The organism is Streptomyces sp. LaBMicrA B280 (assembly GCF_049222185.1).
GTDB classification, from domain to species: Bacteria; Actinomycetota; Actinomycetes; order Streptomycetales; family Streptomycetaceae; genus Streptomyces; species Streptomyces murinus.
Map to the genome: position 1 here is coordinate 54,311 of NZ_JBMJCT010000007.1, position 54,690 is coordinate 109,000.

Annotated in this window: 52 protein-coding genes and 3 pseudogenes (1 of these 55 running past the window's edge); 27 read left to right on the top strand and 28 right to left on the bottom strand. The window is 73.4% G+C overall.

What is annotated here, in order from left to right:
* Nucleotides 1-37: 37 nt before the first annotated feature.
* Together ACLF5H_RS06930 and ACLF5H_RS06935 are read right to left on the bottom strand one after the other, a co-directional pair.
* Nucleotides 38-193 (bottom strand): DUF6131 family protein, encoded by a 156-nt coding sequence (locus ACLF5H_RS06930; RefSeq protein WP_421675169.1) that lies wholly within the window; start codon nucleotides 191-193, stop codon nucleotides 38-40.
* Nucleotides 194-344: 151 nt separating this feature from the next.
* Complete coding sequence (locus ACLF5H_RS06935) at nucleotides 345-914, bottom strand: TetR/AcrR family transcriptional regulator (RefSeq protein WP_421675170.1); 570 nt, start codon at nucleotides 912-914, stop codon at nucleotides 345-347.
* Between the two features lie 370 nt (nucleotides 915-1,284).
* Here ACLF5H_RS06935 and ACLF5H_RS06940 point away from each other — a divergent pair, with 370 nt between their 5' ends.
* The 9 genes and pseudogenes from ACLF5H_RS06940 (at nucleotide 1,285) to ACLF5H_RS06980 (ending at nucleotide 9,886) form a co-directional block, all read left to right on the top strand.
* Complete coding sequence (locus ACLF5H_RS06940) at nucleotides 1,285-1,857, top strand: 2Fe-2S iron-sulfur cluster-binding protein (protein WP_421675171.1); 573 nt, start codon at nucleotides 1,285-1,287, stop codon at nucleotides 1,855-1,857.
* Nucleotides 1,854-2,846 (top strand): FAD binding domain-containing protein, encoded by a 993-nt coding sequence (locus tag ACLF5H_RS06945; protein WP_421675172.1) that lies wholly within the window; start codon nucleotides 1,854-1,856, stop codon nucleotides 2,844-2,846. Before ACLF5H_RS06940 ends, ACLF5H_RS06945 begins: the two co-directional genes overlap by 4 nt.
* Nucleotides 2,843-5,017: a xanthine dehydrogenase family protein molybdopterin-binding subunit gene (locus tag ACLF5H_RS06950; protein ID WP_421675173.1), complete on the top strand. Its 2,175-nt coding sequence runs from the start codon at nucleotides 2,843-2,845 to the stop codon at nucleotides 5,015-5,017. Before ACLF5H_RS06945 ends, ACLF5H_RS06950 begins: the two co-directional genes overlap by 4 nt.
* Nucleotides 5,010-6,232, top strand: a pseudogene (locus ACLF5H_RS06955) (XdhC family protein). Before ACLF5H_RS06950 ends, ACLF5H_RS06955 begins: the two are co-directional and overlap by 8 nt.
* Before the next feature lie 123 nt (nucleotides 6,233-6,355).
* Nucleotides 6,356-7,633 carry an FAD-dependent oxidoreductase gene (locus ACLF5H_RS06960; RefSeq protein ID WP_421675315.1) on the top strand — a complete coding sequence of 426 codons (1,278 nt, stop codon included), beginning with the start codon at nucleotides 6,356-6,358 and terminating at the stop codon, nucleotides 7,631-7,633.
* A gap of 164 nt (nucleotides 7,634-7,797) precedes the next feature.
* Nucleotides 7,798-8,754 (top strand): hypothetical protein, encoded by a 957-nt coding sequence (locus ACLF5H_RS06965; RefSeq protein WP_421675174.1) that lies wholly within the window; start codon nucleotides 7,798-7,800, stop codon nucleotides 8,752-8,754.
* Between the two features lie 142 nt (nucleotides 8,755-8,896).
* Nucleotides 8,897-9,046, top strand: a pseudogene (gene rpmG, locus ACLF5H_RS06970) (50S ribosomal protein L33); the annotation flags it as partial.
* Between the two features lie 347 nt (nucleotides 9,047-9,393).
* Nucleotides 9,394-9,651, top strand: a complete 258-nt coding sequence (locus ACLF5H_RS06975; RefSeq protein WP_421675175.1) for a DUF6400 family protein — start codon at nucleotides 9,394-9,396, stop codon at nucleotides 9,649-9,651.
* Nucleotides 9,638-9,886, top strand: coding sequence for a hypothetical protein (locus ACLF5H_RS06980; protein ID WP_421675176.1), 249 nt, complete (start codon nucleotides 9,638-9,640; stop codon nucleotides 9,884-9,886). Before ACLF5H_RS06975 ends, ACLF5H_RS06980 begins: the two co-directional genes overlap by 14 nt.
* Nucleotides 9,887-9,955: 69 nt before the next feature.
* On the opposite strand, the gene ACLF5H_RS06985 is transcribed toward ACLF5H_RS06980, so the two are convergent.
* Nucleotides 9,956-10,762, bottom strand: coding sequence for an SGNH/GDSL hydrolase family protein (locus tag ACLF5H_RS06985; protein ID WP_421675177.1), 807 nt, complete (start codon nucleotides 10,760-10,762; stop codon nucleotides 9,956-9,958).
* Nucleotides 10,763-11,106: 344 nt separating this feature from the next.
* Between ACLF5H_RS06985 and rox the strand changes: the two genes are divergently transcribed.
* Nucleotides 11,107-12,540, top strand: a complete 1,434-nt coding sequence (gene rox, locus ACLF5H_RS06990) for a rifampin monooxygenase (RefSeq protein WP_421675178.1) — start codon at nucleotides 11,107-11,109, stop codon at nucleotides 12,538-12,540.
* Between the two features lie 147 nt (nucleotides 12,541-12,687).
* On the opposite strand, the gene ACLF5H_RS06995 is transcribed toward rox, so the two are convergent.
* Entirely contained in the window at nucleotides 12,688-13,617 is a 930-nt protein-coding gene (locus ACLF5H_RS06995; RefSeq protein WP_421675179.1) for an SDR family oxidoreductase, read from the bottom strand.
* Between the two features lie 86 nt (nucleotides 13,618-13,703).
* On the opposite strand from ACLF5H_RS06995, the gene ACLF5H_RS07000 reads away from it, so the two are divergent.
* Together ACLF5H_RS07000 and ACLF5H_RS07005 are read left to right on the top strand one after the other, a co-directional pair.
* A complete protein-coding gene (locus tag ACLF5H_RS07000; protein ID WP_421675180.1) occupies nucleotides 13,704-14,291 on the top strand; it encodes a TetR family transcriptional regulator in 588 nt (195 codons plus the stop codon).
* Between the two features lie 103 nt (nucleotides 14,292-14,394).
* Nucleotides 14,395-14,706, top strand: a complete 312-nt coding sequence (locus ACLF5H_RS07005; RefSeq protein ID WP_421675181.1) for a hypothetical protein — start codon at nucleotides 14,395-14,397, stop codon at nucleotides 14,704-14,706.
* Nucleotides 14,707-15,026: 320 nt separating this feature from the next.
* On the opposite strand, the gene ACLF5H_RS07010 is transcribed toward ACLF5H_RS07005, so the two are convergent.
* On the bottom strand, nucleotides 15,027-15,947 hold the full coding sequence (locus ACLF5H_RS07010) for a trypsin-like serine peptidase (RefSeq protein WP_421675182.1): 921 nt from the start codon (nucleotides 15,945-15,947) through the stop codon (nucleotides 15,027-15,029).
* Nucleotides 15,948-16,419: 472 nt separating this feature from the next.
* Between ACLF5H_RS07010 and ACLF5H_RS07015 the strand changes: the two genes are divergently transcribed.
* Both ACLF5H_RS07015 and ACLF5H_RS07020 read left to right on the top strand, forming a co-directional pair.
* Nucleotides 16,420-17,124 carry an acetate uptake transporter gene (locus ACLF5H_RS07015; protein WP_421675183.1) on the top strand — a complete coding sequence of 235 codons (705 nt, stop codon included), beginning with the start codon at nucleotides 16,420-16,422 and terminating at the stop codon, nucleotides 17,122-17,124.
* 76 nt (nucleotides 17,125-17,200) lie between these two features.
* On the top strand, nucleotides 17,201-17,938 hold the full coding sequence (locus tag ACLF5H_RS07020) for a hypothetical protein (protein WP_421675184.1): 738 nt from the start codon (nucleotides 17,201-17,203) through the stop codon (nucleotides 17,936-17,938).
* Here the strand turns inward: ACLF5H_RS07020 and ACLF5H_RS07025 are convergent.
* On the bottom strand, nucleotides 17,931-18,539 hold the full coding sequence (locus tag ACLF5H_RS07025) for a GNAT family N-acetyltransferase (protein ID WP_421675185.1): 609 nt from the start codon (nucleotides 18,537-18,539) through the stop codon (nucleotides 17,931-17,933). The two genes, ACLF5H_RS07020 and ACLF5H_RS07025, sit on opposite strands and share 8 nt — an antisense overlap.
* 263 nt (nucleotides 18,540-18,802) lie before the next feature.
* Between ACLF5H_RS07025 and ACLF5H_RS07030 the strand changes: the two genes are divergently transcribed.
* Complete coding sequence (locus ACLF5H_RS07030) at nucleotides 18,803-19,240, top strand: Fur family transcriptional regulator (protein WP_421675186.1); 438 nt, start codon at nucleotides 18,803-18,805, stop codon at nucleotides 19,238-19,240.
* Between the two features lie 33 nt (nucleotides 19,241-19,273).
* A complete protein-coding gene (gene katG / locus ACLF5H_RS07035) occupies nucleotides 19,274-21,499 on the top strand; it encodes a catalase/peroxidase HPI (protein WP_421675187.1) in 2,226 nt (741 codons plus the stop codon).
* Nucleotides 21,500-21,593: 94 nt separating this feature from the next.
* On the opposite strand, the gene ACLF5H_RS07040 is transcribed toward katG, so the two are convergent.
* A complete protein-coding gene (locus ACLF5H_RS07040; protein WP_421675188.1) occupies nucleotides 21,594-22,199 on the bottom strand; it encodes a GlcG/HbpS family heme-binding protein in 606 nt (201 codons plus the stop codon).
* 262 nt (nucleotides 22,200-22,461) lie between these two features.
* On the opposite strand from ACLF5H_RS07040, the pseudogene ACLF5H_RS07045 reads away from it, so the two are divergent.
* A pseudogene (locus ACLF5H_RS07045) lies at nucleotides 22,462-23,627 on the top strand (sensor histidine kinase).
* Entirely contained in the window at nucleotides 23,624-24,256 is a 633-nt protein-coding gene (locus ACLF5H_RS07050) for a response regulator (protein ID WP_421675189.1), read from the top strand. The pseudogene ACLF5H_RS07045 and the gene ACLF5H_RS07050 overlap by 4 nt, the downstream one beginning before the upstream one ends.
* Before the next feature lie 37 nt (nucleotides 24,257-24,293).
* Here ACLF5H_RS07050 and ACLF5H_RS07055 read toward each other — a convergent pair whose 3' ends face one another.
* Nucleotides 24,294-25,241, bottom strand: coding sequence for a serine hydrolase (locus ACLF5H_RS07055; RefSeq protein WP_421675190.1), 948 nt, complete (start codon nucleotides 25,239-25,241; stop codon nucleotides 24,294-24,296).
* Nucleotides 25,238-26,203, bottom strand: a complete 966-nt coding sequence (locus ACLF5H_RS07060) for a LysR family transcriptional regulator (RefSeq protein ID WP_421675191.1) — start codon at nucleotides 26,201-26,203, stop codon at nucleotides 25,238-25,240. The genes ACLF5H_RS07055 and ACLF5H_RS07060 overlap by 4 nt, the downstream gene beginning before the upstream one ends.
* Before the next feature lie 127 nt (nucleotides 26,204-26,330).
* On the opposite strand from ACLF5H_RS07060, the gene bla reads away from it, so the two are divergent.
* Complete coding sequence (gene bla, locus ACLF5H_RS07065) at nucleotides 26,331-27,242, top strand: class A beta-lactamase (protein ID WP_421675192.1); 912 nt, start codon at nucleotides 26,331-26,333, stop codon at nucleotides 27,240-27,242.
* 292 nt (nucleotides 27,243-27,534) lie between these two features.
* On the opposite strand, the gene ACLF5H_RS07070 is transcribed toward bla, so the two are convergent.
* The 3 genes from ACLF5H_RS07070 to ACLF5H_RS07080 form a co-directional block, all read right to left on the bottom strand.
* Nucleotides 27,535-27,885: an ArsR/SmtB family transcription factor gene (locus ACLF5H_RS07070; RefSeq protein ID WP_421675193.1), complete on the bottom strand. Its 351-nt coding sequence runs from the start codon at nucleotides 27,883-27,885 to the stop codon at nucleotides 27,535-27,537.
* A gap of 180 nt (nucleotides 27,886-28,065) precedes the next feature.
* Entirely contained in the window at nucleotides 28,066-28,458 is a 393-nt protein-coding gene (locus ACLF5H_RS07075; RefSeq protein WP_421675194.1) for a VOC family protein, read from the bottom strand.
* An 83-nt stretch (nucleotides 28,459-28,541) separates the two neighbouring features.
* Nucleotides 28,542-29,720, bottom strand: a complete 1,179-nt coding sequence (locus ACLF5H_RS07080; protein ID WP_421675195.1) for a Cmx/CmrA family chloramphenicol efflux MFS transporter — start codon at nucleotides 29,718-29,720, stop codon at nucleotides 28,542-28,544.
* A gap of 548 nt (nucleotides 29,721-30,268) precedes the next feature.
* Here ACLF5H_RS07080 and ACLF5H_RS07085 point away from each other — a divergent pair.
* Nucleotides 30,269-30,961 (top strand): helix-turn-helix domain-containing protein, encoded by a 693-nt coding sequence (locus tag ACLF5H_RS07085; RefSeq protein ID WP_421675196.1) that lies wholly within the window; start codon nucleotides 30,269-30,271, stop codon nucleotides 30,959-30,961.
* A gap of 112 nt (nucleotides 30,962-31,073) precedes the next feature.
* On the opposite strand, the gene ACLF5H_RS07090 is transcribed toward ACLF5H_RS07085, so the two are convergent.
* On the bottom strand, nucleotides 31,074-31,709 hold the full coding sequence (locus ACLF5H_RS07090) for a CBS domain-containing protein (RefSeq protein WP_421675197.1): 636 nt from the start codon (nucleotides 31,707-31,709) through the stop codon (nucleotides 31,074-31,076).
* A 388-nt stretch (nucleotides 31,710-32,097) separates the two neighbouring features.
* Here ACLF5H_RS07090 and ACLF5H_RS07095 point away from each other — a divergent pair, with 388 nt between their 5' ends.
* Nucleotides 32,098-32,976 carry a universal stress protein gene (locus ACLF5H_RS07095; RefSeq protein ID WP_421675198.1) on the top strand — a complete coding sequence of 293 codons (879 nt, stop codon included), beginning with the start codon at nucleotides 32,098-32,100 and terminating at the stop codon, nucleotides 32,974-32,976.
* 78 nt (nucleotides 32,977-33,054) lie between these two features.
* Here ACLF5H_RS07095 and ACLF5H_RS07100 read toward each other — a convergent pair whose 3' ends face one another.
* Nucleotides 33,055-34,629, bottom strand: a complete 1,575-nt coding sequence (locus ACLF5H_RS07100) for an amidohydrolase (RefSeq protein ID WP_421675199.1) — start codon at nucleotides 34,627-34,629, stop codon at nucleotides 33,055-33,057.
* Nucleotides 34,630-34,655: 26 nt separating this feature from the next.
* Nucleotides 34,656-36,134, bottom strand: coding sequence for an APC family permease (locus ACLF5H_RS07105; RefSeq protein ID WP_421675200.1), 1,479 nt, complete (start codon nucleotides 36,132-36,134; stop codon nucleotides 34,656-34,658).
* Between the two features lie 224 nt (nucleotides 36,135-36,358).
* Between ACLF5H_RS07105 and ACLF5H_RS07110 the strand changes: the two genes are divergently transcribed.
* Nucleotides 36,359-36,973: a TetR/AcrR family transcriptional regulator gene (locus ACLF5H_RS07110; RefSeq protein WP_421675201.1), complete on the top strand. Its 615-nt coding sequence runs from the start codon at nucleotides 36,359-36,361 to the stop codon at nucleotides 36,971-36,973.
* 111 nt (nucleotides 36,974-37,084) lie between these two features.
* Nucleotides 37,085-37,252: a hypothetical protein gene (locus ACLF5H_RS07115; RefSeq protein WP_421675202.1), complete on the top strand. Its 168-nt coding sequence runs from the start codon at nucleotides 37,085-37,087 to the stop codon at nucleotides 37,250-37,252.
* A gap of 47 nt (nucleotides 37,253-37,299) precedes the next feature.
* Here the strand turns inward: ACLF5H_RS07115 and ACLF5H_RS07120 are convergent, their stop codons facing one another.
* The 6 genes from ACLF5H_RS07120 to ACLF5H_RS07145 all read right to left on the bottom strand — a co-directional run bounded on the left by ACLF5H_RS07120 (nucleotide 37,300) and on the right by ACLF5H_RS07145 (nucleotide 44,701).
* Nucleotides 37,300-37,884: a hypothetical protein gene (locus ACLF5H_RS07120; protein ID WP_421675203.1), complete on the bottom strand. Its 585-nt coding sequence runs from the start codon at nucleotides 37,882-37,884 to the stop codon at nucleotides 37,300-37,302.
* 275 nt (nucleotides 37,885-38,159) lie between these two features.
* Complete coding sequence (locus ACLF5H_RS07125; protein WP_421675204.1) at nucleotides 38,160-39,161, bottom strand: phosphotransferase; 1,002 nt, start codon at nucleotides 39,159-39,161, stop codon at nucleotides 38,160-38,162.
* 76 nt (nucleotides 39,162-39,237) lie between these two features.
* Nucleotides 39,238-41,061, bottom strand: coding sequence for a phospholipase C (locus ACLF5H_RS07130; RefSeq protein WP_421675205.1), 1,824 nt, complete (start codon nucleotides 41,059-41,061; stop codon nucleotides 39,238-39,240).
* 241 nt (nucleotides 41,062-41,302) lie between these two features.
* Nucleotides 41,303-42,529 (bottom strand): iron uptake transporter deferrochelatase/peroxidase subunit, encoded by a 1,227-nt coding sequence (efeB, locus tag ACLF5H_RS07135; protein ID WP_421675206.1) that lies wholly within the window; start codon nucleotides 42,527-42,529, stop codon nucleotides 41,303-41,305.
* Nucleotides 42,526-43,719, bottom strand: coding sequence for an EfeM/EfeO family lipoprotein (locus tag ACLF5H_RS07140; protein ID WP_421675207.1), 1,194 nt, complete (start codon nucleotides 43,717-43,719; stop codon nucleotides 42,526-42,528). Before ACLF5H_RS07140 ends, efeB begins: the two co-directional genes overlap by 4 nt.
* A gap of 223 nt (nucleotides 43,720-43,942) precedes the next feature.
* The gene (locus tag ACLF5H_RS07145; RefSeq protein WP_421675208.1) at nucleotides 43,943-44,701 is read right to left on the bottom strand and encodes a polysaccharide deacetylase family protein; all 759 of its coding nucleotides are present in this window, start codon (nucleotides 44,699-44,701) and stop codon (nucleotides 43,943-43,945) included.
* 223 nt (nucleotides 44,702-44,924) lie between these two features.
* Between ACLF5H_RS07145 and ACLF5H_RS07150 the strand changes: the two genes are divergently transcribed.
* A complete protein-coding gene (locus tag ACLF5H_RS07150; RefSeq protein ID WP_421675209.1) occupies nucleotides 44,925-45,635 on the top strand; it encodes an acetate uptake transporter family protein in 711 nt (236 codons plus the stop codon).
* Nucleotides 45,636-45,677: 42 nt separating this feature from the next.
* Here ACLF5H_RS07150 and ACLF5H_RS07155 read toward each other — a convergent pair whose 3' ends face one another.
* Nucleotides 45,678-46,277, bottom strand: a complete 600-nt coding sequence (locus ACLF5H_RS07155; RefSeq protein ID WP_421675210.1) for a TetR/AcrR family transcriptional regulator — start codon at nucleotides 46,275-46,277, stop codon at nucleotides 45,678-45,680.
* A 137-nt stretch (nucleotides 46,278-46,414) separates the two neighbouring features.
* Between ACLF5H_RS07155 and ACLF5H_RS07160 the strand changes: the two genes are divergently transcribed.
* Nucleotides 46,415-47,275, top strand: a complete 861-nt coding sequence (locus ACLF5H_RS07160) for an alpha/beta fold hydrolase (protein ID WP_421675211.1) — start codon at nucleotides 46,415-46,417, stop codon at nucleotides 47,273-47,275.
* Nucleotides 47,276-47,324: 49 nt separating this feature from the next.
* Here ACLF5H_RS07160 and ACLF5H_RS07165 read toward each other — a convergent pair whose 3' ends face one another.
* Both ACLF5H_RS07165 and ACLF5H_RS07170 read right to left on the bottom strand, forming a co-directional pair.
* On the bottom strand, nucleotides 47,325-48,128 hold the full coding sequence (locus tag ACLF5H_RS07165; RefSeq protein ID WP_421675212.1) for a GNAT family N-acetyltransferase: 804 nt from the start codon (nucleotides 48,126-48,128) through the stop codon (nucleotides 47,325-47,327).
* A gap of 336 nt (nucleotides 48,129-48,464) precedes the next feature.
* Nucleotides 48,465-48,803 (bottom strand): GNAT family N-acetyltransferase, encoded by a 339-nt coding sequence (locus ACLF5H_RS07170; RefSeq protein ID WP_421675213.1) that lies wholly within the window; start codon nucleotides 48,801-48,803, stop codon nucleotides 48,465-48,467.
* A gap of 372 nt (nucleotides 48,804-49,175) precedes the next feature.
* Here ACLF5H_RS07170 and ACLF5H_RS07175 point away from each other — a divergent pair, with 372 nt between their 5' ends.
* Complete coding sequence (locus ACLF5H_RS07175; protein WP_421675214.1) at nucleotides 49,176-50,048, top strand: SGNH/GDSL hydrolase family protein; 873 nt, start codon at nucleotides 49,176-49,178, stop codon at nucleotides 50,046-50,048.
* A gap of 12 nt (nucleotides 50,049-50,060) precedes the next feature.
* Here the strand turns inward: ACLF5H_RS07175 and ACLF5H_RS07180 are convergent, their stop codons facing one another.
* Entirely contained in the window at nucleotides 50,061-50,861 is an 801-nt protein-coding gene (locus ACLF5H_RS07180; RefSeq protein ID WP_421675215.1) for an SDR family NAD(P)-dependent oxidoreductase, read from the bottom strand.
* Nucleotides 50,862-50,948: 87 nt separating this feature from the next.
* Here ACLF5H_RS07180 and ACLF5H_RS07185 point away from each other — a divergent pair, with 87 nt between their 5' ends.
* On the top strand, nucleotides 50,949-51,800 hold the full coding sequence (locus ACLF5H_RS07185; protein WP_421675216.1) for a helix-turn-helix transcriptional regulator: 852 nt from the start codon (nucleotides 50,949-50,951) through the stop codon (nucleotides 51,798-51,800).
* A gap of 42 nt (nucleotides 51,801-51,842) precedes the next feature.
* Here the strand turns inward: ACLF5H_RS07185 and ACLF5H_RS07190 are convergent, their stop codons facing one another.
* The 3 genes from ACLF5H_RS07190 to ACLF5H_RS07200 all read right to left on the bottom strand — a co-directional run.
* The gene (locus ACLF5H_RS07190; protein WP_421675217.1) at nucleotides 51,843-53,069 is read right to left on the bottom strand and encodes a hypothetical protein; all 1,227 of its coding nucleotides are present in this window, start codon (nucleotides 53,067-53,069) and stop codon (nucleotides 51,843-51,845) included.
* Between the two features lie 156 nt (nucleotides 53,070-53,225).
* On the bottom strand, nucleotides 53,226-54,104 hold the full coding sequence (locus ACLF5H_RS07195) for a DMT family transporter (protein WP_421675218.1): 879 nt from the start codon (nucleotides 54,102-54,104) through the stop codon (nucleotides 53,226-53,228).
* A 161-nt stretch (nucleotides 54,105-54,265) separates the two neighbouring features.
* Nucleotides 54,266-54,690, bottom strand: the 3' portion of a protein-coding gene (locus tag ACLF5H_RS07200) for a carbohydrate binding domain-containing protein (protein ID WP_421675219.1). Its footprint extends 1,330 nt past the window's final position; the window shows 425 of its 1,755 coding nt (coding positions 1,331-1,755); its start codon lies off the right edge, out of view — the gene reads right to left on this strand; its stop codon occupies nucleotides 54,266-54,268.

Consider the following 54,690-nt stretch of genomic DNA (forward strand, 5'->3'; position numbering starts at 1 on the left):
GGCCCGGAGGACCGGGATGCCCGGCCGGGGGAACGGTTCACCAGTAGTGCCGGCGGCCGGCGACCGCGTGTCCCATCGATCCGAGGATCCACAGCACCGCGCCGATCACCAGAAGGATGATTCCGATGGTCCACAGAATGGATATCCCGGTGAGGAATCCGACGATGAGCAAGATGATGCCGAGGGCGATCATGGCCCGCCTCCTGTCGACGAACGTTCCTGGTGACCGGGTGCCCCGAAGTACGCCGAGTCATCACCCCGGGTGCGAAATTCTGTCCGGATATCTCCGCGGGAGCTGTTCCGGGCGTTCCGGGGGCCTCTGCCGTTCTCGCGGGGGCCGCCGATCAGCTCCCGGGCGCGCCCCGGCGCAGTCCGTCCATCACCAGGTCCAGGAGCCGGGTGGCGCGCGGCCGCCAGTCCTCGCGGGGGTCGAGCTGCCACAGGCCGGCGATGGCGAGCAGGAAGTCGTCCGCGGTGACGCCGGGCCGGATGGTGCCGGCCTCCTCGTTGGCCCGCAGCAGGAGCGCGGCCGCGTCGGTCACCGGGGTGTGCGCGGGCTTGGCCGGGCCGCCCGGCGCGCCGGTGACCTGCCGGATCGCGTCGGCCAGACCGGCCTTGGTCATGGCGAACTCGGAGAGCCGGTCCATCCAGGCGCGCAGGGCCTGCGCGGGCGGCCGGGCCTCCAGCAACTGCGCCGCGCTGTCCGCGACATGGCCCATCTCATGGCGGTAGATCTCCAGGACCAGCGCCTCGCGGCTCGGGAAGTTGCGGTAGAAGGTCCCCTGCCCGACCCCCGCCTTGCGGGCGATGGCGCTCAGCGGGACGTCCGGGCAGCGCGACAGCTCGGCGAGGGCCACCTCCAGGATGCGCTCGCGGTTGCGCTGCGCGTCCGAGCGCCGTGGTGAGTCCTTCATGTGTGGCACTCGTCCTCCCCGAGGGTCGTGGCCGAACCTCGCCCTTGCTAAGCGGACAGGTGTCCGTTACGTTTCTGAGGTAACGGACAGTTGTCCGGTTGACTCCACGATAGCCGCGGAACCGCCATCGCGGCAGCCGTCAGGCCGCCGCCCCCCACCACGGCGGTCATCACGGCGCTCCGCGTCGGCCCTGTCACGGCGGGCCGCACCGGCTCCGCACATCATCGCCCCGCATACCGACGGCTCGATACGCAACGGCTCGATACACAACGGCTTGCTGCACAACAGCTCGATATACCTCGACATACAACGGCTCGGCATACAACGGCTCTGCACACCCTGTGTTTCTGGAAACGCGAAAGAAGCTGCCATGGCCTCCCCGACGTCCAGTGTCATCACCCTGCACATCAACGGCGAGAAGTTCACACTGCCCGTCGACCACCGCACCACCTTGCTCGACGCACTGCGTGAACGCCTCACCCTGACCGGCACCAAGAAAGGCTGTGATCAAGGGCAATGCGGGGCCTGCACCGTCCTGTTGGACGGGCGCAGGGCGGTCGCCTGTCTGCAACTGGCCGTGGCGGCCGAGGGGCGGGAGATCACCACGATCGAAGGCGTCGCCGAGGGCGACCGGCTGCACCCCGTGCAGCAGGCGTTCCTCGAACTCGACGGCTACCAGTGCGGTTACTGCACCCCGGGGCAGATCTGTTCGGCGATCGGGGTGCTCAGGGAGCACGCGGCGGGCCTGCCCAGCGCCGTCACCGACGACATCCGGCCGCAGGCGGGACCGCCGCCGCTGACGCCCGAGGAGATCCGGGAGCGCATGAGCGGCAACCTGTGCCGATGCGGTGCCTACGTCGCCATCGTCGAGGCGGTGGCCAGGGCGGCGGCGGACGGCGAGCGCGCGGCTGCCGCGACCGAGTCCGAGGAGGCTCTGGCATGAGGGAGTTCGACTACCGGCGGGCCGGCGATGTCGCGGGCGCCGTCGCCCTGCTCGGCGCCGACCCGGACACCCGCTACCTCGGCGGCGGCACCAACCTCGTGGACCTGATGAAGAGCGGCGTCGAACGCCCCACCCGGCTGGTCGACATCCGTGAACTCCCGCTGGACCGGGTCGAATCGACGCCGGACGGCGGTCTGCGCATCGGCGCCACCGTCACCAACACCGACCTCGCCGCCCACCCCGAGGTCCGCCGCCGCTACCCGGCGCTGGCCCAGGCCGTGCTGGCCGGTGCCTCCGGGCAGCTGCGCAACATGGCCACCGTCGGCGGGAATCTGCTCCAGCGCACCCGCTGCGGCTACTTCGCCGACGTCACCCAGCCCTGCAACAAGCGGATCCCGGGCAGCGGTTGCCCCGCCGTCGAGGGCGAGCACCACAACCACGCGATCCTCGGCGCCTCCGAGCACTGCGTGGCCGTACACCCCTCGGACATGGCCGTCCCGCTCACCGCCTTCGACGCCGTCGTCCACTACGAAACCGCCGACGGGCCGGGCGAGTTGCCGCTCACCGAGTTCTATCTGCCGGTCGGCGGGACCCCGCACCTGGAGACCGCACTGCCGGCCGGCGCGCTGATCACCGGTGTCGTCCTGCCGCCCGCGCCGGTCGCCGCCCGCTCCCGCTACCGCAAGGTGCGCGAGCGTGCCTCCTACGCGTTCGCCATCGGCTCCCTCGCGGCCGCGCTCGACATCAGGGACGGCGTCGTGCGCGAGGCGCGGCTCGCCCTCGGCGCGGTCGCCTCCCGGCCCTGGCGGGCCCGGGCCGCCGAGGAGGTGCTGACCGGGGCGCCGGCCGCCCCCGAGACCTACGCCGCCGCTGCCGAGGCCGAACTGGCCGCCGCCCGGCCGCTGTCGCACAACGAATACAAGGTGACCCTGATGCGCAACCTCGTCGTGGCCGTGCTCACCGAACTCGCCGAGGAGGCCGCCCGATGACCACCGTCACCGCCACCGAGACGGCCACCCGCGCGCCGTCCGTCGGCACCGCCCGCACCCGCGTGGAGGGCGTGGAGAAGGTCACCGGCGCCGCCCGGTACGCGGGCGAGATCCCGTTCACCGACCTCGCCCACGGCTGGCTGGCCCTCTCCACGGTCGGCCGCGGCCGCATCAGCGCCCTCGACACCGACGCGGTGCTCGCCATGCCCGGAGTCCTCGCGGTCCTCGACCACCGCAACGCGCTGCGTCTGAACACCGACTTCCCCAGTCTGCTGGGCATGCGGCCCGACCCGACCTGCGCCGTCTTCCAGCACGACCGGGTGCCGCACCTGGGCTGGCCGGTGGCGCTCGTGGTGGCCGAGACCTCCGAACAGGCCCGGGAGGCCGCCGAGTCGCTCGTGGTGCACTACGAACCCGAGCCGCACACCACCGACTTCACCGCGGAGACTCCCGACGCCTACGCGCTGGACGGCGTCATGCCCGCACTGACGGAGAAGGGCGACATCGAGGCCGAACTCGCCGCCTCCGCCGTGGTGCTGGACGCCGAGTACACCACCCCCGAAGAGCACCACAACCCGATGGAGCCGCACGCGGCCACCGCCGTGTGGGACGAGGGCCGCCTCGAGGTGGTCGACTCCAACCAGGGTGCCACCTGGGTCAACGGCGACCTCGCCAGCCTCTTCTCGCTCGACCCGGCCGCCGTACGGGTGCGCTCCGAACATGTCGGCGGCGGCTTCGGCAGCAAGGGCGTGCGCGCCCACCAGGTGGCCGCCGCGATGGCCGCGAACGTGCTGGGGCGCCCGGTGCGCGTGGTCATGACCCGGCGTCAGATGTTCACGCTGGCCGGCCACCGCAGCCCCACCGTCCAGCGGGTCAGGCTCGGCGTCGACGCGGAGGGACGGCTGCGCGCCCTGGAGCACCGCGCCCTCAGCCACACCTCCACCGTCTACGAGTTCGTGGAGCCCAGCGCCGGGGTGGCGCGGGTGATGTACGACGCCGACGCCCACCGCACCGAGAACCGCGTGGTACGGCTCGATGTGCCGAGCCCGACCTTCATGCGCGCCCCGGGCGAGGCGCCGGGCTCGTTCGCGCTGGAGTCCGCGCTGGACGAACTCGCCGTCGCCTGCGGGCTCGACCCGATCGAACTGCGGCTGCGCAACGACGCCGAGCGGGGTCCGGTGTCGGGCCTGCCGTTCGCCGGCCGACGGCTGGCCGACTGCTTCCGGGAGGGCGCCCGCAGGTTCGGCTGGGCCGAGCGCGACCCGCGCCCCGGCACGCGCCGCGACGGCCGCTGGCTGCTGGGCCGCCCCGGCACGCGCCGCGACGGCCGCTGGCTGCTGGGCACCGGCACCGCGGCGGCCTCCTTCCAGGCGGGCGCGGCGCCCTCCACGGCGACCGCCACCGCCCATCCGGACGGCGTCTTCACCGTCCGGATCGCCGCCGCCGACATCGGCACCGGGGCCCGTACGGCCCTCACCCTGGTCGCCGCGGACGCGCTGGGTGTGGCGCCCGAGCGGGTCCGGGTCCGCATCGGCGACAGCGCCTTCGGACCGGCGATGATCGCCGGTGGCTCCATGGGCACCCGCTCCTGGTCCTGGGCGGTCAAGATCGCGGCCGAGGAACTGCGCGAGCGGCTCGCCCTCGGCGCCGACATCCCGGCCGAGGGCATCACCGTCCGCTCCGACACCACCGCGGCCATCGGCGCGCTCGCCGCCGCCGAACGGCACTCCTTCGGCGCCCAGTTCGCCGAGGTGGCGGTGGACGTCGGCACCGGCGAGGTGCGGGTGCGCCGGATGCTCGGGATCTTCGCGGCGGGCCGGATCATCAACCCGCTCACCGCGCGCAACCAGTTCCTCGGCGGCATGACCTGGGGCATCTCCATGGCCCTGCACGAGGAGGCGCTGCGCGACCGCGCCTCGGGCGGCCTCGTCGGCGCCGACCTCGCCGGGTACCACGTCGCGACCCACGCCGACGTCCCGCGCATCGAGGCGGACTGGATCGAGGACCCGGACCCGGACGACCCGGTCGGCATCAAGGGCATCGGCGAGATCGGCATCGTGGGTGCCGCGGCCGCCGTCGCCAACGCCGTCTGGCACGCGACCGGCGCCCGCCACCGCGATCTGCCGATCAGTCCGGGGCGCGTCCTGACGGCGGGGGCGCCGGATGCTTGATCTGGCGGCCGAGCTGACCCGATGGCTGGCCGAGGGGCGGGAGTTCGCGGTCGCCACGGTGGTGGCGGTCGGCGGCAGCGCCCCGCGCGATCCCGGCGCCGCCCTCGCCGTCGACCGCTCGGGCACCGTCATCGGCTCGGTCTCCGGCGGCTGTGTGGAGGGCGCGGTCTACGACCTGTGCCAGGAGGCGCTGGAGAGCGGCCGGAGCGTCGTCGAGCGGTTCGGGTACAGCGACGAGGACGCCTTCGCCGTGGGGCTGACCTGCGGCGGGGTGATCGATGTCCTGGTCACCCCGGTGGGCGCGGCGCCCGCGGTGACCAGGCCGGAGGGGCCCATCGCGGGGGCAGCCGGGAAGGGGGCGTCGCCGTCCTTGCGGACCATTCCGATGTGCCACAGCTGCGGCACGATGGTGCCGCGGCCCTCGCGCTGGCCGCCGGGGGTGAGCCGGCGGCCCTCGCCCGGGTCGCCCGCGGCCCCGACGGCATGTTGGGCCGAACCCTCCTCGTACGGCCCGGCGGCGCCCACGAGGGCACGCTCGGCGGCCACCAGGACCTCGACCGCACGGCGGTGGCCGAGGCGAGCGCCCTGCTGGAGACGGGCCGTACCGCCACGGTGGAGATCTCCGCGGACGGCTCGCACTGCCCCGGCGGCCTCACCCTGCTGGTCGAGTCCGATGTGCCGCCCCCGCGCATGATCATCTTCGGCGCGGTGGACTTCGCCTCGGCGCTGGCGCGGGCCGGCAAGTTCCTCGGCCACCATGTGACTGTCTGCGACGCCCGCCCCGTCTTCGCCACCCCGGCCCGCTTCCCCGACGCCGACGAGGTGGTCGTCGACTGGCCGCACCGCTATCTGCGGCGCACCGCGACCGACGCCCGGACCGTGCTGTGCGTGCTCACCCACGACGCGAAGTTCGACGTACCGCTGCTCAAGGTGGCCCTCGGCATGCCGCTGGCGTTCATCGGCGCGATGGGCTCCCGGCGCACCCACGAGGACCGGGCGCGGCGGCTGCGCGCGGAGGGTGTGAGCGAGCGCCAACTGGCCCGGCTGCGCTCGCCGATCGGCCTCGACCTGGGCGCCCGTACGCCCGAGGAGACCGCCCTGTCCATCGCGGCGGAGATCGTCGCCGCCCGGCGGGGCGGCACCGGGGCGCCGCTGACCGGCGGCCGGGCACCGATCCACCGGGACCGGCCGCCCGCCGTGGCGGCGGGAGTGTGAGACGGGGACGGTGGGTAGAGTAGGACCAGGATATTCATCGTCCGATGAATTACTGCTCCGGCGAAGGGCAGGACCGCGATGGACACGGTGGGCAGTGCGGACAGGGCGGGCACGGGCGACCCCGTGGAGCGGACCACGTGCTGTGTGGTGGGCGGCGGCCCGGCGGGCATGGTGCTCGCCCTGCTGCTCGCCCGCTCCGGCGTCGAGGTGACGGTGCTGGAGAAACACGGCGACTTCCTGCGCGACTTCCGCGGCGACACCGTCCACCCCTCCACCCTGGCGCTGCTGGACGAGCTGGGCCTGGCCGAGCGGTTCGCCCGGCTGCCGCAGCGCCGGGTGCGCACCGTACGGCTGCCGGTCGACCCCGGTCGCCCGCAGGTCACCGTCGCCGACCTGTCGGTGCTGCGCGGCCCCTACAACTACGTGGCGATGGTGCCCCAGTGGGACCTCCTCGACCTGCTCGCCGACGAGGCCCGCCGCGAACCCTCCTTCCGCTTGCGGATGAACACGGAGGCCACCGGCTTCCTGACCGAGGCGGGGCGGGTGACCGGGGTGCGCTACCGCACCGCCGACGGCCGCACCGGCGAACTGCGCGCCCTGCTCACCGTCGCCTGCGACGGCCGGGGCTCGCTCGCCCGCGCCCGGCGGGAGCTGGGGCCGCGCTCCTTCGACTGCCCGATGGACGCCTGGTGGTTCCGGCTGCCGCGCCGCACCGGCGATCCGAGCGGCCTGGTCGGCGGCGCGGGCGACCGCTTCCTCACCGCGATGATCGACCGCGGCGCGTACTGGCAGTGCGCCGCGCTCATCCCCAAGGGCACCGACGCCGACCGTCGCGCCGCCGGACTGGACCGGTTCCGGGCCGAGTTCACCGCGGCCGTGCCCTGGCTCGCCGACCGCACCGACGCCCTGCGCTCCTGGGACGAGGTCAAGCTCCTCGACGTACGCCTGGACCGGCTGCGCCGCTGGTACCGCCCCGGACTGCTGTGCATCGGCGACGCGGCGCACGCCATGTCCCCGGTCTTCGGCATCGGCATCAACCTCGCGGTCCAGGACGCCGTGGCCACCGCCCGCCATCTCGCCGGACCGCTGCGCCGGGGTGCCGTGAGCGAGCGCGAGCTGCGCGGGGTGCAGCGCCGGCGCCGGCCCACGACGGTCGCCACCCAGACGCTCCAGCGGCTGGCCCACGCCCGTCTCATCCGCCCCGTGCTGGAGGGCAGGCCACCGCTCGGCGACGCGGACCGGGCCCGGCGCGTCGCCCATCTGCTCGCCGGATCACGGCGGTTGCGCAGGCTGCCCGCCTACTTCATCGCCTACGGCGCCCGGCGCGAGCGGCCACCCGCGGCGGCGGTCCGCAAGGCCGCCGCCCGAGCCGGTGGAGGGGGCCCGGGCGAGGCGTCGTAGCGGGGGACAAATCTACTGACGGGGTGCCGTCCGGCCTGCTGACGGGGTGCCGTCCGGACAGGAAATTCCCAGCCAATGGACAGGTAACCGCGGGTAAGCGGGGTAATCCATAACGATCTTGGCGCAGACCTTGTGCAAGGGACGAACACCCCTAGCCTCCCCCCATGGCTTTTCTTTCAAGTCGCCGCAGGAGAACGCGTCTGGCTCCCGAGCTGGACGACCAGGAGCTGGGCAGACTTCTCAAGTCCCTGCGGGCGACGACCCGGACCGGGACGATCGCGACGACCGACCTGTGCGCGGCGCAGATCACCCGCCTGCTCGACCAGGACCCGGGTGACTGGGACCGCCGTACGCACCGCATCGACGTCCTGGCGGACTTCCTGACGGCGTCACATCTGCCGCGCTCCTGGGCCGCGCGCGAGCCGCGCAGCGCCGACGCGCTCGTGCTGCACGCCTGGACCATGGTTGCCGACGCCCGCGCCCAGGGCCGCCCGGAGGACGCCTCCGGCGCCACCGACCTCTGTCTGCGGGCCGCCGAGATCGCCCCCGACGACCCCACCCCCTGGGTCGCCCTGCTGGCGGTGGCCCGCCTCCAGCGCTGGGCCCAGCCTCAGGCGTTCGGCGTGTGGAACGAGGTGCTCGCCCGCGACCGCTGGAACCGCGAGGCCTACCTCGGCATGCTCGGCTACCTCAGCCCCGAGGAGGGCGGCTCGCGCATCCAGGTCCTGGAGTTCGTGGACACCCTGTGCGCCCGTATGCCGGCGAACGCCCCCTGTGCGGGCATCGAGCTCACCGCCCAGATCCTCCAGTACCACTCCGTCCTCGGCCGCGGCGGATTCGAGGCCCTGGTGGCCCGCAACCACTGGTCTCACGCCATGGCCGCCCAGGCCCTCGACCGCGTGGCCCACACCTGGCCCCAGCCGGGGTTCCTCCGCCACGCCAAGGCGCTCGCCGACCTCAACCTGCTCGCCTACGCCCTGATGGCCGCCGACCGCCGCCGCGACGCCGCGCCCGTCTTCGAGGCCCTGGGCGGCATCGTCACCTCCTGGCCCTGGCAGCTCGGCGGCGAGGCCCTCGCGGAGTACGACCAGGCGCAGCGCAGGGCCACCGTCGGCCTGTGACGACGGGGCGCGGGGACCTGCCGGCGAGGGCCCGCCGGTGCCGGAATATCCGGGGCGGTGGCCCCGTTGACATGCCCTGATTGGCATGCCCGGAACAGAGCCCGAGAAGGGCGAGGGCGAGGACCGGGCGGAAAGGTATCCCATGGCACGCAGCACCGCGCGTCCCGTCGTCAGGCTCAAGTCGACGGCCGGGACCGGCGTCACCTATGTGACGCGAAAGAACCGTCTCAACGACCCCGACCGGCTCGTGCTGCGCAAGTACGACCCGGTCGCCGGGGAGCACGTCGCGTTCGGCCGAGGCGGCGCGCCGTGGTCTCCGCGTCCGGGGCGAGCGTGCCGCGCCGGGTGTGGAAGCGGAAGGTCAGCGGGCCGGTCTCGGTCTGGCCCCACCCTTGCATCCACAGCGGGCGGGGGAGGAGCGCTGAGCCCCCGGGGGCGACCCCGGTGTTCCCGATGACCGTGACGGCGGCTGGGGGAGGGGGCATTAACACTTCCCCATCCCCCCCCCCCCCCCCCTCCCCCCCCCCCCCCCCCCCCCCCCCCCCCCCCCCCCCCCCCCCCCCCGGGCCGCGCCGACCCGCTGTGATGTCCCCCACCCACCCTTGTCCTGGCGGGGAAGGGCTACCTAAGTTCGTATGTATGTCCGCTTATGACCCCACCCCGCCCGCCCAGCCGGTCGAGTTCTCCGTCGACCTCACCGCCCATGAGATGCTCCGGCGCGCCCATGTCATGGACGCCGTCGGCCCCACGTGGGACCCCGTCAAGGCGCTGCGGGACGAGGACGCGGCCCAGGATCTGCTCTACTCCGACCTCGACGAGGAGCAGCAGCGCATCTACGACGAGCTGGTCGCCGCCGGTGTGCTGCCCGAACGCGGAGACGGCCGTGCTACCGCTTGATCCGCAGGCGGACATCGGCCGACGCGCCTGGGTGACCTGCCCGAACTGCTCGGACCACCAGGGCTGCGCCACCTGCGAGGAACGCCGCGGGTGCACCCGGCACTGGCGCTATCTGCTCTCGAACACCGGCAGCATGCTCCACCTCCAGTGCCCGACCTGCACCTATGTCTGGGACCACGAGACGGGCTTCGGCGCGAGCCGGGGACGACGGAACCGGGCATCGGACGACCGCTGACGTCCGTGCTTGCCACGCCTGCCGCGTCGCCCGCGCCGGGGGTGCCGCCCGCGCCGGGGGTGCCCGGCCTCAGGCCGCGCGGGTGAACAGGGGCAGGTAGCCGAGGGACTGCCCGGAGGCGTTCGGGTGGTACGACTCGGTGAGGTCCAGCACCTCGACGCTGCGCAGCCACGGCCCCGCGGAACAGATCTCGTGCCCGCCGAACGCGGTCCGGGCGTCCGCGAACGCGAACCCGTGACCGGTGGCATGCTGGGCGATCACGCCGTCGAGGTGGTCGATGGCCGCGTTGAGCGCCGCCCGCTCCGTGTCCTCCAGCCCCCGCGTGCAGGTGCCGTGCAGCTGGTAGAAGTGCGGATAGCCGAGCACCACGACGCGGGCGCGCGGCGCCTTGCCCCGGATCCCCGAGTAGAGCCGGTCCAGGTTCGCGGGCAGCGTCCTGTCGACGTAGGAGCGCGCGGCGTCGATGGCGTTGAGGCACGTCTTGGTGCCGGGCAGCGCGCAGATCCCCATCACCTTGGCCCAGCTCGCGTCACTGCCACCGGCGGTGACGCTGACCAGGTTGGTACGGCCGCTCAGCGCCCCGAGCTGCTTGGTCAGCACATCCCCGGTCTTGGCGCCGTTGCAGGCGGCGAAGGCGAAGGACGAGGCGTGCGTCGAGGCCCACAGGGCGGGGTACGCGCGGCTGCTGCGCAGACAGCTCGCGCCCTCGGGGAGGTAGTCACCGGCGCCGACACCGGCCGAGTAGGAGTCCCCGAGAGCCACGTAGTCCAGGGCAGCGCGGTTCGGCGCCGCCGGTGCGCTGGCGGGACCGGCGAGGGTGCAGGCGCCCGCGAGGGACACGGCGGCGGCCCAGGACTGGATGCGGAACGGTCTCATGCCCCCGTTTATCGCGCACCCGCGACACCGCCGCCTCGTCACGGTCCGCGACGTTGACAATCCACTCCGTCAGTGCACCCGGGGCGGGGGCTCGGGGCGGAAGGCATCGCGCGTGGCGCCGTCGGCCCGCCACCCACCCGGCGTTCACCCGAAAGGACGTCACCCGCACGGCCGAACGGAAACGGAAAAGGCAAGGAAACGGAAAAGGCAAGGAGTACGTACTCCTTGCCACTCTCAACTTATAGCGGGTGGGGGGCCTTGCGGCAAGGCCCCTCCCATGCCGCACAATCTCCGCTCTGGACGGCGAACCGCAGGTGGGGCGCCTGTTGTGGGTGAGGACTTTCATGATCGATGTGATCATCGCGGGCGGCGGACCGACCGGTCTGATGCTGGCCGCCGAGCTACGGCTGCACGGCGTCCGCACCGTCGTGCTGGAGAAGGAGGCGGAGCCCACCCGGATCGTCCGGGCACTCGGGCTGCACGCGCGCAGCATCGAGGTGCTGGACCAGCGGGGCCTGCTGGAACGCTTCCTCGCCCAGGGCAAGAAGTACCCCCTCGGCGGCTTCTTCGCGGGCATCCGCAAGCCCTCGCCGACGGGCCTGGACACCGCGCACCCCTACGTCCTCGGCATTCCGCAGCCCGTCACCGACCGCCTGCTGGCCGAGCACGCCACGGAGCTGGGCGCCGAGATCCGCCGGGGCGGCGAGGTGGCCGGGCTGAGCCAGGACGAGGACGGGGTGACCGTCGAACTGGCCGACGGCACCCGACTGCGCTCGCGCTACCTCGTCGGCTGCGACGGCGGCCGCAGTACGGTGCGCAAGCTGCTCGGCGTCGCCTTCCCCGGCGAGCCCTCCCGGGCCGACACACTGCTCGGCGAGGCCCGGCTGACCGCCTCGCCCGAGGAGGTGGACGCCGTGGTGACCGAGGTCCGCAAGACCCAGCTGCGGTTCGGTCTCGGACCGCTGGAGGACGGGGTGTACCGCTTCGTCGTACCGGCCGACGGCGTCGCCGAGGACCGCGTGGCCCCGCCGACCCTGGACGAGGTACGACGGCAACTGCGGGCGATCGCAGGCACCGACTTCGGCATCCACGCGCCGCGCTGGCTCTCCCGCTTCGGCGACGGCACCCGGCAGGCCGAGCGCTACCGGGTCGGCCGCGTCCTGCTGGCCGGCGACGCGGCCCACGTCCACCCGCCGATGGGCGGGCAAGGGCTCAACCTCGGCGTCCAGGACGCGTTCAACCTCGGCTGGAAACTGGCCGCCGAGATCGAAGGCTGGGCGCCCCAGGGGCTGCTCGACACCTATGAGCGCGAACGCCATCCCGTCGCCGCCGACGTGCTCGACAACACCCGGGCCCAGATGGAACTGGTCTCCCTCGAACCGGGGGCCCAGGCGGTACGCCGACTGCTCTCGGAACTCATGGACCTCGACGAGGTGAACCGGCGGCTGACCGAGAAGATCATCGCGACCGGCATCCGCTACGACTTCGGCACCGGCCACGAACTCCTCGGCCGCCGCCTCCCCGACATGCCGCTGAAGCAGGGACGCCTCTACGAACTGCTGCACCAGGGCCGCGGGCTGCTCCTCGACCGTACCGGCCGCCTCTCCGTGACCGGCTGGGCCGACCGGATCGACCATGTCGTCGACGGCAGTGACCAACTGGACGCCCCCGCCGTGCTCTTGCGGCCCGACGGCCATGTGGCCTGGGCGGGCGAGGACCCGTCCGACCTCACCGAACGACTGCCGAGGTGGTTCGGCGCACCAGGGACGCCCCGCTAGGAGCGACTGGCCCAGTGCGTGTGCCGGGCACGGGATCGGTCTCGGTCCCCGATTCCCCTCCCCGCAAGGGGATTTCACGGGGATCTCGCGAGGCGGGCCGCCCGGACGCGCATCCGTAGACGCGCGCCCGGTGGCCGCCCCTCGGCGTCAGACGGCGCTGTCCTCGGTGGCCCGGAAGTAGTGGCCCTCCTCCAGGTCGGCGAGGAGGCTCGGCCCGGTCGGGTCCCAGTCGAGCAGGGCGCGGGTGGCGGCGTTCGACGCGGGGGCGTCGAGACCGACGAAGCCGCTCATCCAGCCGAAGTGCCCGGCCAGGTCCTCGGCACCCACCGACACCGTCGGCAGCTTCAGCTGACGCCCGATCGCCTCGGCGATCTCACGGAGCGGCACGCCCTCCTCGGCGGTCCCGTGCAGCACCGTGCCGGCCGGGGCCTTCTCGACCGCGAGCCGGAACAGCCGCGCCGCGTCCAGCCGGTGGACGGCCGGCCAGCGGTTGGCGCCCTCACCGGGGTAGCCGGAGACGCCCTTCTCCCGCGCGACGCCGATCAGGGAGGCCATGAAGCCGTTGTCCCCGTCGCCGTGGCAGGTGGGGGAGAGCCGGACCACGGACGACCGCACCCCGCGCTCCGCGCACGCGAGGACGGCCTGTGCGGTGATGCCACGGATCAGGACCGGCGAGTCGCCCTCGACCACCGGCATGTCCTGCTCCGTCGCCACCCGCCCCGGCCTGAGCCCGGCCAGCCCGGAGGCGAGCACGAACGGGCGGTCGCTGCCGACGAGCGTCTCGGTGAGCACGTCGACGGCCCTGCGGTCGGCCTCCGCGGCACTCTGGAAGCCGCCGGAGAAGGCCACGTCGTGCTTGAAGGCGAGATGGATCACGCCGTCCGAGTCGGCGGCCGCGGCACGCAGGACGTCCAGATCGTCCAGGCTGCCCCGGACGACCTCGGCGCCGGCCGCGGTCAGCGCCTCGGCGGAGGCGTCGGAACGGGCCAGGCCGACGACCTGATGGCCCGCCCCGATGAGTTCCGGAACGACGGCCGAACCGATCCAGCCGGACGCCCCGGTCACGAAAACGCGCATGAGAGATCCCCAGACACTTTGATGTCAGTTACTGACATCGACGCTAGCACTGATGTCAGTCGCTGTCATCGCGTAGGATGCGGGTCATGGGCAGATGGGAGCCGAACGCGCGCGAGCGCCTCGCGAAGGCGGCGTTGGATCTGTACGGCGAGCGCGGGTTCGAGCAGACCACCGTGGCGGAGATCGCCAAGAGCGCGGGACTCACCGAGCGCACGTTCTTCCGGCACTACGCCGACAAGCGCGAGGTGCTGTTCTCCGGCGCCATCGAACTGGAGCGGCTGTTCGCACAGGCGGTCGCCGACACCCCGCCGTCCGCCGCGCCGATCGACGCGATGGCGGCGGGCCTGGACGCGATCTGCGCGGTGTTCGAGGAGCGGCGCGACTTCGCCCGTAAACGCCAGGCCGTGATCTCGGCGACCGCGGAACTCCGTGAACGCGAACTGATCAAACTCGCCTCCCTGGCCGCCGCCCTCACCGACACGCTCCGTGACCGCGGTGTCCCGCCCTCGGTCGCCAGCCTCACCGCCGAGACCGGCGTCGCCGTCTTCAAGGTGGCCTTCGAACGCTGGATCACCGCCGACGAGACCCGCCCGCTGGCCCGGCTGGCGCGGGAATCGCTCGACGAACTCAAGGCCGTGGCCCTGGGCGGAAACGCTCCGATGAGTGAGGTGTGACGGGTGGGGTAGACGCCTCCACCGGACGGTCGAGCCGCACAGTCGGGCAATCCGCTACATGGTGCCCGGGGCTCGTCACCGGTCGTAGTGGAAGGAGACGAACATGATCAAGCTGGCACGGCACGCGGGGACGGTCGGAGCTTCGGTGGCACTGGTCGGTGGGGCCCTGCTCGCCACCGCCGGGACCGCGGCGGCGGCCCCGCAGAGCGCCGCGCACCTCCCCGCCCGCGCCACCGCGAGCCAGACCGGCGGCCCCAGCGGCTCCGCCCACCGTGGCGGCCACCGGCTCGACCCCTGGATCGAGGGACAGCTGGCGCAGTTCGACCCCGCGGCCAAGCGTCGGCTGGCCGTGTTCGACCCGTGGGTGAAGGACCAGCTGGCCCAGTACGTGCCCGCCTTCCGCGGCCAGGGCTGACGCGGGCCCGCTGTCCGCCGGTACAGCCGCGGTGGGCCGGGCCCGCCGTCGACGCGGTGCCCAGGTGCGGGGTTGCCGGGCCCGGGGGAGTGGGATGGCACGGGAAGCCGCCCTCTTCGCTCCGGGGCCCCGGGGCCGCGGGGGAGTCGCAGGTCATCTGAGTGACCACATAGGTCCGGTTGGTCCGGCCGGTCGGGGCGCGGGTGTTCATCGCTCATGTCCCAAGGGTGACGGACCGTCACTATCCGTACATCAGGGGCGAACCCCGGTCTTTTCGCTCGGGGTGTCCGTAGGGGATGCCGGGCCTCCGGCCCCCGGCGTCACCCCCGCGCGTCCCCCGCCCCCGCCGGTGGGGCCCCCGTGACGGCGGCGTCGTACAGGGCGCGGGTCGCGGAGCCGAAGTACGCGCTGTACGAGACCTGCGCGGTGTCGCCGCCCGTGTGGTAGCCGCCGATCACGCCGACGACCGCCCACCCGTCGGCCCATGGCACGAGCATGGGGCCGCCGCTCGTGCCGCCGACGAAGGCGTCGCAGGCGATGCGCGGGAACGTCCCCGGGTCGGCCGGGTCGTCGCTCGCCCATCTCGTGGTCCGGCTCCAGCACTCCAGCGGTTTCTCCGCGCCCGCCGGGTAGCCGATCATCCGTACCGGCGCGTGCCGGTACCCCGTCCCGGTGAGCAGCCGTACCCCGCCGGCCGCGTCCTGCAAGGACGTGCCGTCCTGGTTGGGTTCCGTCACCGCGAAGCCGAAGTCGTAGGCGGCGCCCGCGTGTTCGCCCAGGTCGTAATACTGCTGCGGCACGTAGACCTCATCGGCGCCGACCGGGAAGACCCCGTAGGGCTTGATCCCGTCGTGGTACCGGGGGACGAAGGCCAGCCGCCGTTGCGGGGCGGTGCCGGAGTAGCCCTTGAGGCAGTGGCCCGCGCTGAGGACCAGATCGCGCCCGGGACTGCGGACGACGGAGCCGCTGCAGGTACGGCCGGTGCCCTGGGCATCGGTCCAGAAGAAGGTGCCGGCCTGCGGGATGCCGTCGAAGCTCCGGCTGGGCGGAATGTACTCGCCCGGCCGGGGGCCGTCCACCGCGGGGGACAGGGCCGGGCCCGTCCCGGAACCCTTCGCCGGGTCGGCGGGCAGGGCGGCCGTCATACGGGCCGCCGTCCAGTAGGCGTCGAGCCGGGCGGCGACCGGATTCGGCCCGGCCGTCGCACCCTGCGCCGCACCCGTCGAATCTGGCGAAGCCACTGAAGCCACTGAAGCCACTGAAGTCGGCGAGGCCGAAGCCGCCGCGGCCGGACCGCCCGACAGCAGCACGGCGGCCGCGCAGACGGCGAGGTGACGTAAGCCCGAAATCCTACGCACCATCAGTTCCCTTCGGAGCAGGGGTACATGACGGCTCACCCTAGGCCCGGGGTCGACGCGGCGGAAGAACGCACCACGGTGCCGCGCCCCCCGCCGGGTCGCGGAGTGGCGGTCACGGCGACGGCTCCACCCCGCTCCGGCCCCGCCCCGCCGACGAAGTGGGGAGGCGTCAGCGGCGAAGGCGTACGAGACGGACATGCTATGAAGTCCAGTAAATGGGTACATTCTGTACAGGTGTATCTACGTGGCACATGCGTGTCACAGCCCGCCTCGGGGGCACTGACCAGCATGTTTGCGGGCCCGGCGAGCAAGGGCCTCCGGCCCTGCTGACCATTGGTCGAAGGGATGCCCGGATATGAACGAGGACACGAGGAACCTGCACCCGGAGCAGCCGCCGTCCGGGGCGGTCCCGCCCAGGGGCGGCGCGTCCGAGGCGGCTCCGCGCGCGGCGGCCTGGGCCGATCCCGCCCCCCTGGGCCTGGCCGGCTTCGCCCTGACGACTCTGCTGCTGTCGATCATCAACACCAATCTCCTGAAGGAGACCGCCGGGATCCTGCCCGTCCTGGGTCTCGCGCTGTTCTACGGCGGACTCGCCCAGTTCGCCGCGGGACTCATGGAGTTCCGCCGGGGCAACACGTTCGGGGCGACCGCGTTCGTCTCCTTCGCCGCCTTCTGGCTGTCCTACTGGTGGATCGCGCCGCGCGTGGCGCTCGCCGGTGACGCGCACAACGCGCTGGGCCTGTTCCTGCTCGGCTGGGCGATCTTCACCGCCTACATGACCATCGGCGCCCTGCGGGTCAGCCTCCCGGTGCTCGCGGTGTTCGTGCTGCTGACCCTGACCTTCCTCTTCCTGGCCATCGGGTCGTTCCAGGGCGGCGCCGGGCACGTCATGACCGAGGTGGGCGGCTGGTTCGGCATCCTCACGGGGCTCGCCGCCTGGTACGCGTCGGCGGCCGGTGTCATCAACGCGGCGCACGGGCGCACCGTGGTGCCGCTCGGCACGCTCCCGGGCCGCACCGAGCCGGGCGAACGGGTACGCCACGACGAGCGATCCGTCTGACGGGGGCACGACCGCCGTACGGGACGGCGGGTCACCCGCGCGCTCGCGCGCCCTCGCGCCCGCGACAATGTCCGGCATGAGCGAGGACATGGACGACGCCGAGGGCCGACTGGCCAGGATCGAACGGCTGCTGCAGAGCGGCGAGCGCGGACTTCAGCCGGCGTGGCGCCGGGCGACCCGGGGCGAGACGCGGTGGGCCGTGACCACCGTGATGCTGGCGGCGGTCGCCCTGCAACTGGTCCTGCCGCACCGGCTCGTGCTGCTGCGTCCGGTCTGGATCCTGCCGGTGCTGGAACTGGTCCTGCTGGCCGCCCTGGTGGCGAGCAACCCCCGGCGGGTGGAGCCCGGCACGGTGTGGTGGCGGTTGCTCGGGCTGCTCCTGATCGGCGTCATCAGCCTGGCCAACGGCTGGTCGGCGGCGCGGCTCGTATGGGACCTGGTGCATGGCATCGGCGGCCAGGACGCGGTGCCGCTGCTGCGGGCCGGCGCCGTCATCTGGTTCACCAATGTCATCGTCTTCGCCCTGTGGTACTGGGAGTCGGACCGTGGCGGCCCGATGGCGCGGGTGCGCGGTCAGCGGCAGTACGCCGACTTCCTGTTCGTCCAGATGCAGAGCCCGGACATGGCGCCCCCGGACTGGGAACCGGAGTTCCTCGACTACCTGTACCTCTCGTTCACCAACGCCACCGCGTTCAGCCCCACCGATGTGATGCCCCTGTCCAGGTGGTCCAAGATGCTGATGATGCTCCAGTCGTCGGTCTCCCTGGTGACCGTCGGGCTCGTGGTGGCCCGCGCCGTCAACGTCCTCAGGTAGCGGGTGGGCGGGCTGGTCGACCGGCCCCGGCGGGCTCCGGGTCGGTGGCCGGTCCGGCAGGTGTCTCGGGCTCCGGGTCGGTGGCCAGCCGGGCGTGCGTCTCGACGTCGTGACGCACCCCGTCGTACTCCAGCTTCTGCCGTTGCAGGCCCTCCACCGCGAACCCGGCCGCCCCGGCGACCCGGCAGGACGCCGGGTTGTTGACCCGGTGGCCGAGTTCGAGGCGGTAGAGCCCGGCGTCGCCGAAGGCCCAGCGGGCCAGGGACCGGCAGGCGCCGGAGGCCACGCCGCCGCCCCGCGCGGCCCGGGTGGTCCAGTAGGACACCCAGCCCGTCGAGTGCCGCCGGTCGATCGCGCTCACGGCCACATGGCCGAGGACGGTGTCCCCCTCGTCCACGACGGCGAACGCGAAGGCCGTTCCCGCCCGCCACCGCTCGTCCTGCCCGGTGAGCCAGTGCTCCGCGTCCCTCGGTGAGGCCACCGGATCCCTGGCCTGTTCGCGCATCAGGGGATCCGCGAACGCCGTCAGGACCGCCCGCGCGTCCCCCTCCGACCAGCGCCGCAGCCACAGTCCCGGCGATGCCTCCAGATGATCACGCATTGCCGTAGTCTCCCGCATCGACCTCACGCGGATCCCTCTCACCCGATCGGTGGACGGTTCGACGCGCGCTGTCAGGGGAGAGTGGGGTGGGGCGCATGATCCGTGCGGGTCCCCGCGCGGCCGCCGGACGGACGGCGCCCGGCATGCGGAGCAAAGCTGTGCGGCCGTGAACGCGGAGATGAACGCCGTACCTCGGCGGAAGACCAGAATTGCATCGTTCGTTTTCTTGAATCCCTCGTGTTTGTGAGAGTAGGTTCGGCCCCATGACCGCCTCCCCGACCCCGACCACCGCCGAGGAGCTCCGCGGTGCCGGCCTGCGCGTGACGGCGGCTCGCGTCGCGCTGCTGGAGACGGTCCGGGACGGCGACCACCTCGGTGTCGAGGCGATCGCCTCCGGGGTCCGTGACCGCGTAGGCCATATATCCCTGCAAGCCGTCTACGAGGCGCTGCACGCGCTCACCGCGGCGGGTCTCGTGCGCCGCATCGAGCCGGCCGGTCATCCGGCCCGGTTCGAGGGGCGCGTCGGCGACAACCACCACCACATCGTGTGCCGGTCGTGCGGGGCCGTCGTCGACGTCGACTGCGCCGTCGGCGAAGCGCCCTGCCTGACCGCCGCCGACGACCGGGGCTTCACCATCGACGAAGCCGAGGTCGTCTACTGGGGCGTGTGCCCCGACTGTTCCACCGGCCGCAGTTCCTGAGCACCTGGTTCCGCTTAGTTCGGAAGGATTGCCATGACTGATAACCACGACGCGATCGTCACAGACGCGAAGTCGGAGGAGGGGAGCGGTGGCTGCCCCGTCGTTCACGACCGGGCCCTGCACCCGACCCAGGGCGGTGGCAACCGCCAGTGGTGGCCGGAGCGGCTCAATCTGAAGATCCTCGCCAAGAACCCGCCCGCGGCCAACCCGCTGGGCGAGGAATTCGACTACGCGGCGGCCTTCCAGAGCCTCGACCTGCCGACGGTGAAGCGGGACATCGAGGAGGTGCTCACCACCTCCCAGGACTGGTGGCCCGCCGACTTCGGCCACTACGGCGGTCTGATCATCCGTATGGCCTGGCATGCCGCCGGTACCTACCGCATCAGCGACGGCCGCGGCGGCGCCGGCCACGGCCAGCAGCGCTTCGCCCCGCTGAACAGCTGGCCCGACAACGTCAACCTGGACAAGGCCCGCCGCCTGCTGTGGCCGGTGAAGAAGAAGTACGGCCAGAAGATCTCCTGGGGCGACCTGATGGTCCTCGCGGGCAATGTGGCGCTGGAGTCGATGGGCTTCGAGACCTTCGGCTTCGGCGGCGGCCGCAAGGACGTCTGGGAGCCGGAGGAGGACGTCTACTGGGGCCCCGAGACCACCTGGCTCGACGACCGCCGCTACACCGGCGACCGCGAGCTGGAGAACCCGCTCGGCGCCGTCCAGATGGGCCTGATCTACGTCAACCCCGAGGGCCCGAACGGCAACCCGGACCCGCTGGCCGCGGCCCGCGACATCCGTGAGACGTTCCGCCGCATGGCGATGAACGACGAGGAGACCGTCGCCCTGATCGCCGGTGGCCACACCTTCGGCAAGACCCACGGCGCCGGTCCCGCCGACCATGTCGGTCTCGACCCCGAGGCCGCCGGTCTGGAGGAGCAGGGCCTGGGCTGGAGGAGCACCTACGCCAGCGGCAAGGGCAGGGACGCCATCGGCTCCGGCCTGGAGGTCACCTGGACCTCCACCCCGACCCGGTGGGGCAACGGCTTCTTCGACAACCTGTTCCGCTACGAGTGGGAGCTGACCGAGTCCCCGGCCGGCGCCAAGCAGTGGGTCGCCAAGGACGCCGAGGCCACGATCCCCGACCCGCAGGACCCGTCCAAGAAGCGTCTGCCCACGATGCTCACCACGGACCTCTCCCTGCGCTTCGACCCGATCTACGAGCCGATCTCCCGCCGCTTCCACGAGAACCCGCAGGAGTTCGCCGACGCCTTCGCCCGCGCCTGGTACAAGCTCACCCACCGCGACATGGGCCCGAAGTCCCTGTACCTCGGCCCCGAGGTCCCCGAGGAGACCCTGATCTGGCAGGACCCGCTGCCGGAGCGCGAGGGCGAGCTGATCGACGACGCGGACATCGCGGCCCTGAAGACCAAGCTGCTCGGCTCCGGGCTCGGTGTCGGCCAGCTGGTCACCACCGCGTGGGCCTCCGCGTCCACGTTCCGCGGCAGCGACAAGCGCGGCGGCGCCAACGGCGCCCGCATCCGCCTCGCGCCGCAGCGCGGCTGGGAGGTCAACCAGCCCGACGAGCTGGCCCAGGTGCTGCGCACCCTGGAGGGCATCCAGCAGGACTTCAACGCCACCGGTGCCAAGAAGGTCTCGCTGGCGGACCTGATCGTCCTCGGCGGTGTCGCCGCGGTCGAGAAGGCGGCCAAGGAGGGTGGCTTCGAGGTCCGGGTGCCGTTCACGCCGGGCCGGGTGGACGCCGGTGAGGAGCAGACCGACACCGAGTCCTTCGAGGCGCTGGAGCCGACCGCGGACGGCTTCCGCAACTACCTCGGCAAGGGCAACCGGCTGCCGGGCGAGTACCTGCTGCTCGACCGCGCCAACCTGCTCACCCTCAGCGCCCCCGAGCTGACCGTCCTCATCGGCGGCCTGCGCGTGCTCGGCGCCAACCACGCCCAGGCCCAGCAGCAGGGCGTCCTCACCAAGACGCCGGGCGTCCTCACCAACGACTACTTCGTCAACCTGCTCGACATGGGCACGACCTGGAAGTCGACCTCCGGGGACCAGACCACCTTCGAGGGCCGCGACGCCGCGACGGGCGAGCTGAAGTGGGCCGGCAGCCGTGCCGACCTGGTCTTCGGCTCCAACTCCGAACTGCGCGCCGTCGCCGAGGTCTACGCGAGCGACGACGCGAAGGAGAAGTTCGTGAAGGACTTCGTCGCCGCCTGGGACAAGGTCATGAACCTGGACCGGTTCGACCTGGCCTGATCCGCCGACCCGAGGTCCGGGCCGCCCCTCGACGGGCGGCCCGGACATCGTCGTCCGATCAGTGCGGCGACGACATGCCCGTGCCCGACGGGCGTCAGCGGTCCAGCGCCGCCGCGCCCGCCCGCGCGTACTTCTCGTCCAGGTCGCCGGAGGGGGCACCCGCGACGCCGATGCCCGCGAGGGGGGCGCCCTGGGCGGTCACCGGGGTGCCGCCCGCGAGGAACAGCGTCCCCGGGATGTCCCTCAGGGTCGGCGCCTGCGCCAGCCGCCCGGTCAGCTCCGAGGTGGGGGCGTTCCAGGACACCGCCGTGAACGCCTTGCGCTCGGCGGACTCGTACGACTGCGGGCCCGCGCCGTCGCCGCGCAGCGTGACCAGCGTGTTGCCGTCGCGGTCGACCACCGCCACGGACACCTGCCGGCCGTCCTTGACCGCGGCGTCCAGCGCGGCCCGCGCCGCCTTCTCCGCGGCCCGCACGGTCAGGTGGCTGCTCCGGGTGAGATCGCCGGGACGGGCCGCGGCGGGCGCGGCGGCGGTCCGTGCCGTCGAGGACCGCGTTGGCCACGTCGGAGGCCTCGGGGCGCCGGTCGAATCGGCGGCGCTGGCGGCGACGGTGCCGACGACACCCGCGCCCACGACGGCCAGGGCGGCACCGCCGACGAGGACACGGGTACGGCGGGACGGCTTCCTGCGGCTGGACATGACGGTCGACCTTCCGGTGGCGGTGGGGCCGCGGCCGAGGTGCGGCCGGGCCGAGGCGGAATCGCCTCGGTACCGATCCTCGGCCCGTCCTGCGCCCTCTCCCGTCGACGGACCGGTGGTCCCCCGGGTCATCCGATCGGATGACCACGCGCGCTCGGGGCCGGGGAACAATGGACCTTGTTCGCCCAGTTCAGCGCCGTGACGGGAGGTGGTGGCGGTGCCGGAACGCGCACCGGACGACACCCGCGCCCTCACGATCGTCATGCACACGGCGTTCTTCGTGCTGCTGGGCGCGTCGCTCGCCCGCTACCTCGCCCGGCACGGCGAGAGCCCCCACACCCCCTGGATCGTCGCCCTCTCCGCGCTGCTCGCCGTGCTCTACGTCCTCGGCCCCGCCCTCGGCACCCGCCCCACCCCGCGCCGACTGACCTGGCTCGGCCTGGTCGTCGCGGCCTGGGCGCTGCTCGTCGTCCTGGCCCCGAGCTTCGCCTGGTGCGCGGTTCCGCTCTTCTACACCGGACTGCGCACCCTGCCGCCGCGCGCCGCGATCCCGCTGGTCGCGCTGCTGACCGCGCTCGCGGTGGCCGCGCAGCTCGAACTCGCCGGCTGGCCCGACCCGAATGTGCTGCTCGCCCCGCCGGCCGTGGCCGCGACCGCCGCCACCGTCTACGTCGTCATGCACCGCCAGACCGCCCGGCAGAGCGACCTCATCGACGACCTGGTCCGCACCCGGCGCGAACTCGCCGCCACCGAGCGCCGCGAGGGCACCCTCGCCGAGCGCGAACGGCTCGCCCGGGAGATCCACGACACCCTCGCCCAGAGCCTGTCCAGCCAGCGCATGCTGCTCCAGGCCGCCGACCGGCTCTGGGACACCGCGCCCGGCACCGCCCACGAACACGTGCGCAGCGCCGCCCTGATCGCCGAGCGCGGCCTCGCCGAGGCCCGCCGCTTCGTGCACGATCTGACCCCGGCCGACCTCGCCGAGGGCGGCGGCCTGCCGCGGGCCCTGCGCGCGCTGGCCTGCCGCGGGCCCTGCGCGCGCTCGCCGCGCGCGAGACGGCACCCGGACTCACCGTCCGCGTGCACACCGAGGGCGGCCTGCCCGACCGGCTGCCCGCGCCCGTCGAGTCCGCCCTGCTGCGCATCGCCCAGGGCGCCCTCGCCAATGTGCGCGAACACGCGGGCGCCACGACCGCCACCCTCACGCTGACCTGCCTGGACGACCAGATCGTCCTGGACGTCATGGACGACGGCCGCGGCTTCGACCCCGCGAAGGGCCGCCGCGACGGCGCCGATGACGAGGGCCGCGGCCACGGCCTGCCCGCGATCCGCGCCCGGCTGCGTCAGCTCGGCGGCACCCTCACCATCGAGTCGGCGCCGGGCGAGGGCACGGCCCTGTCGGCGGCGATCCCCCTGGAGCGACGATGACCGAACACCCCGTACGCATCCTGGTCTGCGACGACCACGCCGTCGTACGCGCCGGACTGCTCGCCCTGCTGCACAGCGCCCCGGACATCGAGGTCGTCGGCGAGGCGGGCAGCGGCGAGGAGGCCCTGGCGCTGGCCCGGAAGACCGCGCCGGACGTCGTCCTGATGGACCTCCAGCTCGGCACGGGCATCGACGGCGTCGAGACCACCCGGCGGCTGCGCGCCACGAGCCCCGCGCCGCACGTCCTCGTGCTCACCACGTACGACACGGACGCCGATGTCACCCGGGCCGTGGCGGCGGGCGCCACCGGCTATCTGCTCAAGGCCGAGCGCGCCGAGGACCTGTTCACCGCGATCCACGCCGCCGCCCAGGGCCGCCCCGCGCTCTCGCCCCCGGTCGCCGACCGCGTCCTGTCCCGGCTGCGCGATCCGCGCCCCGCCCTCACCCCGCGCGAACGCGACATCCTCGCCCAGCTCGCCCAGGGCCTGCCCAACCATGCCATCGCGGGCGCCCTGTTCATCAGTGAGGCCACGGTGAAGACACATCTGCGGCGCATCTACGACAAGCTCGGCGTGGACACGCGCGCGGGCGCGGTCGCGGTGGCGAAGGAACAGCGGCTGCTGTCCTGACCGGGACATCGGCGGCGCGGCCCCGCGCGGGATCCCGTCAGCGGCGCAGCGCCTCGAACGCGTCCCGGGCCGCGGTGCCCATCGCCAGCTCGATGTCCGGGGCGAGACCGGCCCGCCGATCCGCGCGGGTGAGCGCGGCCAGGGCCACCCGGCCGCCCGACTCCGCCTCCACCACGCCGATCTCGTGCCGCAGATGCAGGAACGTGCCCGTCTTCCCGCTCCATCGCAGCGAGTCCGCGCGCAGCTCGCACGCCAGCCGCTGGGTGAAGACCTGGCAGCCCATCAGCCGCCGCAGTTCGGCCGTCGCCCCGGGCACGGCGATCTCGTCGTCCCACACCCGCCGCAGCAGGCCGACCAGCGCCGCCGCCGAACCGGCGTTGGCGTGCGCCGGGTCCAGGGTCTCGATGGTGGGCAGGCCCGCCCGTTCGTCCCGTACGGCCAGCTCCAGTGCGAGCGAGAAGTCGTTTCCGGCGGCGCCGACCGCGCACTCGTACATATGGTTCATCCGGTGCCGCATCCGGATGCCGTCGCACCCCCACGCCCGCAGCCGCGCGTCCACCTCCGCCACCGGCACCACGTCCAGCAGCGCGTCCGCGGCCGCGTTGTCGCTCACCGACAGCATCAGCAGGAGCAGATCGCCGACGGCCACGGTGGCCGGGTGCCGGAACGCCGAGAGACCGGTGGAGCCGACGCTGCTGTGGGCCGGATCCACGGTCACCGGCTGTGCCGCGTCCAGTTCTCCGGCCGCGATCCGGTCCAGTACGACCAGGGCCAGTGGGACCTTCGCGACGGACGCGAGGGGCGTCGGCTCGTCGATGTCGAAGCCGAGTCGCTCGCCCGTGTCCAGGTTCAGGGCGAGGAAGGATCCGCGTACCCCGAGCGCCGCCCAGTCCGCCGCGACCGCCTCGGCGACATCCAGCAGGGCGCCGTCGTCGCCGACGCAGACCGGCCGGTGCCGGTCGCCGCTCGGCTCCGCCGGGCTCATCCGCGGGCCGCCAGCCGGGCGGGGGCGTCGCCGACGGCCCGGAGGCCACCGGTGTCACCGTGGCCCGCCGCCCCGACCGCCGTGCCCAGCAGCCGGGTCAGCCACTCCGGTACGTCCGGTGCGCCGCGCGAACCGGGTGGCGCGCTCACGTCGTACCCCCGGTGCAGGGCGGCATCGCCCAGGGGCGCCCACCGGGCGTCGTACCGGCGTGCGTACGACTCGGTGCACAGCAGCAGGGCGCGCCCGGCCAGGGTCTCGGTGAGCGCGTCGGCCGCCGGTCCCGCCGGTGCGATCCGCCCCTCGGACAGCCCGGCACGCGCGACGGCCCGGGCGAACCGGTCCTCGAAACAGGGGACTTGGTCCTCGGCCAGGACGAGGAGCGGCAGCGGCGGGTGCATGGGTGGTCCGCCGGTACGACGGCGACGCGGCCGTAGCTCCTCAAGGTGGAGGGCGCGCGGCGCCTCCCGGGCGTCCGCCTGTGCGGAGGCCAGCCCCAACGGCACCCGGAAGGCGGCGCGTTCCGGTGCGACGCGCAGGAGCGCGTAGGCGAGCGAGCCGTCGCTCAGGCCCGACTCCCTTTCAGCGGGCGGCAGTTCACGCATGCCGAGGGTGATACCGCGCTCGGTGCCGGCGCGCAGGGCGCGGGCCAGGGCGGCCGGGGCGCAGTCCGCGGGCACGCCGACGGCACGCACCCGCGCGTGCCGGGCCGAGCGCGCGGCCTGCCGCAGCCGCTGCGCGCGGTCCAGGACGTCGCGGGCGTGGGGGAGGAGCAGGACGCCCAGCTCGGTGGTCGTGACCTGGCGCCGGGAGCGGTCGAAGAGCAGACCGCCGAAGTGGCCCTCCAGCGTCTTGATCCGTCGGCTGAGCAACGGCTGGGCGATACCGAGCCGGTCGGCCGCCCGCGAGAAGCTCGCCTCGTCGGCGGTCGCCACGTACGCCTCCAGATGCGCCAGTAGATCCATCCAGTAGTCATATCAATAAGGCATGACACCTGCACAGTTCACTCTTGGACATGAGCGCCCTCGTGCTGTTTCGCTGTTCCCCACGGATCACCCCGCCCGACAGGGCATGACCTGGGAGGACTTCACCATGACCGCTTCCGGACCGCTCGCCCGCCGTGGCCTGTTGAAGGCAGGCATCGCGCTCACCTCCGCGGCCGCCGTGGCGTCCACCGGGCGGGCCGCCGCCGCCCCGGCCGCCCCGACCTCCGGCGAGCTGGCCGATCTGGAGCGGCGCTACGGCGCCCGGCTCGGCGTCTACGCGCGCAATGCGCGCACCGGGCAGGTGCTCGCCCACCGGGCGGGCGAGCGGTTCGCGATGTGCTCGGTGTTCAAGGCGTTCGCGGCGGCCGCCGTGCTGCGCGACGAGGCGCGCTGCGCGCCGATGGACAAGGTGATCCACTATCCGCCGCACGACCTGCTGCCCAACTCGCCCCGTACGGAGGAGAACCAGCCCACCGGCATGGCCATGGCCGAGGTGTGCGCGGCGGCGATCCAGTACAGCGACAACGCGGCCGGCAACCTGCTGCTGCGCCAGCTGGCCGGGCCGGCCGGGCTGACCCGGTTCTTCCGCTCGCTCGGCGACGAGGTGAGCCGGCTCGACCGGTGGGAGCCCGAGCTGAACACGGCGATCCCCGGGGACCCGCGCGACACCACGAGCCCCGAGGCCCTCGCCAAGAGCATCGAGCGGCTGGCCCTCGGCCGGGCCCTGGCCGCCGCCGACCGGGAGCGGTTCGTCAGCTGGCTGAAGGGCAACACCACCAGTGGCGCACGGTTCCGCGCCGGGCTGCCCGAGGGCTGGACCGTCGCCGACAAGACCGGGACCGGCGACTACGCGAGCGCCAACGACGTCGGCGTCGCCTGGACCACCCGGCGGACCCCCGTCGTACTCGCCGTCCTGTCGACCAAGGAGGGCGAGAACGACAAGGACGCCCCGGTCGATGAGGCGCTCATCGCGGAGGCGGCCCGTATCGCCGCACGGACGGTGGCGCCGGGGGAGTGAGGACCGGAGGGGCTGACGACGCGGCCGAGGGCGGCCCCTCCGAGGGTCAGGCCCACTGGGGCTGACCCGTAGGGGATCGGGGTTGCCGAGGCCCGGCTTGCCATAGGGCCGGAGGCCGGACGCCGGGACCGCCGAGGCCGAGACCGCCGAGGGCAGGCCCGCCGGGCTCGGACCCGTCGAAGCCGGGCCCTCGGCATCAGGCCCATGGACATCAAGCCCCCGCCATCGGCCCCCGCCATCGGCCCCCGCCATCGGCCCCCGACGTCAGGCCCGTCGCCTCAGGCCCCTCGCATCAGTCCCGCCCCGGCCGTTCCCCCTGCGCCGCCTGGAGGTCGGCGAGCAGTTCCGCCTGTTCCGCGAGGACCCCGGACAGGATCGTCCGTGCCACCCGCAGCAGTTCGGCCACATGCGGGCTGGTCAGCGAGTAGTAGACGTTCGAGCCCTCCTTGCGGGTCTTGACCAGGTTGGCGCGGCGCAGCACGGCCAGTTGCTGGGAGAGGTGGGCGGGCTCGATGCCCACCTCGGGGAGCATCTCGGCGACCGCGTGCTCGCGTTCGCTGAGCAGTTCCAGCACACGGATACGGGCCGGATGGCCGAGCGTCTTGAAGAACTCGGCCTTCAGCTGGTACAGCGGCTTGCTCACCGGTCCGTCCCTTCACCGGTCCGGCGACCCGCCCCCTGCGGCCCGGTCTCGGCCCGTCCCATCGACCCACACGTCAACACCATGGGGCCCATCCTCACCCGGAGGCCCCGCCGGGACCGAATCGGCTCCCGGGCACCCCGCGAACCGGCCGGCGCCGACCGGTTCGCGGGGCCCGGTCGCTTATGCGCTCGGCCAGCCGCCGTAGGGAACCGTGAGCAGTTCCATGGCGTGTCCGACCGGATCCATGAAGTACACGCCCTTGCCGCCGTCGTTGTGGTTGATGGCGCCGGGGTGCTTCTGGTGCGGGTCGGCGTAATGCTCTATGCCGCGCTCGGTGATGCGGGCGTACGCGGCGTCGAACTCCTTCTCGGAGACCAGGAACGCGTAGTGCTGCGGGGTGATCCGGTCCTCGGGGACGGTGGCGAAGTCCAGCGTGACGCCGTTGCCCAGGGCGACGGCCACGAACGGACCCCACTCCCCGGTGATGTCCAGGCCCACGATCTCGGTGAAGAAGCGGGCGGATTCCCGGTTGTCCCGGGCGTGGACGATGGTGTGGTTCAGATCGACCGACAAGGAATTGCCTCCAGAGGCATCTCCTGGCACCTCCATGCCTCACCGGGCCGGTGACCGGCACGCGATGCCGCCGTCCAGTGTAGTCAGCCGTTCGGCGCAGCGGAGAGGGCAGGATCCGCCGGGGACCGATGGACGACGCGGAGCGGGAGCGCGATCAGCAGGGCCAGCGCGACCAGGGCGCCGCTGGCCCACAGCGGGCCCAGCTCCGTGCCGGTGAGGGTGGCCGAGGCGATGAGGGGTCCGGTGGCGGCGCCGACGTTGAGCGCGGCGGTCGCGTACGAGCCCGCCATGGTGGGGGCGTGCGCGGCCTCGTACAGGACCCGGGTGATCAGGGTGCCGCCCAGCGCGAACGACAGCGCGCCCTGCACGAAGACCAGGGTCAGCAGGGCGACCGGCCGGTGCGCCAGCAGGGCCAGCGCGGGCCAGCCGATGAGCAGCGGCGGTCCGCCCACCGCGACGACGAGTCCGGGGCGCCGGTCGGACAGCCGCCCCGCGACACCGACACCGGCGAGGGAACCCGCGCCGAACAGCACCAGGGCGACGGAGATCCACAGCTCGCCCAGCCCCGCGGTGCCGGTCACCACGGGGGCGAGGAAGGTGAAGCTCGCGAAGGTCGCCGCGTTGACCAGGGCGCCGAGCAGCATCACCAGGAGCAGCCGTGGCCGCCGCAGCTGCGCCAGTTCGGCCCCCAGTGCCCGGGGCGTGCCCTGCTCCGGACGGCGGCGGGGGATCCAGCGGAGAATGCCCGCGGCCGCGGGCAGGCACAGGACGGCGACGGCCCAGAACGTGGCCCGCCAGCCGAGCAGCGTGCCCAGCACCGATCCCGCGGGGACGCCGACGATCGTGGCCACCGTGGTGCCCGACAGCAGCACCGCGAGCGCCCGGCCCTTGCGGTCCGGCGGAACCAGCGTGGCGGCGGTCGTCAGCGCCACGGCGAGGAAGCCCGCGTTCGCGAGGGCCGCGACCACACGGGTCGCGAACAGCACCGGGAAGCCGGTGGCGGCGGCGCCCACCGCGTGGGCCGCCGCGAACAGGAGGACGAAGCCGAGCAGGGCGGCGCGGCCGGAGCGGTCGCGGGCGAGGGCCGCCATCAGCGGGGCGCCGACGACCATGCCGATGGCGAAGGCCGAGGTCAGCAGGCCCGCCGTCCCGACGGTGACGCCGAGGTCCGAGGCGATGTCCGGTACGAGTCCGGCCAGCATGAACTCCGAGGTGCCCATGGCGAAGACGGCGAGGGCGAGCGGACAGAGAGCGAGAGGCATCGAGAGTGACTCCGGGGTGAGGAGAAGCACGAGAGGGTCATCTCGTCACCGCGGTCAGCAGCCCGGGGCGCACGCGTCCGGCCGTAGCGCGAAGGCACGGCGGAACGGTGGTGAGGTCAGTGGCTCTGGGGGCTGACGGCGTGACCGAAAGCCCCCACCCTGTCCGACTCAGGACTCGACATGGCCCGGAGCCTACCCGAGCGACTCCCGTGGCCCGTACGGCATTTCCCCTGAGTTCCCCCGCGTTCCCCTGAGTTCCCCTGCGCGACGTCCCGCGCGGGCGGGGCCGTTCGGCCCAAGGCGGGCGGGGTGGGGCGACCGTAGGGTTTCCGATCGTGCGACGTCATGTCCGGCCTCCAGTGGGGGGAGGCCGGACCCGACGGTCTCCGGATGCCCCGGCGCACCCGAGTGGTGGTCGGGGTGGCCCGGTGGTAGACGTGGTACGAGCCAGGGCCCCGGCCGCCCCGAGGAACGGACACGCCCCCCGAGGGCGGACGCGGACACCGTGCGCACCGGCGGTCCGGGAACCCGGCGAGGAGTGAGCGAGCATGGCAGAACGCCCCACACCCGGGCGCGGCGAGCCGGGGCCGGAGGACGGTCGCGCACGGGGCGACCTCGGACGCCGGCTCCAGCGGCGCCGGGCGGAACTCGGGCTGAGCCGGGAAGAGGTGGCCGAACGCGCCGGCATGGCCGAGGCGTACGTCGCCCATCTGGAGCAGCACAGCACCGCCGCGCCCGACTCCGGCACCCTGCTGCGGCTCGCCGGGGCGCTGCGCACCAGCCCCCAGGAACTCGGCGGCGGATACTCCGGGCTGCCGTCCGGGCTGGGGCAGGCCGCCCGCGATCCCCGGATGGGCGAACTCGACGAACAGGAGTGCAGGGAGCTGCTGTCGACGCACGGCGTCGGGAGGTTCTCCCTCAGCACCGAGGGCGCGCCCGTCGTCCTCCCGGTGAACTACACCGTCGTGGACGACGCGATCGTGTTCCGGACCCGCGAGGGCTCGGTGATCACCCAGGGCCTCGACCGCGAGGTGGCCTTCGAGGTGGACCGGGTCGACGACGCCTTGAGCGAGGGCTGGAGCGTACTCGTGCGGGGCACCGCCCGCGTGGTGAGCGACCCCGGCGAGGCGGAGCGGCTGGCCGAGCGCGCGTACAGCACCCCGTGGGCCGGCGGGGGCCGCGATCTGTGGGTGCGGATCGAGCCCACGGCGTACACGGGCCGTCGTATCGAAGCGGGATGAGAACGACGGGGGTCGAAGCGGGATGAGAGCGGCGGGGGTCGAAGCGGGATGGGAACGGCGGGGGTTCGACGCGTACGGATCTCGCCGAGCCCCGCGCTCCGCCGCACGGGCATCACCCCGGGCGCGCCACCTCTTCGGGGGTCGCCGACGGCACCAGATTGACCACTCCGACGACCCCGTCCAGCCGCCAGGCGGCGAAGCCGGCGCGGGCGATGGCACCGCGCAGTTCCGCGCCGCCCGCGAGGGTGACGATGCCGTCCCGCACGGACACGGTGACGGCCTCCGGCGGCAGGCCCAGCTCGCCCGACACGATCTCCTCGGACACCTGGCGGCGGATCTCGTCGTCCCCCCGCAGAAAGACCCGGAGCAGGTCACGACGGGTGACGATGCCGATCAGCCGGTCCTCCTCGTCCACCACGGGCAGCCGCTCCACGCCACGCCGCTCCATCAGCCGCGCGGCGTCGGAGACCCGCTGCTCAGGGTGGACGGTGACAGCGGGCGTCGACATCAGCGCGCGCGCCGGTGACTCCCGTACCGGCTCGCCGGGGGCCCCTGCCCGCCGGGCGGCCCGTTCGCGCACCAGGTCGGAGGCCGAGACGACGCCGAGCACCTTGTCGTCGTGGTCGATCACCGGCAGCCCGCTGATCCCGTACCGGTCCAGCAGCCGGGTCACGGCCGCGGCCGACATCGTCTCCGACGCGGTGATGACATCGCCGGTCATCACCTCGCCGATCGTGCTCTGGTTCACGGCTCTTCCTCCTTCAGGGTGGGCGGGCCCGCTTCGCCGGGTGGCGGACGATCGCCCGCCTTCGTGAGCCCGCTCGACGCCCCGGCCACGCGCGTCCCCGCTGTCCGTTTCGAGCCGGTACCACCAGCGTGCCGCCTCCGGCGCCCCGGGGCCGAGGGCCGGGCGCCCCCGTGAACGGGACCTTTGGTCCTGTACCCGGACCCCTTCCGGCTCCGCCGGGGTGGGCGGACCGGCCGCCTCGCCGGGGGTGTCTCTCCAGGGGTCGCCCGGCCCCCGGACGACCCGCACGGCCCACGGGCGCGAGTCCCCTTCACGAGGCACGCTTGTCGTACGGGAGAGCGCTCGGTGGACGGCGGAGAGCGTCGGGTCGGATCCGGAGGGACACGTCATGGCTGGTCATATCGCGGTGGGGGTCGACGGGTCCCCGCAGAGTGTCGCCGCCGCTCACTGGGCCGCGCAGGAGGCGGTGCGCCGGGGCGCCGAGCTGGTCGTGGCGCACGCGTGGGTCGCCGATGTGCGGTCGGCGCCGCTGGCGACACGGGACAGCACGGAACGCGGCTGGGCGGAGCGGGTGCTGCGGGAGGCGGTCGACAGCGTGCGCGCGGCGCATCCGACGCTGGCCGTGACCGGCAGGCTGATCGCCGATTCGCCCGTGCCCGCGCTGCTGTCCATGGCCGCCGAGACGGACACGCTGGTGGTGGGCACGCTCGGGCTCGGCCGGGCCGCCGGGGTCCTCGTCGGCTCGGTCTCGCTGCGGGTGGCCGGGCGCGCCCCCTGCCCGGTGGTGCTGGTCCGGGCCGGGCGCGGCGCCGCCGACGAGCATCTGCCGGCCGCCCCCGGACTCGCCCCGGACGAGATCCCGAGCATCCCCTACCGTGCCGTCGTGCTCGGCCTGGACGTCGACAGCGCGTGCGACGAGCCGATCGGGTTCGCCTTCGAGGCCGCCCGGCGGCGCCGCACCGAGCTGCGCGTGTGCCATGTCCACGAGCCGGACGGCGGCACCGGTCCCGAGGGGTCGGCCGCCGCCGAGCACGCCGTCATCGCGCTGCTGCGGCCCTGGCACGAGAAGTACCCGGACGTGTCCGTCGCCACGACCGTCACCGAGGGCCGGGCGGGGGACGAGCTCGTACGGGCCACCGACGGCGCCGGACTCGTCGTGGTGGGGCGCCGGATCAGCGGCAGCAGGCTCGGCGAACGCCTCGGCCGGGTCGCCCACGCGGTGGTCCAGCACGCCGAGTGCCCGGTCGCGGTCGTCCCGCACGACTGAGCACGGCGGGGAACCGGGTCGAACGGAGAAGGCAGGAGGTGAACCTGCCCGAGCCGTACGGCTGCCCCCGAACGCCGGTCAGCCGACGGCCCGGTGCGCCACCCGCCCGCCCGTCACCGTCAACGCCACCGGCGCGTCAGCGAGTTCGTCGGCGGACGCGCGCACGGGGTCCACGCCCAGCGCGGTCAGGTCGGCGCGGAACCCCGGCGCGATACGACCGGCGATCCCCGACTCGCCCGCCGCGGCGGCCGCGTGGCTGGTGCAGCCCTCCAGGGCCTGGGACGCGGTCAGGCCCGCGCGATGCGCGGCGGCGCCCTTGGGCCGGCGGGCGGTCGCCAGCACGGCGCGGGCGTCGTAGTGCGCGATGGGCCAGTCCGAGCCGAGCGCGACGGTGGCGCCCGCGTCCCGCAGATCCCGCAACCGCCAGGCACGGGCGGCCCGTTCACCGCCGAGGCGGCGGGACCACTCGTCGCTGCCGTCGTCCCGGGTGTACCCGGTGTGCGGCGGCTGCATGGAGGCCGCCACCCCCAACGCGGTGAAACGGGGCAGGAGTTCGTCCGGGGCCGTCTCGATGTGCTCGATCCGGTGCGCCCCGCGCCCGCTCGGCCCGAGTGACGCCACGGTGTCCAGCACGTGCCGTACGGCGGCGTCCCCGATGGCGTGGGTGGCGGTGCGCACCCCGGCCGAGTGCAGGGTGCGGACGGCCTCGGCGTAGGCGTGCGGGTCCGGCCAGAATGCGTCCGTGCCCCGCCCGTGGCAGTCGGGATGCTCCAGCCATGCCGTGCCGCCCTCCACGGTGCCGTCCATGAAGAACTTCACCCCGCCGACCAGCCAGTGCCGGCCGCCCCGCCCCTGGAGCGCGATCAGCTCGCGCAGCGCCTCCGCGTCCGCGCCCGGCATGCACCAGGGCGCGAACCGCAGCCGCACCGGCAGCACCGTCTCCCGCGCCACCGCCGCCACCAGCTCCAGGTCCCCGCCGTCCATCACATGGGCGCCGGTGAGCCCGGTGGCGGCCATCGCGGACAGCAACTCCAGGAGCCGCGACCGGCGTTCGGCGTCCGAGGGGCGGGGCGCGACGGCCGTCACCAGGTCCATCGCGGCGTGTTCGACCAGATGCCCGGTGGGCCGGCCCGCGGCGTCGCACACCACCTCCGCGCGCTGGTCGAAGGAGCGCGGTCCGGACACCCCGGCGGCGGCCAGGGCGGTCGCGTTGGCGAGGGCGGAGTGACCGTCGTACAGGCGCAGCAGGGCGGGGGCGTCACCGAGGACGTCGGCCAGCAGGTCATGGTGGATCGGGCGGCCCTCGAAGGCGTTGTGGTCCAGGCCGTGCCCGAGCACCCAGCCCCCGATCCGCCCGGCACCCGCCAACTCGGCGCGCAGGGCGGCCAGATCGCGTACGCCCGACAGGTCCACGCCGGTCGCCATCTCCAGGCCCCACACCGGATGGCTGTGGGCGTCGACCAGGCCGGGCACCAGATGCGCCCCGCCCAGCTCGACCACCTCGGTGCCGGGGCCGCGCCAGTCCGGTACGTCGGCCGCCTCCCCGACCGCCGTGATCACCCCCTCGCGCACGGCGAGGGCCGTGGCGGTGGGACGTTCGGGGTCGAGGGTGCGCACCCGGGCACCGGTGAGGACGAGATCGGCGGCGGCCATGCCATGAACTCCTTGGTGAGCGGCGGTCATCGGGCGGACTCGGTCGGCGCCGCGGGCTCCGCGGCGAAGGACGCGTACACCTCCGGTCGGCTGCGCCGCAGCCACCACGCGAACGGCAGCCCGAGCAGGAAGGCGACCGGCGCCGCGAGCACCAGCAGGGTGTTCACGGTGGGCGAGGCGCCGGTGAACAGGTCGATGTGGCCCACCACCAGGACGATCGCGGTCGCGAGCAGCACCGTGGCGAGGACCGGCGCCACCACCGTCCGCAGCCTCCCCTCGCCGTGCCGTACCCGCCGGAAGTAGCAGGGCACGGCGATCGCGGCGAGCAGCTGGAGCAGCATCAGGCCGATCATCCCCGGGGTGTTCACCCACAGCAGCAACTGCTGGTAGGGGTCGGCGCCTGCGGCCCAGAAGGCGAGGACGACCACCGCGCCGAGCACGGTCTGGGCGATACCGGCGAGGTACGGGGAGCGATGGCGCGGGTGGATCCGGCCGAGCCGGCGGGGCAGCACACCCTCCTCCGCCAGCGCGAGCGCGTAGCGGTTGATGGCGTTGTGGAAGGCGAGCAGGGAGGCGATGACGCTGGTGACGATGAAGACGTGCATCAGATCCGCGGCCCAGCCGCCCACGTACGTGGTGATCGCGGTGAAGAACAGCCCGGCCGGATCCTTCCCGGCGGCGCGCACCACCTGGTCGTCGCCGAACGCCTGGACGGCGATCCACACCACGAACGCGTAGAACAGGCCGAGGAATCCGACGGCCAGATAGGTGGCGCGGGGCACGGTGCGCCCCGGGTCGCGGGCCTCGCGGCGGTAGATGACGGTCGACTCGAAACCGGTGAACGCGGCGAAGGCGAAGGCGAGTACGGCGGCCGTGCCGGGCACGAACACATGGGAGGGCGCGAACGAGGCCAGGGACAGCCCGTGCGCGCCGCCCTTCAGCAGCACCCCGGCGGCCAGCAGCACGAGTATCCCGGTCTCGGCGACCAGCAGGACGCCGAGCAGCTTGGCGCCGAAGTCGATCGAGCGGAAGCCGCCGTAGCCGATGAGCAGCAGCCCGGCCAGCGAGACGGGCAGCCAGGGCACGTCGGCGCCGAACAGCGTGTGCAGGGTGTCGCGGGAGGCGGAGGCGAGCAGGCCGTAGACGCCGATCTCCATGCCGTTGTAGCCGAGCAGCGCGAGCAGGGCGGCGCCGATTCCGGCCGGGCGGCCGAGACCGCGGGTGATGAAGGCGTAGAAGGCGCCGCCGCCCGTGACATGGCGGCTCATGGTGGTGAAGCCGACGGCGAAGACGGCGAGGGTCAGCCCGGCGAGGAGATAGCCGACCGGGGCGCCGGTGCCGCCCAGCAGGATCGCGAGCGGCGCGACCCCGGCCATGACGGTCAGGGGCGCGGCGGCGGAGACGACGAAGAAGACGATGTCGGCCGTGCCGAGGGAGCCGGGGCGGAGGGTGGCCGTGGCGGACGGCGCCTTCTCCTCGGGCAGTTCGGAGGTGGTGACGGACATACGGGGGAGCCCTTCGGGCGGCGGAGGGGAGGGGGGTCCCCGAGGCGGGCGGGCGCGACCGCGGCGGACCGGGCGACGGCCCGCGCGAACGCTCCCGGGCGTACGGCCGTCCGGGCGCACGGAAGGGATGGCGGGCGCCCGGAGCCGTAAACCTAAAGGGTTTCGGTTTCCGCAATGTAACCTGCGGTCGGGCATCCGGGAAGACCTCAGGGAGAACACCGATCATGGGACGGCCGCGCACCCCGCTCCTCGACCGCGAGCGCATCACCACCACCGCGCTCCAACTCGTCGACGAGAGCGGCGACTTCAGCGTGCCGCAGATAGCCAGACGGCTCGGCGTGCAGACCGGCTCGGTCTACCACCACGTGGACGGCCGGGACGGCATCGTCGAACTGCTGCGCGAACGGGTCGCCTCCGCGATCGAGACCGCCACCCTCGACCTCGAACCCTGGGACACGGCCGTCGAGACCTGGGCCCGCTCCTACCGCGCCGCCTTCGCCGCACACCCCCGCGCCATCCCGCTGCTGATGACCTCGCCGGTGCGCGCGCCCCGGGTCCTGGACCAGTACGAGCGGGCGGTGACCCGGCTGCTGGACGCCGGGTTCGAGCCCGCCGGGGTCATGGCGCTGATCACCGCGCTGGAGAACCTGGTGCTGGGCTCGGCCCTCGACCTCGCCGCCCCCGAGACGATGTGGGAACTCCCGGACCGCGCCGCGACGCCCCGTCTGGCCGCGGCCCTCGCCGCGGCGGGCGACCACCGGGCCGACCGCGCCTTCGAGGTCGGTCTGACCGCCTTTATGCGGCATGCCCGGACCCTGTCCGGAATCCATGGCTCCTGAAGGCTGCCCAATTTCCCAGTACCGCCAGTAACATGATCACCTTTGGGACTGGTTGTATCGGCCAGTCAAGTCGGCGCGCCGCTCGATGTCATGTCTTTCCCGGAGATGTCCATGTCTGCTGTCAGTGACGCATTAGAAGACGCCCGTATCCAGTACGAGCAGCACACCCGCGCCTGCCGCCAGTGCCGCGCCGACTCCGCGCCGTGCGCCGTGGCCAAGCATCTGTGGCGCCTGTTCAACAAGGCCCGCCAGAACCAGTTGCGGTCCGCCGGGGCCTGACCGGGGCGCGGGTCTTCGGCGCCGCTCCTCGGCCGGTGCGCGAACCGTCATGCGCGGAATCCGATGTGCACATGGTCGTGGTGGGTGGCGTCGCTGAAGAACTGGCCCGGGCCGCCGCCCGCCGGCAGCACCGGGCCGCCGACGTTGTACGACCCCGCCGCGGCCGCGTCCCGCATGAACCGCTCGATCAGGGACCGTGAGGTCGCCGGGTCCACCACCGCGTGGCCGTCGATCCGCCACACGTCGAAGGCCCGGCCCCGCGGATGGTCGCTCGGCCGGTCCGTGCCGAACACGTCCAGCGGATGCCCGGAGCGGACGACACTCACCTCGATCCGGTAGGTCCGGGCCAGGGCCCGCATCGCCCGGGTCACGCCGCTGTGCACCTGGCCGCCGCGCAGGTCGGCGACGGCTGCGGGCGGCAGCACGATCCGGGTGTCGGACAGGGCCGCGCGGGTGCCGGCGGGCAGGGCGCGGGCGGGCGGCCCGGGGCGCGCCGGACGGAGGGCGTCGACCGTCCAGCCGCGCGTTCCCCGGGAGAGCCGTACGTCCACCGTCGTACCGCCCGAGGCGACTTCACCGCCGCTGCGGGTCCACTGGCGGCAGACCACCAGCACGCTGGCGGACCGGGCCACCCCCCCCCCCCCCCCCCCTCCCCCCCCCCCCCCCCCCCCCCCCCCCCCCCCCCCTCCCCCCCCCCCCCCCCCCCCCCCCCCCCCCCCCCCCCCCCCCCCCCCCCCCCCCCCCCCCCCCCCCCCCCCCCACACCGCCCAGCGCGGCACCGGCGAGCGTGCCCAGGACGGCACGGCGGCTGGGCGGCGGAGCGGCGGGCGCGCGGGGAGGGCTCATGCCGTCAGTGTCCGTCGGGCGCGCCGCCCCGGCGACTTCGGGCGGCCGGCCGCCAACGCGTTCAGAACGGCGGTTCGTTCAGCAGGTCCAGCAGCCACTCCGCGCTCTGTGCGACGCCGGGCGCGGGGCGTTTCGGGTCGGGGAACATCCGGCTCCAGGAAGTGGCGCGGCCCAGGGCGCTGAGTCGCCAGGCGAGGCTCACCGCCCGGCGCAGTTCGGCGGCCGGGAGCCCGGTGCCGGTCCAGGGCTCCAGATAGGCGTCGCGCAGCCGGGGCAGCGCCCCCGCGCCGTACCGTTCGCGCACCTGCTCGCCGGTGACCCGGAGGCTGCAGAACGGGTGGGACACGGTCGCGTCCCCCCAGTCGAAGAACGTGAACCGGCCCGGCGCCGGACGGAACAGCTGCCCGTCGTGCAGATCCGCGTGGTCGAGGGTGTCCTCGATGCCGACGGCGGCGAGTTCGGCGCACCAGTCCACGAGCCGGGGCCGTACGGCCGCCACCCGGGCGCGTGCCTCGGGGTCGAGCGCGGTGTCGGCGGCGAGCAGCCGGTCGAACACCTCGGGCAGATCGAGGGTGCGGGCCCGCGGGACGCCCAGCCGCTCCAGCTCCCCGGCGTACGGGGTCAGGGTGCGCTGCACGCCCGCGTACTGGCGCAGCAGGTCCTCCCAGACCTCCGGCCCGACCGGCTCCCGCGCCAGCACCTGCCGGAACAGATCGCCGCCGTCCGGGAGCAGCGACCAGGCGCGTGCCGCGTCCACGGCCAGCGGCTCCAGCACATGTCCGGGCACCCAGCGGGCCAGCGCGGCGGTCAGCGGGCCCTCGAAGGCGGCGGACCGCGGGTTCGCCTTGAACCAGACCGGGTCCCCGCCCGCCACGGGCACCCGGGCCAGCACCGACCACGGCCGCAGCCGCACCCGGAGCTCACCGTCCGCGCGCAGACCGTGCTCGGCCAGCTGCTCCCGGACCCAGTCGAGGGCCGCGGCCCGCCAGGACTCCTGCTCCCACGGCGTCACCGCGTCCGGGAAGGCGCCCCGGTCCACCGTCATCAAGATCTCACTGTGCATCACGCCATCCCAGCAGCAGGGCCACGGCCCCGACCACCGGTTTTTCCGGCGCGGACACCCAGGGAACCCGCTGTCGTCAGGCCTGCTGACGGCGGCGCATCGTGAAGTACGTGCCCGTCAGACCGGCGGCCAGCAGGGCGCCGATACCGAGGCCGACCGGGAGGGTCGGGAAGGACGCGTCCGAGGTGTCGGCCGCGTTCTGGAAGGCCGGGCCCGGGGTGATGCTGGTGTGCACCGGGGCGACGTGCCTGATCGGGCCGACGGACTTCACCGAGCCGTCGGTGTTCAGCAGCACCCGCTTGTCGTTCGGGTGCCGGAAGTCGAACATCCCGCCGAGCGAGCCCGCCTTGGCGTCGAAGGAGGCGTCACCGACGCGGCCGGTGCGCCAGTTGTCCTCGATGAAGCGGGTGATGGACGCCTGGTCGGTCAGCGTGTGGTCGACCTTGTTCACCTTGCTGTAGGGCGAGATGACCAGCAGCGGCTGACGGGTGCCGGGACCGCAGCGATCCGCGTAGCCGCCGGCCGCCTTCGGGCCCTTCTGGCAGGCCGGGCTGTCGGTGGCCTTGCCGTTGGAGCCGACCGAGCTGTCGGTCGAGCCGTTGCGCGGGGCGACGAACGCGTGGTCGTACCAGCCGTCGGAGTCGTCGTAGGCGACCACGATCGCGGTGGACTTCCACTGCGGCGAGCTCTGGATCGCGTTGATCTCGTCGACCAGGAAGTGCTGCTCGTCGATCGGGTCCGAGTACGCGGCGTGGCCGTCCTGGTACTCGCCGGCCTTGAGGAAGCTGACGGCCGGGAGGTGGCCCGCCTTGAGCGTGGCCGAGAAATCGGTCAGGTCGTAGTTGTGGTTGGCCTGACCGTTGTGGCCGATCTCGGAGACGGACTTCGGCGGCAGGTGGTGCGGGTTGGCCGTCGACTTGTAGTACGAGAACGGGTTGTGGTGCGGGCTGTAGTCCACCGCGGCCGCGCCGCCCACGTTGTTGTGCGTGGTGTCGCACTTCGCGTACGAGCCGGACGTGCCGTCCCAGCCGGTCGACGGACGGAAGCCGCCCTGGAACCAACCCCAGGTGACCTTCTTGGCGTTGAGCAGGTCACCCACGTTCTTGCCCTGCATCGACGCCAGCGCGTTGCTGCTGGTGTGGTCCTTGTCGGAGCAGTCGTCCCAGGCCGGGTCGGGGTCGTTGACGACCGTGCCGACACCGTCTGCGTCCGGCGACTGGACCGTGTACGAGTCCGGCTTGGCGGTCCGCTTGCCGGTGGCCGGGTCGATGGAGACCACGCCGTGCGTGTTGCCGGAGGCCAGGTTGAGCGCACCGGGGGTGGACGGCCCGTAGTTGGAGCTGTAGGAGCGGTCGCTCAGCGTGTAGTGCTGGGCGTAGTTCCACAGCGCGGTGACGGTGTTGCCGTCGTAGTAGTCCATCGCCAGGCCCGGCTCGCCGAACAGGCCGCCGCTGCACTTGTCGACCTCGGTGTTCTGCACGAACTGGTCGGCCTTGCCGCCGTTGTAGGCGTACTGCTCCGGACCGTAGGAGTGGTTCTGGTCGCAGGTCAGGGCCTGCGACGGCGACAGCCGCTTGGGCGCGTACTGGTTCGGGTTGTGCTTCAGCAGCCCGGCGTTGGCGAGGGTGTCGATGTCCTTCGGGGTCTTCTTCGACGCCGTGAACTTCGTGCCGTCCGTGTTGGCGGCCTTCGGGTACGTGGCGAAGTAGTGGTCGAAGGAGATGTTCTCGTCGAAGAGCACGACGACATGCTTGATCGGCGTCGCGGTCGACGAGGCCCCGTGACCGTGGGCGGACGTCGCCGCCCACCCGGGCGCGTTGCTGCCGAGCGCGGTGAGCGCCGCGACTCCCACGAGCGCGCCCACGCTGCGCATCGCGGCTCGTCTTCCTCTGCTGGCCATGGTGGTCTACCCCTTTGGACAGAACGTCTGTGCGGTGTACGAGCAGGCATGCTGCGCTCCTTGCGGGGCGCGGTGGCGGAGCCATGATGTCGCCTGGATGAACACCGAGTCAGGGAACCTGTGGGAAAACTTGACGGTGTGTTGACCGAGCGGGCCGCCGGGTTGTCCGGACAGGTTCGGGTGAACTGCCCGGTCAGACAAGGGAAAAGGGCCGGCCCGGTCCACTGGGGGACCGGACACGTCAGGCGAACAGGGCGCGTCCGTACCAGTCCTGGACATCACGCACCCCGGGCAGCGCGAAGAAGTAGCCGCCGCCGAACGGGCTGATGTAGTCGGTCAGCGGCTCGCCCGCCAGCCGGTGCTGGACCGTCTCGAACTGCCGTACAAGATCCTGCTGGTAGCAGGAGAACAGCAGGCCCATGTCCAGATTGCCGTTGGCGTCCATGCCCAGGTCGTAGTTGTAGGCGCGGCGCAGCAGGCGCTGGCGGGCGGTGGCGGGGGTGCGCGGGTTGGCCAGCCGGATGTGCGCGTCCAGCGGGATGACATCGCCCTTGGGGTCGTCGGCGTACTTCGGCACGTCGTGCTCGCGGTCGCCGTCCAGCGGCGCGCCGGAGGAACGGGACCGGCCGATCATCCGCTCCTGCTCGCTGAGCGAGACCCGGTCCCAGAACTCCACGAGCATCCGGATCAGCCGTACGACCTGATAGCTGCCGCCGACCGCCCAGTCCGGCTCGCCCGAGTCCCGGTCCACCCAGATCAGCTGGTCCATCTCGCGGGCGCTCGCGGTGTCCGGGTTGGCGATGCCGTCCCGGAAGCCCAGCAGATTGCGGGGGGTGCCGGAGGGCCGGGGCGGGCTGGCGAAGCCGTCCATCCGCCAGCGGACCTGGATGCCGCCCCGGGTGTGCCGGGCGATGTCGCGCAGCGCGTGCAGGGTGGTGTCCGGGTCGTCGGCGTGCAGTTGGAGGCTGAGGTCGCCGTGGCACCACTCGGCTTTGAGGTCGTCGTCGGGGAAGGCGGGCATGGCCCTGAGCCGCTTGGGCTTGCGCGCGGTCAGTCCGAACCGGTCGTCGAACAGCGAGGCGCCGACGCCCACGGTGACGGCCAACTGCCCGCCGGGCAGCCGGTCGCCGAGGATGCCCGAGTCGGCGGGCGGTCCGGTGACGCCCACCGGGTCCGGGGTGCCGCCCAAGGTGAGCAGCCGGGCCCGCTCGGTCAAGGTGCGCAGCACATCGGTGAGTTCGGCGCGGCTCTCGGCGGTGACGTCCAGGGCGGCGAACACACAGGTGCGGCGGGGAGCCGCGATCGCCGATGCCTGGTGCACGCCGTGGAACGGCGCGAGCGCGGACGCCGCCTCGTCCGGGCCCGGGTCGGGGGCGGCCGCGCTGGTGGCGAGCCCCGCGCCGGCGAGGGCGGCGCCGCGCAGAAAGCCGCGCCGGGCCAGTCCATGGTGTCGTTCGGCGGTGCTCACACGGTCCTCCGGGGGTCGCACAGGGTCGCCACCGACGCCAGCCGCTCCACGAGGTCGTCGAGCTGGGAGTCGATGCGCTCCCGCTGGGCGCGGGTCAGTCGGTCGAGCGCGGTCCAGCGCCCGTCGTGCCGGGACCCGTCGAGGGTCCCCCCGGCCCGCGTCAACTCCCTCTCCAGGCCCGGCAGATCGGCGTACCGGGTGGTGAGCAGCGGACGCAGCCGGGACAGCACCTCGCGGGTGCCGTCGAGGTTGGCGCGGGCGGTGGCCAGGTTGCTGCCGCTGCCGTAGTCGGTGCGGCCGGTCAGTTCGAACTGGACGGTGTTCTCCAGGATCTCGTGTGCGCGCAGCCCGAGTTGGGCGGGGTCCATACGGCTCTGCGCCCAGCTGCCGCGCAGCCCGGTGAGCGCCTTGACCAGGGCGGCCGCCGGGGCGCGCAGCCCGCTCGCCGACTCGCCGTGCCACAGGCCGTACTCGATGCGGTGGAACCCGCTGAAGTCCTTGTCGCGCACCCCGTCGGCCAGTCCGGCGTCGGTGCCGTTGATCGCGCCGTCCGCGTCGCCGAAGGCGTCGTACGCCGCCCCGAGCCGCTCGTACTGGAGGTGCGCCGGCAGCCAGGCGGAGCGGGCGGCGGCGAGGTCACCGCGGTCGATCGCGTCCTTGAGCTCGGCCGAAAGCCGTACGGCCGTGGAGAGTCCGCCGCCCACCCACTTCTGGTAGGCGAGCGCGGGCGGGATCAGATCGTGCTCGGTGACCGGCGCGGCGCCGGGGCCGCGCCGCCCGCCGGTGACCCGGACGGTGGGGCCGGTGACGGCGTCGGCGTCGTCGGGCACGCACATGAAGGCGTACGCGCCCTTGCCCACCTGGACCGTCAACTGCCGTGTGGTGCCGGGGCCGATGTCCTCCACCTCGCCGTACACCGCGTGGGTGCCGGGGTCCTCCAGATAGACCTCGGTGGCGCCGTCGGAGGTGTTGTGCAGGTCGAAGGTCTGCACCCCGGGTCCGGGCCGGGTCCAGCCCCGGCCGCAATGGCTCTCGGAGACCTCGACGACGAGGCGCCGGGCGGCGGTCTTCTTCCGCTCGGAGCCGCCGGTGCACAGGGCCACCAGGGCGAGCGCCACGGCGAGTACGAGGAACACGGTCGGCGCCGTCCGGAGACGACGCGACCGCGTGCCGAGGCGGGGCAACGGCATGCTGAGCCTTTCCGGACGACGTACGCAGCTGTCCGCAGGGCGGGTTGACCGCCGGCGGAACGGCCTCATCGTAGACAGCCGGAGGGAACCGAACACCCGTCCGGGGTGTTCGGTGGCCAAGAATTTCCCGGGGGTTCACCGGCCGGAGGCTCGACCGGGGGTCCGGCCGGTGAGCGGATCGCGGGGCGGGCCGTGGGACCGGCCGAAGGGGGAGGCGGCTCGTTCAGCGCACGGGGAAGCCGAAGCCGTAGCCCTGCTGCTTCAGCCACGGCAGCAGCGTGCGCAGCGCGGCCACGGTCTGCGAGCGGTCGCCGCCCGCGTCGTGGAAGAGCAGGGTGGGCCCGTTGGCCAGCTCGCTCCTGACGGTGGCGACGATGGCGTCCGTGCCCGGCCGCTCGAAGTCCTTGGAGTCCACGTTCCAGCCCAGCGGCCGCATCCCGTGCGACGCGGCGAACTTCCGGCTGTACGGCGTGAACGCGCCGCCCGGCGCCCGGTAGTACATCGGCCGGACGCCCCCGGACGCCTCGGTTATCTGCCGCTCGGCGTCCAGGATCTGCTGCGACTGGTAGGACTCGGACTTGTGGTCCATGGCGGTGTCGTGCGACACCGTGTGGTCGCACAGCCGGTGCCCGGCCGCGACCACCTTCTTGACGACGTCCGGGTGCGCCTGCGCCTCGGGGCCGATCATGCAGAACGTCGCCTTGACGCCGTTCTCCCGCAATACCTGGAGCACCTGCGGGGTCCAGGTCGGGTCGGGGCCGTCGTCGATGGTGATGTTGACGGCGTGCGCGCCGCCGTCGGAGGAGTGGGCGATGACGGGGGACACGGTCACCGTCTTCGGCGCGGTGCGGTGAGCCGGCGCGGCCGGGGCGTTCTGCCCCGCCTGCGCGGTCCACACCGAGGCGGCGGCCGCCACCGCCGTGACCCCGACCGCCGCCCCGATCACCCGTCCGTACCAGCCCCGCCCAGAGTGCCGCGCCATGTCCCGCCCCCTGCTCCCCGCCGTGTCCCCGGCTCTTGTGTCGTGCACTGCATCTGCCAGGACGGCGGGGAGAGCGCCCGCGCTCCCGCTGTTACCGATCAAGGACAATTCCGCGACAACGCCTGGACCCGCCCCCGGCCGCCGAGGGCGCACGCACCGGCCGGGAAGGGGTACCCCGGGACAGAGACGCACGGCACGAGGCCCACGGGACGGGGTGATCCGGATGCCGCCACCAGGAGCGGGGACGTACGGCCCGAGGAGCGGGCCACCGCGCCCCGAGGCCCTGACGAGGATCATGCTCAGGCCGCTGGCCAGCAGCCTCCCCCTGGGCTTCTTCGCGTTCGGCACCGGCAGCGTGCTGCTGTCCGCCGAGCAGCTGCACTGGGTGCCCATGGCGCAGACGGCGGCACTGATGCTGCTGATCCTGGTCTTCGCGGTGCCCCTGGAACTGCTCGCCGGCACGCTCGCCTTCCTCGCCCGGGACGGCGGCGCGGCCTGCGCGCTGTGCGTCCTCGGCGCCACCTGGGCGGGCACGGCGCTGGTCACCCTGCTCGGACCACCGGGTCCCCGCAACCCGGCCCTCGCGGTGTTCGTGCTGGCCGTCGCCCCGCTGATGCTCCTCCTCTTCGTCGCCGCGCTCCCCGGCAAACCACTCTTCGGTGTCCTCCTGCTGATCGGAGCCTGCCGCTTCGCCCTGACCGGCGCCTACGACGCCGGGGGCGGCCCCGCCCTGCGGACCGCGGCCGGCTGGCTCGGTGTCCTCCTCGCCGCCTTCGCCCTCTACGGCGGCTTCGCCCTCCTCCTGGAGGACACCGCCCAGCGCACGATCCTTCCCCTGGGCCGCCGCGGCCGGGCCCGCACCTCCCTCCAGGGCGATCTGGCCACCCAGCTGGAACAGGCGGAGCGGGAGGCGGGGGTGCGCAGGCAGCTGTGAGGGCGGCGCCGGGAGGCGAACCGCCCCCGGCGAACGCGCCGTTCACTCCCCGGCCAGCGCCGCCCGTACGATCGCCGCGGCCGCCGTGCTCGCCGCCAGCACCGGTGCCGTGCTGCGGGCCGCGCGGGCCAGCATGAAGGCGCCTTCCAGGAGGGCGATGACGGAGGCGGCCGTGTCATGGGCGCGGGGCGCGCGGACGCCGCCTGCGGTGTAGCAGGCGGCGAGGTGGCCGATCCAGCTGTCGAAGACCTCCGAAGTGGCCTGCCGCAGCCGCTCGTCGGTGCCGGCGACCTCCAGCGCGACCGTGGCGATGGGGCAGGGGTCGGCGAAGTCCAGTTCGACGAGCGTGTCCGCGGCCGCGGTGAAGGCACCGGTGGTGGCCGCGACCGGGTCGTCGGAGGAGGCCATGAGGGTGCTGACGAGGTCCAGGTAGACGGCGCCCGAGGTGCGGACGACCTCTTCGGCCAGCTGGGCCTTGCCGCCCGGGAAGAAGTGGTAGATCGACCCGAACGGCGCCTCGGCCGCCTCGGCGATCTGCTTCATGCCGGTGCCGGTGTAGCCCGAGCGCCGGAACAGCTCGGTGCAGGCGCGCACGATGCGCGCCCGCGTCTCGTGCGTGCTCGTGGTTCTGCCGTCGCTCACGAACTGAACCTCCGGAAAGCCGGTTGCCGAGGGGCGGTCGGCGTCTATTCTGTCACTAGAACGATCTATCAAGTCCGCGGAACGACCCATCACATCCGTGTCGGCGCGAACGGGCCGACGGAGTCGGAGGCAAGGGCATGCCGGAGATCGAGCTCAGCGCGGGAACCATCGATTACGTGGACACCGGGGGCGACGACCCGGTGATCGTCCTGGTGCACGGCCTCGGCTTCGACGCATCGGTCTGGACCGGGGTGACCGAGGCGCTGCGCCCGGACTTCCGGGTCCTGGTCCCGGTGCTCCCGCTCGGCAGCCACCGGCGCCCGATGCGCGCGACCGCCGACCTCTCCGCCCATGGCATCGCCCGGCTGCTCGCCGAGTTCATGGACCGTCTCGACCTGTGCGACGTCACCCTCGTGCAGAACGACACCGGCACCGCCCAACTCCTCGTCGGCGTCCGGGACGAACGGATCGCCCGTCTCGTCCTGACCTCCTGCGAAGCCCTGGACAACTACCCGCCCGGCGTCCAGGGCCGGCTGCTGTCGGTGGCGAGCAAGACCCCCGGCGGGCTCTTCCTGCTCGTCCAGTCCTTCCGCTTCCCCGCCCTGGCCCGGACGCGGATCTCACTCGGCGGGATGGCGAAGCGCCCCTTGCCGAAGGAGCTGATCGCCCGCTGGTACAGGCCACTGCTGACCAGCTCCCTGATCCGGCGCGACTTCGCCAAGTTCCTCCGCGCCACCCGCGCGGACTGCTACCTGGAGGCGGCCGGCCACCTCCCCCGCTACACCCGGCCCGCCCTGGTCGCCTGGGGTGCCGAGGACCGGATGATGCCGCCGGCCACCGGGCGCCGACTGGCCCGGCTCCTGCCGCGATCCCGCTATGTGGAGATCCCCGACGCCCGCACCCTCGTCCAACTGGACAACCCCGCCGCCCTCGTCGACGAGATCCACCGGTTCGTCAAGGACAACCCCCTGCCGGGAGAGGGCGGGGGCAGGGAGTGAGCCGGGGGAGGGGACAGGGCGGTGAGCCGGTCTCACGGCACCCCGCGCGTCAGCCCTCGTGCCTCAGGTACACCCGCGTGCCGCCGGGCCGGAAGCCCACGCGTTCGTAGACGCGGCGGGAGCCGGCGCCGGAGTACTCCAGCCATACGGTCCGGGCGCCCCGGGTGAACAGGGTCTCGGCCAGGGTCGCGGTGACCGCCGCGGCGATGCCCCGGCCCCGATGGGCGGGCAAGGTGCCGACGCCCGCCAGTTCCGCGGTGCCCTCGGCCGGTGCCGAGCACAGGGCGCCGCCCGCGCAGCTCCCGTCCTCGGCGCGGACGAAGCGGACCGCCCCGCCGCCCTCCTCGGTGCGCCGCAACCGGGCCGCGCCCTCCGGGGACGGGGCCCATGCGCCGCCGAACGCCTCGGAGAGCGCCGTGTCGACCGCGACGTAGTCCTCGTCGGTGACCGGCGACTCGACCCGGACCCGGGCCCCGGCATCCGGAGCGGGCCCCGGCTTCGGCGCGCTCCCCGGTCCGGGCGCGGCGCCCGGACCGGGGAGTGTGGCGGGGGTGCAGACCAGATACTCGTGCACCGCCTCCGTGGTGAACCCCGCGCGCCGCAGCGCCGGTTCGACCGCGGGGGCGGCGTCCGGGGCGAACTCCAGCCGGGGCAGGAGCCCACGGGTGCGGAAGGCGGCGATCAGGTCCGCCACGTCCGCGTCGGTGGGTTCGGCGCCCGGGACGGGGGTGGCGTAGTTGACGTACGGGCTGGTCGTGGCCGGATCGAACCCCGCGACGAAGCCGCCCACCCGACAGGCCGCGGGGCGGCGCAGGAGATGGGCGACGGCAAAGCTCTGGACATCGGTGTGCACGCTGGGAAGTCCTCACGGTGAAGGGTGAAAGCGGTCGTGCGTACGAGGGATCGCCTCGGTGAGCGAGGCGGCGGTGTGCTGGACACCGCGTCGTCGGACCGCCGTGAGGAGAGCGTGGGAACAGGCGAGCGCGCTGCCGCGGGGCAGGGGGCTCAGTTCCGACGGCGGCCGCTGGGGGACGCCAAAACCATGGACTTCAGTCCTTCGTGAAGAAGTGCGGCCCGTGAAACCGCTGTTCGAGCTGGAGGGAGCTTGCCACCGCCGGAGCGGGGATGGCAAGCCCTTTACGCCGGGGCCGAGTCGGGGCCGAGTCGGCGCCGAGCCGGGTCCCGCGGGTCAGCCGTGCCGGGTGTCGAGCCAGCTCAGGATCTCCGGCGTCACCTCGTCCGTGATGTCCGCGAACTCCTCGTGCTTCTTCAGGAACTTGGCCACGTACGGACACACCGGCACGATCCGCTTGCCGAGCGCGCGCACATCCGTGAGGGCGTACTCGACCAGCCGCCCGGCCAGACCCTGCCCGGCGTGGGCGTCGTCGATCTCGGTGTGGAAGAAGACCCGCTGCTCGCCCCGGTCACGGTAGGCGGTGAGGCCGGCGCGTTCGCCGCCGACCAGGATCTCGTAACGGTGCCGTGCGTCCACGCGCTCCACGGTCGGCGCGGGGGAGGACTGGTCCATGGTCGTCCTTTCGGCGGAGGGGCCCAGGTCCCGCACTCTATCCCCGTTCCCGCAGGTCGCGGGGCGGCGCCGACACGCGCGGGTTCCTGGCCGGCGGTGCACCGCTCCCGGGTTCATCCGTGCTCGAATGATCCGTCATGCACCCGCTGTTACGGCAAGTCGACACCCATATTTCATGAGCATTTCAAGAACTTCGGTCCGTGATGTTGACTCGGCGATCAGTCGCCCGCACATTACCTAGCAGTAGAACTCGCTGGTAGTCCCGCAACTCCCTGCTCCACGGCCGCCGTTGCGCGCACCCCACGCAGCGCCCCCGGCGGCCGGCGATACCCCCTGCCCCGCACCCGTCGCGTAGAAGAGGGAGCACTCCCCATGCCCACCCCTGCCCTGCGCCGTGCCGCCGCCACGGTCTCCGCACTCGCCGGCACGCTGGCCCTCGGCCTCACCGCCGCCCCCGCCCATGCCGCGACCCCCCTCAACTACGTCGCCCTCGGCGACAGTTACAGCGCGGGCTCGGGCGTCACGCCGATCGACACCAGCAATCTGCTCTGTCTGCGCTCCACCGTGAACTACCCGCATGTCCTCGCGAAGGCGACCGGCGCCTCGCTGACGGACGTCACCTGCGGCGGCGCCGAGACCAAGGACTTCACCCAGTCCCAGTACTCGGGCGTGGCACCGCAGTTGGACGCGGTGAACGCGAACACCGACCTGGTGACGCTGACCATCGGCGGCAACGACAACAGCACCTTCCTGAGCGCCATCGTGGACTGCGGCACCGCGGGCGTGCTCAGCGCCGGCTTCGGCCACCCCTGCAAGGACAAGTACGGCACGTCCTTCGACGACGCGATCGACGCGAACACCTACCCCGCGCTGAAGAGCGCCCTGACCGCGCTGCGGGCCAAGGCGCCCAACGCCCGGGTGGCGGTGCTGGGTTACCCGTGGATCGTGCCCTCCGCCTTCGACGCGTCCTGCTTCCTGAAGCTGCCGATCGCCTCCGGCGACATCCCGTACCTGCGGGCGCTCCAGGCCCACCTCAACTCCGTCGTGCAACGCGCCGCCCAGGAGACCGGGGCCACCTTCGTGGACTTCGCCCAGGCGTCCGACGGGCATGACGCCTGCCAGCCCTCGGGCACCCGGTGGATCGAGCCGCTGCTGTTCGGCTCGAACATCGTGCCGGTCCACCCCAACGCGCTCGGCGAGCAGCGGATGGCCGAGCGCACGATGAGCGCCATGGGCCTCGGCTGACGAAGACCCGGGTCAGGCGCGGGCACCCCCGTCGACCCGCAGCACCGTGCCGGTCACGAAGGAGGACCGATCGCTGAGGAGCCACGCGGCGGCCTCGGCGATCTCCTCCGGGGCGGCCGCCCGGCCCAGCGGGATCCCCGCCGTGATCCGCTCCCGGACACCGGGCGACTCCGCCTCCCAGGTCCGGGTCATCTCCGTCAGGGTGAAGCCGGGCGCGATCGCGTTGACCCGGATGCCCTCCGGGCCGTAGGTCACGGCGGCCGAGGCGGTCAGGCTGTTCACCGCCCGCTTGGTGGCCGCGTAGGCGGGCAGCTCGGGGTTCCCGCGCAGGCTGCCCACGGACGAGTTGTTGACGATGGCACCGCTCCCGGCGGTCGCCCGGATGGCCGCGACCTCGGCGGCCATGGCCAGCCAGACGCCCTTCATGTTCACCGTGTAGATCTGGTCGAGATCGGCTTCGGGCAGCTCGTCCATGGGGCCGGGCCGCTGGATCGTCGCACCGTTGTTGAACGCGACGTCGAGCCGGCCGAAGCGCTCCACGGCACGGTCCACCGCGGCGCGCACGCTCGCCCCGTCGGCCAGATCGCACACCACGTGCTCCGCGGTGCCGCCCGCCGCCCGGATCTCCTCGGCCACCGCCTTCAGCTGGTCCTCCGTACGGGCCGCGAGCAGCACCCGCGCGCCCTCCCGGGCGAACAGCCGGGCCGCCGCCGCGCCGATGCCGCGCCCGGCACCGGTGATGAAGGCGACCTTGCCGGTCAGCAGCCCGGCGGGCGCCGGGCGAGTGGTCTCGGTGTTCTGTGTGGTGTTCATACCTACGAGCCTGCGCCCTGCCGAGGCCCGTATCCAGGCACCAGCTGTACCTGGCTCGGCCGTCCGGCGGGCGCGCACACTGGACCGGTGGACAGAGCGGAACTGGGTGCCTTCCTGCGCAGCAGGCGCGAGCGGATCGGACCGGCCGACGTCGGACTGCCCCTCGGGCCGCGCCGTCGTACGCCGGGGCTGCGGCGCGAGGAGGTGGCGGCGCTGGCGTTCATCTCCACCGAGTACTACGCCCGGCTCGAACAGGCCCGCGCCCCGCGCCCCTCGCGCGAGGTGCTGGCCGGGCTGGCCCGGGCGCTGCGGCTGACGGACGCCGAGCGCGACCACCTCCTCCAGCTGGCCGGCGCCCCGCCGAGCCCCGCCCCGGGGCCCCCGCGCGAGGTGCGGCAGAGCATCCTCGACCTGGTGCACCGGCTGCCGGGCGCCGCCGCCTTCGTCACCTCGGCCACCCTGGAGGTGCTCGCCTGGAACGATCTGGCGGCCGCCCTCATGGAGGACTTCTCGGCCCTGCCGTGCCGCGACCGCAACCTCGCCCGCCGGGCCTTTCTCGGGCCGCGCACCGAGGGCCGGCGCCTGTACGGGGTGTCCGACGCCGCCGCGTTCGCGCGACACGCGGCAAGTCGCCTGCGCACCGCGGCCGTACGCTACCCGGACGACCCCGAGGTGTCCGCACTGATCCGCGAACTCCTGGACGGCAGCGAGGAGTTCGCCCGCCTCTGGGACGCCCGGGAGGTGGACGGCGAACCGCGGGTGCGCAAGACCTTCCGGCACCCGCTGGTGGGGCCGGTCACCGTCAACTGCGACGCCCTCGAACTGACCGACCGCGACCAGCAGGTCGTCATCTACACCGCCGTCCCCGGCTCGTCCTCCGACCAGGCCCTGCGGCTGCTCTCGGTCATCGGCACCCAGCGCATGACGACCCCCGGCTGAGCGCGCGTCGGCCGGGCCACGACCCACGCGGCCGGGCGGCGCCTACGCGGCCGGACGCAGGAAGGAACTCCAGCCGCCCACCGGCTTCTCGCCGACCTCCAGGGTGCGCAGGCGCGCGAGGATCGCCGGATCCTGGGCGTCGAGCCAGTCGACGAACTGCCGGAAGGAGACCAGCCGTACCTCCGGCCGCCCGGCGATCTGCCGCAGCGCCTCCTCGACCGCGTCCATGTAGATGCCGCCGTTCCACTGCTCGAAGTGGTTGCCGATGAACAGCGGCGCGCGGTTCGTCTCATAGGCCCGGTCGAACCCGGCCAGGTACGCCTGCGAGGTCTGGGCGCGCCAGTAGGGGTAGTTGTACGACGGCGCGCGTGTCGAGTTCAGGGACTGGTTGGCCAGCATGTTCCAGTCCATGGACAGCACTTCGAAGCTGCGCCCGGGGAACGGGATGCCCTGCAACGGCAGATCCCATACGCCGTCCCGCTTGCGCGGCCAGCGCTGCACCCCGCCCGGTGACGAGGCGTCGTAGCGCCAGCCCAGTTCGCGCGCGGTCGGCAGCAGGTTCTCCTGGCCGAGCAGACAGGGGGTGCGGCCGCCCACGAGTTCCTTGTCGTAGTCGAAGGGCAGCGGGGGCTCGTCGTGCCAACCGGTGTTGGTCCGCCAGGACTTGACGAAGGACCGGGCCTGCTCGATCTCCGAGCGCCACTGCGCGGGGGTCCAGTCGGCCACCGATCCGGAGCCCTCGCAGAAGTGCCCGTTGAAGTGCGTGCCGATCTCGTGCCCGTCGAGCCAGGCCTGACGCACGTACTTCAGGGTCTCCTTGATGTGTTCGTTCGTGAGATAGCCGATGTCCGAGGCGCCGACCGGGTTGTTGGGCGGCCGGTAGAGCCGCTTCTTGTCCTCCGGCAGCAGATAGAGGCCGGACAGGAAGAAGGTCATCCGGGCGTCGTGCTCGCGGGCGAGTTCCAGGAAGCGCGGGAAGAGCCCGGTGCCGAGTTCGCCCGCGCCGTCCCAGGAGAACACCACGAACTGCGGCGGGGTCCGGCCCGGTTCCAGCCGGGTGGGGGCGTCCGGCTGGTTCGGCTGGCGCCCGGTGTACGCGGTCGAGCCGTCGCCGATCAGCCGGGGCGCCTGCCGCTGTCCGCCGGGCCCCGACGAGCCGAGGCCCAGCCCGCCGCCGTCGCAGCCGGTCAGCGCGGCGGCCGCCACGCCGAGACCGGCGCCGAGACCCAGACGCGCCGCACTCCGGCGGCTGATTCCACTCGACGGCACGCCATCGCCTCCTCGACCGGGGCATTCGATTCGTCCGACGCGTCGCATAATATGGACGATAAGCATATGAACGGCGTCATTTGACGCGGCGTGGTGCATAAAAGGACGGACAGGGGAACCGGTCCGGGCAGGCCCAGGGCCGACGCCGGGAGCCGTTCAGGTCGCGATCTCCTCCTCGGCCGCCACCGGCACCACCGTGATCCGCTGCACGGCCCGGCTCAGCACCAGCACGCCCGCGACGATCATCAGCGCCCCGCACGCCTCCGGCACCAGCCACCAGCCCGTGCGGATCCGCTCGTGGAACAGCGCGATGCCGAGGGCCAGGCTCACCACCGCGTCGCCGATGGTCAGCGCGGGCTGGGCCGCGGCCAGCGGGCCCGCCTGGAGCGCGTTCTCCAGGAGCAGCACGGCCGCCACCCCGGCGAGCGCGAAGCCGTACGTCTGCCAGGACCGCAGGAAGGCCAGGAACCCCTCGTCGGCGAAGGTGCCCGAGGCCGACTTCAGCAGTGCCGCGGTCAGCGCGTTGCCGGTGGCGGAGGCGGCCGCCAGCAGCGCGGCGCGCCGGGCCGCCGGGCGCCCGGGAGCGGCGAGGAGCACGGCGACGGCCATGGCACCCACGCACAGGCACAGCGCCGGGATCCACCGGGTGAGCGGCGCCTGGTCGAGCGCGCCGTGCGGCGCGGCCGCGATCAGCAGCACGGCGAGCCCCGCCACACAGCTCGCGACGCCCCACCAGCCCGAGGGGGGCAGCCGCCGGTGCATCAGCGGGGCGGCGACCAGCAGCGCGAAGGGCAGCTCCAGGATGAACAGCGGCTGGACCAGCGCCAGCGGGCCGTTGACCAGGGCCAGGCTCTGGAACAGGGCCGCGCAGATCACACCGGCCATGCCGATCATCCAGAACGGCCGGCGCACCAGCTCGGCCAGCAGCCGGATCCCGCCGCGGCTGCTGGCGGAGGCGGCCTTGCGCTGGAACGCGGTGCCGACGGCGTTGCTCGCCGCGCCCGCGACGGCGAACGCCGCGGCCAGTTCGATCACGGCCGTCTCTCCTGCCTGCGGTGATGTCTTCCCGGGGAGTCTCACTCACAGCCTCTCTCAGGCCGTGGAAGATCACCGCGCGGCGGGGCGGGAACGACGGCCGGGCCCACCCGGTGCGCTCACCGGACGGGCCCAGCCGTGGGGACGGGTCGGGGGACGGGTCAGGAGACGGCGAGGTCGTCCGCGTAGACCGTGCCCTGGCCGTACCAGCCGTGCACGTACACGGTGACCGTGCCGGAGGAGCCGGTGGTGAACGGCACCGTCAGCTTCTGCCAGGCGGTGGCGGAGGTCCAGGTGCTGGCCGTCGCGCCGCCGCTGACCCCGAGATAGGCGTACGACCCCTGCACCCAGCCGCTGAGCGAGTACGACGTGTTCGGCTTGAGGGTGAGGGTCTGGGCGCACTGGCCGGTCGCCGAGGAGGACGGCGCGGTCTTCAGGGCGTGGCCGCCGCCGTGCGCCGGGGAGGTGACCACGGAGGCCCCGCTGTCGCAGGTCCAGGGCGACAGCGAACCGCTCTCGAAGTCACCGTTGGAAAGCGTCGTCGGGGTGCCGCCGCCGGACCCGTTCACGGTCAGGTTGAAGGTGG

What these genes read in the sequence shown, in the direction of transcription:
- ACLF5H_RS06930 (WP_421675169.1), bottom strand. Translation starts at nt 193, where the DNA reads ATGATCGCCCTCGGCATCATCTTGCTCATCGTCGGATTCCTCACCGGG.
- ACLF5H_RS06935 (WP_421675170.1), bottom strand. Translation starts at nt 914, where the DNA reads ATGAAGGACTCACCACGGCGCTCGGACGCGCAGCGCAACCGCGAGCGC.
- ACLF5H_RS06940 (WP_421675171.1), top strand. Translation starts at nt 1,285, where the DNA reads ATGGCCTCCCCGACGTCCAGTGTCATCACCCTGCACATCAACGGCGAG.
- ACLF5H_RS06945 (WP_421675172.1), top strand. Translation starts at nt 1,854, where the DNA reads ATGAGGGAGTTCGACTACCGGCGGGCCGGCGATGTCGCGGGCGCCGTC.
- ACLF5H_RS06950 (WP_421675173.1), top strand. Translation starts at nt 2,843, where the DNA reads ATGACCACCGTCACCGCCACCGAGACGGCCACCCGCGCGCCGTCCGTC.
- ACLF5H_RS06965 (WP_421675174.1), top strand. Translation starts at nt 7,798, where the DNA reads ATGGCTTTTCTTTCAAGTCGCCGCAGGAGAACGCGTCTGGCTCCCGAG.
- ACLF5H_RS06975 (WP_421675175.1), top strand. Translation starts at nt 9,394, where the DNA reads ATGTCCGCTTATGACCCCACCCCGCCCGCCCAGCCGGTCGAGTTCTCC.
- ACLF5H_RS06985 (WP_421675177.1), bottom strand. Translation starts at nt 10,762, where the DNA reads ATGAGACCGTTCCGCATCCAGTCCTGGGCCGCCGCCGTGTCCCTCGCG.
- rox (WP_421675178.1), top strand. Translation starts at nt 11,107, where the DNA reads ATGATCGATGTGATCATCGCGGGCGGCGGACCGACCGGTCTGATGCTG.
- ACLF5H_RS06995 (WP_421675179.1), bottom strand. Translation starts at nt 13,617, where the DNA reads ATGCGCGTTTTCGTGACCGGGGCGTCCGGCTGGATCGGTTCGGCCGTC.
- ACLF5H_RS07000 (WP_421675180.1), top strand. Translation starts at nt 13,704, where the DNA reads ATGGGCAGATGGGAGCCGAACGCGCGCGAGCGCCTCGCGAAGGCGGCG.
- ACLF5H_RS07005 (WP_421675181.1), top strand. Translation starts at nt 14,395, where the DNA reads ATGATCAAGCTGGCACGGCACGCGGGGACGGTCGGAGCTTCGGTGGCA.
- ACLF5H_RS07015 (WP_421675183.1), top strand. Translation starts at nt 16,420, where the DNA reads ATGAACGAGGACACGAGGAACCTGCACCCGGAGCAGCCGCCGTCCGGG.
- ACLF5H_RS07020 (WP_421675184.1), top strand. Translation starts at nt 17,201, where the DNA reads ATGAGCGAGGACATGGACGACGCCGAGGGCCGACTGGCCAGGATCGAA.
- ACLF5H_RS07025 (WP_421675185.1), bottom strand. Translation starts at nt 18,539, where the DNA reads ATGCGTGATCATCTGGAGGCATCGCCGGGACTGTGGCTGCGGCGCTGG.
- ACLF5H_RS07030 (WP_421675186.1), top strand. Translation starts at nt 18,803, where the DNA reads ATGACCGCCTCCCCGACCCCGACCACCGCCGAGGAGCTCCGCGGTGCC.
- katG (WP_421675187.1), top strand. Translation starts at nt 19,274, where the DNA reads ATGACTGATAACCACGACGCGATCGTCACAGACGCGAAGTCGGAGGAG.
- ACLF5H_RS07040 (WP_421675188.1), bottom strand. Translation starts at nt 22,199, where the DNA reads ATGTCCAGCCGCAGGAAGCCGTCCCGCCGTACCCGTGTCCTCGTCGGC.
- ACLF5H_RS07050 (WP_421675189.1), top strand. Translation starts at nt 23,624, where the DNA reads ATGACCGAACACCCCGTACGCATCCTGGTCTGCGACGACCACGCCGTC.
- ACLF5H_RS07055 (WP_421675190.1), bottom strand. Translation starts at nt 25,241, where the DNA reads ATGAGCCCGGCGGAGCCGAGCGGCGACCGGCACCGGCCGGTCTGCGTC.
- ACLF5H_RS07060 (WP_421675191.1), bottom strand. Translation starts at nt 26,203, where the DNA reads ATGGATCTACTGGCGCATCTGGAGGCGTACGTGGCGACCGCCGACGAG.
- bla (WP_421675192.1), top strand. Translation starts at nt 26,331, where the DNA reads ATGACCGCTTCCGGACCGCTCGCCCGCCGTGGCCTGTTGAAGGCAGGC.
- ACLF5H_RS07080 (WP_421675195.1), bottom strand. Translation starts at nt 29,720, where the DNA reads ATGCCTCTCGCTCTCTGTCCGCTCGCCCTCGCCGTCTTCGCCATGGGC.
- ACLF5H_RS07085 (WP_421675196.1), top strand. Translation starts at nt 30,269, where the DNA reads ATGGCAGAACGCCCCACACCCGGGCGCGGCGAGCCGGGGCCGGAGGAC.
- ACLF5H_RS07095 (WP_421675198.1), top strand. Translation starts at nt 32,098, where the DNA reads ATGGCTGGTCATATCGCGGTGGGGGTCGACGGGTCCCCGCAGAGTGTC.
- ACLF5H_RS07100 (WP_421675199.1), bottom strand. Translation starts at nt 34,629, where the DNA reads ATGGCCGCCGCCGATCTCGTCCTCACCGGTGCCCGGGTGCGCACCCTC.
- ACLF5H_RS07105 (WP_421675200.1), bottom strand. Translation starts at nt 36,134, where the DNA reads ATGTCCGTCACCACCTCCGAACTGCCCGAGGAGAAGGCGCCGTCCGCC.
- ACLF5H_RS07110 (WP_421675201.1), top strand. Translation starts at nt 36,359, where the DNA reads ATGGGACGGCCGCGCACCCCGCTCCTCGACCGCGAGCGCATCACCACC.
- ACLF5H_RS07115 (WP_421675202.1), top strand. Translation starts at nt 37,085, where the DNA reads ATGTCTGCTGTCAGTGACGCATTAGAAGACGCCCGTATCCAGTACGAG.
- ACLF5H_RS07125 (WP_421675204.1), bottom strand. Translation starts at nt 39,161, where the DNA reads ATGCACAGTGAGATCTTGATGACGGTGGACCGGGGCGCCTTCCCGGAC.
- ACLF5H_RS07130 (WP_421675205.1), bottom strand. Translation starts at nt 41,061, where the DNA reads ATGGCCAGCAGAGGAAGACGAGCCGCGATGCGCAGCGTGGGCGCGCTC.
- ACLF5H_RS07140 (WP_421675207.1), bottom strand. Translation starts at nt 43,719, where the DNA reads ATGCCGTTGCCCCGCCTCGGCACGCGGTCGCGTCGTCTCCGGACGGCG.
- ACLF5H_RS07145 (WP_421675208.1), bottom strand. Translation starts at nt 44,701, where the DNA reads ATGGCGCGGCACTCTGGGCGGGGCTGGTACGGACGGGTGATCGGGGCG.
- ACLF5H_RS07150 (WP_421675209.1), top strand. Translation starts at nt 44,925, where the DNA reads ATGCCGCCACCAGGAGCGGGGACGTACGGCCCGAGGAGCGGGCCACCG.
- ACLF5H_RS07160 (WP_421675211.1), top strand. Translation starts at nt 46,415, where the DNA reads ATGCCGGAGATCGAGCTCAGCGCGGGAACCATCGATTACGTGGACACC.
- ACLF5H_RS07170 (WP_421675213.1), bottom strand. Translation starts at nt 48,803, where the DNA reads ATGGACCAGTCCTCCCCCGCGCCGACCGTGGAGCGCGTGGACGCACGG.
- ACLF5H_RS07175 (WP_421675214.1), top strand. Translation starts at nt 49,176, where the DNA reads ATGCCCACCCCTGCCCTGCGCCGTGCCGCCGCCACGGTCTCCGCACTC.
- ACLF5H_RS07180 (WP_421675215.1), bottom strand. Translation starts at nt 50,861, where the DNA reads ATGAACACCACACAGAACACCGAGACCACTCGCCCGGCGCCCGCCGGG.